This is a genomic window from Methylocapsa palsarum (assembly GCF_900114285.1).
Taxonomy (GTDB): domain Bacteria; phylum Pseudomonadota; class Alphaproteobacteria; order Rhizobiales; family Beijerinckiaceae; genus Methylocapsa; species Methylocapsa palsarum.
In genome coordinates this window covers 114,132-170,751 of record NZ_FOSN01000008.1, presented here as the reverse complement: position 1 = coordinate 170,751, position 56,620 = coordinate 114,132, and the positions used below count along the sequence as shown (strand labels likewise).

Below are 56,620 nucleotides of genomic sequence, written 5' to 3'. Positions count from 1 at the left end.
GCGGACGGTTTTCGATCGAAGCGATTCCATTTTTGCTGGCCGCGAGATGAGGAAAGTTGTCGTCCGCGTCGAGATCTTTTTTCGCTTTGACGATGGTCGAGCGCAACTTGCCGCGAAGCTTGTCATCGCCGACAAGCTCAAGTTCGCGGTCGATCTCCATCCGCGTGTGCCAGATTTGAAGCGGTGATTTGGCGGCGAGTTCGAGAATGAATTCCCGGTAGGACTCCACCGCCGCCCGGGCGAGGCTTTTCGCCTTTCGGTCAGACCCTCCCGCGTCGCGCGCGGCGACGGCGACGCTTGCGGCGAGCCGCTTCACATCGACGGCGAAGTCGACGCCAGGGAGCGTTTCGTCGAAGTCGTTGATGTCGAAAAGAATTTGCGATTCGGGCGTGTTGAACACGCCAAAATTCAGAAGATGGCAATCGCCGCAGGCCTGAACATGGGCGCCTATCGAAGCCTGGCCCGAAAGGTCATGCGCCATCACCGCCGCCGCACCCCGCAGGAAAGTGAACGGGGATTTGGCCATGCGCTGGTAGCGGATCGGCAACAGTTCGGAGAGGCGCGCGCCGTCTGTTTCGGTCAAGATCGCGATCGGGTCGCGCGACTCGGCGGGCGGACATTGCGCATGAGACTCTCGGGCGACCCGCTGACGCAGTTTCCGGCCGAGGACGTAGCGCTCCTGGCGCGTCGCACGGGCTCCGGCGGCAGTGTTTGGCGGTTCGGTCATGGTCGCGCTCCCGATTGTCGCGAAAGTCTGATTCAGGCCGCCCTGCCCTCGAAGCTCGCGCCCACGGTTCGTCTGATCATCGGCCGGGGCGGAGACTAAGTGACTATACCGCTGACCGCTTCTTACGAATCTGTCATTCACGGAATTCGGTCATTCAATTGTCATGCGAGAGGCCTATCGGCCCAGTTCCTTCGATTTTGTAACCGAACCGGCCTCCCATGGCTTCATTCATCGACCCGTCCCTCGAGCGGGACGCTTTTAATCTTTTTGCGGCTGTCGTTCTTGGATCGGCCATTGGTTTTGAGCGCCAGTGGCGCCAGCGCCTCGCAGGATTGAGGACCAATACGCTGGTTTCGCTTGGCGCAGCGATCTATGTCGTTTTCGCCGGTCAGTTCACGGATGCGGCGCCGACCCGCGTCGCCGCTCAGGTGGTCTCCGGAATAGGTTTTCTGGGCGCCGGGGTTATTTTCAAGGAGGGCCTCAACGTTCGCGGATTGAACACGGCCGCGACCTTGTGGTGTTCGGGCGCCGTGGGGCTTTTGGCCGGCGCGGGACAGTGGGACCGCGGCGCGGTCGCCGTCGCGCTGGTGATTCTCGTGAACCTCGTTCTGAGGCCGATCGTCGGATTGATCAATCGTCAGCCGCTCGAAAGCGCGGAGGTTGAAAGTTTCTACGCCGTCACTGTCGTGTGCAAGGGCGTCTCGGAGGCCGATATCCGCGCGATGCTGGTCGACGGGTTCTGCGCCGGCTCGCTGCATCTTCGCGGCCTCGAGAGCGCCGACATCGAAGGCACCGATCGGGTCGAGGTGAGCGCGTCGCTCACAGCTGAACGACCACGCGAAATCGCGCTCGAAACCATCGTCGGCCAGATCAGTCTCGATAAAAACGTGACCGCCGCCCGATGGCGGGCGGTGAACAGCCTTGGATAGGTCAAGAGGCGCGCCGCCGATTTGACGGGGCAATTTTCCCCTCGCAAGGCGAGGCGGGCCGGGCGAGGGGCGCTTTATTGCGCCCCGGCTGGAGCGCCAGCGGATGAGCCGGCTGTTTTGGCGCCTTGTCCGGAAGGCGTGCCGAAAAAGCGGAAGAAATCCGATTTCGGACTGAGAACCATGCGGGTGTCGTTGCCCTTGAGGCCGGTCTCGTAGGCTTGCATGGAACGGTAGAAGGCGAAGAAATCAGGGTCTTTTCCATAGGCCTCGGCGAAGATCCGGTTCCGCTCCGCGTCGCCTTCGCCCCTCGTCTGATCCGCCTTGCGCTGCGCGTCGCCGCGCAACACGACCACGTCGCGGTCGGCCTTGGCGGTGATCGTCTGCGCCTGCTCCGAGCCCTGAGCGCGGAATTCCGCCGCCTCGCGGGCGCGCTCGGTCTGCATCCGGCTGAAAACCTTCTCCGAAATCTGCTTCGGCAGGTCGGCCCGGCGAATTCTCACGTCGGTCGCGACAATGCCGAGGCGAGAGCCCTCCTGATTGACCTGAGCGCGGATCTTGAGCATGAGCGCGGCGCGGTCGTCGCGCACGATTTGCGTGAGATTGGCCTCGCCGAGAACGCGCCGCACGGCCGAATTCAAAATGAAACCGAGCTGACTGTTCGCGCGCTGGATCGAGCCGACCGTCTGATAGAATTTCAGCGGATCGACGATCCGGTAGCGCAGAAATGAATCGACCTCGATCCGGGTGTTGTCGGAGGCCAGAACTTCCTGCTTGGGCGCTTCAAGATCAAGGATCCGATTGTCGAGGTAGACAACATTTTCGATGAAGGGGATCTTCATGTGTAGCCCCGGATCGGTGATCAGGCCGCGCCCGGACACCGGTTCGCCGAAGCGGAGCACGAGCGCCTGTTCGGTTTGCTGCACCGTGAACAAGGACAAGGAGGCGATGATCAACACAGCGATCAGGGCGGCGACGCCCGCCAGAATGGCTACGTTCTTCATTTGCGCGCTCCTTCCGGCTGCAAGGCGCCGAGGGGCAAATAAGGAACGACGCCCAGTCCTCCCGCGCCGCTTTGGTCGATGATGACCTTGTCCATGCCGCCCAATACGCGCTCCATGGTTTCGAGATAGATCCGCTGCCGCGTGACGTCGGGCGCCTTCTTGTACTGTTCGTAGATCTGGTTGAAGCGCGACGCCTGACCGGTAGCCTCGGCGACGGTCTGCAACCGGTAGCCCTCGGCTTCCTGAACCGTCGCGGCGGCCTTGCCGCGCGCCTCGGGAACGACCCGGTTGGCGTAGGCCTCGGCCTCGTTGCGCAGGCGGTTCTGGTCCTGCTGGGCCGCCGTCACGTCGCGGAAAGCCGCGATGACCTGCTCGGGTGGATCGACCGATTGCAATTGAACCTGAAGGACCAGAATTCCCGCTTTGTATTCGGTGAGAATTTTCTGCATCAGCTCCTGCACCGCGGGTTCTATGACCTTGCGCTCGGCGGTCAGGATCTTCTGGATCTGGCTGCGGCCGATCACCTCGCGCATGGCGCTTTCAGCCACGGCCTTCACCGTTTCGCGTTGGTTGGCGATGTTGAAGGCGTAATCTTCGGGATGCACAGGATCGATCTGCCAGATCACGACGAATTTGACGTCGGCGATGTTTTCATCGCCGGTCAGCATCAGGCTTTCTTCCGGCAGATCGGTCTGCAATTGCGCATTGGGCGTACGGGAATCCTGCCGCAACGCGAAGCCGATGTTGATCGCGTTGCGGTCGGTGACCTGAAGCTTTTGCACATCTCCGATCGGGAACGGCAGATTATAGTTCAGCCCGGGACCGGTCTTGCCGGTGTAGCGGCCGAATATCTTGTTCAAACCGACTTCGTTCGGCCCCACCGTGTAGAACCCGGAGACGAGCCAGAGGATGACGCCGACGAGGACCAGGGCGAGAAGACCCCGTCCGCCGAGCGAGGCTCCGCCACCGCCCGGCATCCACTGCTTGACCTTGTCCTGGCCGCGGCGGAGAAAATCCTCGAAATCCGGCGGCGGACCGCCGCTTGGCTTTTGGCCCCACGGGCCGCTTGGGCCGGGTTTCCATGAGCCGCCATTTCCGCCGTCATTAATCCAGGGCATGAATCTCTCTTCGCGATATGACTGAAGCGCGCCGGGCCAAGTGCAAGCGGCGCTCTGACGGCCCGCCTCCTTATATGGGAGCTATTTCTGCACGACAATGATCGCGGCTTCCGATCGCTTGCGGACGGGTTTCGATTCAGCGCCGGAGAAACTCGGCGAAGGTGAAGCTCGTTTCGTCCTTCGGGCCCTGCGCCGGCCGTATCCGGCTTTCCTCTATCCATTGCGACCAATCGATGATGGGAAACCGAACTCCGCCTTCGGGGGCAGCGTCGACAAAGGTCAGATACATGCGTTGAACGCGATCCATCAGCGCCTCGTAAAGAACGCCGCCGCCGGCGAGGATCATTTCGTCTGCGCCCATCGCCGCCGCCCGCGCCGCCGCCACGGAGAGAGCGGCGTCGAGATCGTGGACGACATGAACCGCCGAGGGAGCGTCGGCTTGCGGCGCTGAAAAAGCCGCGTCGCGGGTGACGATGATGGTTTCCCGACCGGGAAGGACCTGCCCGATCGACTGGAATGTCTTGCGTCCCATGATGAGAGGCTTGCCCATCGTAAGGGCGCGGAAGCGCTTGAGATCGCTCGACAAACGCCAGGGCATGGTATCGCCGTCGCCGATGACCCGGTTGCTGGCGACAGCGGCGACGAGAGCGAGCGGCGGACTCATGGCCGGACGGGACCGGCGACCGCATGGAGCGCCTCGCCCTCCATGCGGCATATCGTCCACTCGCTCATCAGCCGCGCGCCAAGCTTCCTGTAGAAGCCGATAGAGGGCTCATTCCAGTCGAGGACCGACCATTCGAGCCGCCCGAGATTTTCTTCGGCGCAGCGGCGCGCGGCGCGCGCGATGAGCGCGCGGCCGAGGCCCTGGCCGCGGAAATCGGGGCGCACGTAAAGATCCTCGATCCAGATCCCGCAGCGTCCGCGAAAGGTCGAGAAGGTGTAAAACCAGATCGCCATCCCGGCGGCCGTCCCCTGTTCCTCGGCGATGTCGCAGAAGACTTTTGGGCCCGGGCCAAACAGCGCGGCCTCGATCGCCTCCTGCGTCGCCTCGACGTCCTGCGACAGATGTTCGTATTCGGCGAGTTCGCGGATGAGGCCGAGGATCTGCGCGGTGTCGGCGCTGGCGGCTTCGCGAATGCGAGCGGGGGTTTTCACTTTCTGCGCTCGCGCCAGAAAATAAACAGGCCTGCGCCGACGATCATCGCTTCTCCGGTCCATGTGCGCGTTGAGGGAATAGCGGAAAAAATAATGACGCTGAACAGGCTCGCCCAGAGCAGCGCCGTATACCCGAAGGGCGCGACGACATTGGCGGGCGCAGCGTTGAACGCGCGGATCATGCAGAAATGGCTGACGACCCCGAGACTGCCGAGAAACAGCATCAAAGCGGCGTCCCTGGCGTTGGGGATGACGGCCGTGAACGGGAGCGACGTGCTGCAGACGGCGACGCCGACGATCGCCGTGTAGAACAGGGTCGTCAAGGGCGGGTCGCTCAGCCGCAGCATCCGCGTCGCGATCTGATAGGTTGCGCCCGACCAGGCTGACAGAAACGGGAACAGCATCGCGGGAGAAAATTCGATCCCTGTCGGATTGATGATCACCCAGACGCCTGTCAGTCCGGCGAGGACGCTCAGCCAGCCGCCAAGGCTGACTTTTTCGCCGAGCAGGAACACCGAAAGCGCGGTCACGAGCACAGGGGTGACCCAGACGACGGCGGAGACGTCGACCAGGGGCATGACTTGCAGGCCGAGCATGCCGAACAGGGTGGACCCCAGCGCGAGGCTCGATCGGAAAATCTGCAAGGCGGGGCGGCGCGTGCGCAGGAGATCCGGGTTACGCCAGGAGATCAGGGCGGTCATGACGACGAGATGCACGAAATACCGGGCCCAGGTGACCTCCATGGCGGGGTAGGTCGCGAGCAGGATGGCGGAGGTCGAATCCTGACAGGCGAACAAAAACGTGGTGACCAGCATCCAGTGGATCCCGGCGCGCGGCGAGGAGACTTCGTGCAGAGCGGCGGTCACAACGCCTCGATCTTTCAAAGGGGAAGCGCGGTGTGCGGAACGGGACGCGTTTTGCGCCGGACGGGTCATGAGCGGGCGTTCAAACGGCGATCGGCGCGCTGATGGAGGGATGCGGATCGTATCCTTCGAGGACGATATCCTCAAAGGTGAAATCGAAAATGGATTTGACCGCCGGATTGAGCGTGACCCGGGGAAGGGCGCGCGGCGCGCGGCTGAGCTGGAGCCGGGCCTGCTCGAAATGGTTCAGGTAAAGATGGGCGTCGCCGAAAGTATGCACGAAATCACCCGGCGTCAGCCCCGTGACCTGAGCGACCATCCGGGTCAATAGCGCGTAGCTTGCGATGTTGAACGGCGCGCCAAGAAACGCGTCGGCGGATCTTTGATAGAGCTGACAGGAGAGCCTCCTCACCCCGTCGGCTCCCTCCGCGACATGAAACTGAAACAGGCAATGGCAGGGGGCGAGGGCCATCTTTGGAATGTCCGCCGGGTTCCAGGCCGAGACGATCAGACGGCGCGAGAATGGATTGTGTATTATTTCATTGATCACGTCTGAAATCTGGTCGATGGCGCGTCCGTCCGGGGTCTGCCAGGAGCGCCATTGCTTGCCGTAAACGGGCCCAAGCTCGCCCTGCTCGTTGGCCCATTCGTCCCAGATCGTCACGCCATGCGATTTCAAATAGGCGATATTGGCGTCGCCGCGCAAAAACCAGAGAAGCTCGTGCACGATGGATTTCCAATGCAGCTTCTTGGTGGTGACGAGCGGGAAGCCTTCGGCAAGATCGAAACGCATCTGATAGCCGAAAATCGAGCGCGTGCCGGTTCCGGTCCGGTCGGGCTTGGCGTCGCCGCCGCCGATGATGTTCGCGATAAGATCGAGATAGGGGCGCATGGGGCCTTTGGGATTTGCGGCGGCGTTGCTGACGGAGCTTCGGGATCAGCCTGTATCCAAGATCAGCCTGTATCAAGGAAACCCAGGACGCACGCGACCAAATTATTGAAGGCGTGAAATGCGATTGTGGACTTGATGGTCCCGGTGACTTCGCGGATCGCGCCGAGGGCGAGGCCGATGGGGAACACCGCGAGGGCGTAGAGATGCGTCGCCTCGTAATGCATCCCGGCGAAAACGGCCGAGCTGACGAGGAGCGCGCTGACGAAGCCGAAATCCTGTCGCAGCCGCGTGAAGATCCAGCCGCGAAACACAAGTTCCTCGACGACCGGCGCGAATATCACCGCGAGAATGGCGATCGCCGCCGCCTGAGCCGGATCGTCTGGCATTTTCAGCCAGGCGCCCGCTCTGGGATCAATATAATTGAACGCGACATCGGCGGCGAAACTATAGAGAAGGGCGCAGGCGCAAATGATCCAAAAGGCGCGCCGGCGTTCGAGGAATCGCCAGGGACGCCAGGCGATGGGTCGCCGCCATTCGGATCCGGCGCGCAAGCGGGCGAGGATCAGCACCGCGGCGCCGACGGCCGAATAGATCAGGAAGGACGAGACGAGGCCCGCAGCCGCCAGGGCTCCAGGGGGCGATCCCGTTCGCACGGCGTGGACCATCGCGGACAGGGCGGCGCCCAGCGCGTTTCTGGGGAGGAAAAATGCGAGGGCGAACACAAAGGCCGCGGCGATCGTGCAGACCAGCGTCGCCAGAACCGCAATCGAGGCGAGGCTGAGAACGAGTCCGAACAGGCTGTAAAGCTTTGTAATCAGGCGTTGTTTTGTCGTCGTGTCCAAACTGGGCTCCGGCTTCGGGGGGGCGCGCGGCTTTCGCCTTTGTAAAGTTGTCCGCAATGCTTATATTGATTTTGCCGCCTCGGCGGCTACGGCGATAAACGGCTTCGAAATAAGCTCTTCGGACCCGGGGGCGGTACCCGGCGCCTCCACCAAAGCCCGCTTAGCGGCGAAGCGGGTTTCGGCGGGGGCGAAATAGGTTCGACGGGGAGTGTAAAGGATGTCCTTTCGCTCGGCATGGTTCCGCCGTCATCGGGCCGATCTTATAGTTGCCAATGACAACTATGCTCCGGTGGCCGTTGCCGCGTAATGCGGTAATAGTACCGAAATTGAAGCCCTTGGGGGTTGCACTCTAAGGCGGGGTTCGGAGGCACCTGGCAACAGAAGCCTCCACTTTCGCTAGAGCCGGATAAATTTTACGCGTCGGGCGATCCCGTAGGTGTGAATCGTCTTATGGCGTCATGCTCTAAGTCGTGATCATGCTCTAGAGTCGTGGTAAAGCCTGCGATACGATAGAATGTTGGAACTCACTTGGGCGGGCTGTATGGCGACGGATTTGATTCGCTACGATGTTCTGGTTCAGGAAGCCTTGCGCGGAGTGGTGCGCAAGGCGCTCGGCGACGCAGCGCGCGACGGCCTTCCCGGCGAACATCATTTTTACATTACGTTCCGGACGCATGCGCGCGGCGTGCGGCTCTCGGCGCGCATGCGCGAGCGCTATCCGGACGAAATGACGATCATCCTCCAGCATCAGTTCTGGGGTTTGAGCGTGACGGAACACGCCTTCGAGGTAGGCCTGTCGTTTCAGAACACGCCCGAAATGCTGCTCATACCCTTTGACGCGGTGACCCGTTTTTCTGACCCGGCCGTCGAGTTCGACCTGAAGTTCGAGCTTGAGGACGAAGCCGCCGAAACCGGCGCGAATGACGCCGGATCGCCGCGCGGCGGGAAGGCGGGCGGCCCGGAACTGGCGCCGGTCCTGACCGCGGTCAGGACGCTGGCGTCGGCCGATGCTCAAACGTCGAAGCCGGCGGGCGCCGGCGGCGGCGATCGAAGCCAGGAGTTTGGACCAGAGCTTCCCGAAGGCGAAGGCGCGCCTGAGCCGGGCGAGGCGAAGGTCGTCTCCATCGACGCGTTCCGGAAAAAGCCCTGATGGGCGAGATCGTCAACCTCCGCCGGGCCCGCAAGGGCAAGGCGCGCGAGGAAGCCGCCAGCCTCGCCGCCGCCAACAGAAGGAAATTTGGCGCGACCCTGGCCGAGCGGGACGGGACGCGCGCGGGACTGGAATTGGCGGCCCGCCGGCTTGACGCTCATCGACGCGAGGCGGGGGCGGACTCGGTGGATGCTGAAATCGGCGCCGGGCCGCCAGGTCATCGTGGCGACGGAGAGTGACGTCAGCGGGCGAAAATCGTCCGCGAACGTCAAGCATTCGCTCAGCGTTGCCGGACACCGGACCAGCATCACTCTGGAACAGGCGTTCTGGGACGGTCTTCGCGCTATCGCGAGGCGCCGGGGCGAGCCGGTCGCGAGCCTCGTCGCCCGGATTGACGCCGATCGCGGCGGGGCGAACCTTTCGTCGGCGATACGGGTTTTTGTCCTGAACGCGACGGCGGCTGCGTCCCGCGACGGGGCCGCGAATGAGCCAGGGTCTGGCGTCAGCGAAGCTTCGTTCGAGGGCCTATAGCCGAGTCTGACGCATTAGGCGCATAATGCAACCCGATTCGCCGCCGCGCCGCAGGAGCCGGGCAGTTTGACCGATCCCTTTTTCATTGACGATCTCGATGCGGACCAAGGCGCGCATTCCCCCCGTCCGGGCGGAATCGCCGCCCGCGCCCGGGCCGCCGCTGGCGGTCCGCGCTACCTCGACGGCCTGAACCCGGAACAGCGCGAGGCGATCGAGGCGATGGACGGGCCGGTGCTGGTGCTCGCCGGCGCCGGGACGGGCAAGACCCGCGTCCTCACCACCAAGATCGCGCATCTGATCGCGCAGGGACGCGCCCGGGCGCATGAAATTCTCGCCGTGACCTTCACCAATAAGGCCGCGCGCGAAATGAAGGAGCGGGTGGCGCTGCTTGCCGGTCCCGTCGCCGAAGGCATGCCCTGGCTCGGCACCTTTCACGCGATCTCGACCAAGATCCTGCGCCGTCACGCCGAACTCGTCGGCCTGAAGTCGAGCTTCACCATTCTCGATACCGACGACCAGATCCGCCTGATGAAACAGGTCCTGCAAGCCGAGAACATCGACGACAAGCGCTGGCCCGCCCGCGCGCTCGCGTTTCAGATCGACGCCTGGAAAAACCGCGGGCTCGACCCGGCTCATGTTCCGGCGGGCGAGGCGGGCGCCTTCGCCAACGGCAAGGGCGGCCAGCTCTATGCGCTGTACCAGGAGCGGCTCAAAATTCTGAACGCCGCCGATTTCGGCGATCTTCTGCTCGAATGTCTGCGGCTCTTCAAGGAAAACCCGGACGTTCTCGCCCAATATCAGAGCCGTTTCCGCTATATGCTCGTCGACGAATACCAGGACACCAATATCGTCCAGTATCTGTGGCTGCGGCTGTTGGCCCAGGGCCGGCACAACGTCTGCTGCGTCGGCGATGACGATCAATCGATCTATGGCTGGCGCGGCGCCGAGGTCGACAACATTTTGCGCTTCGAGGCCGATTTTCCCGGCGCGAAAGTCATCCGGCTCGAACGTAATTACCGCTCGACCGGCCATATCCTCGCGGTCGCCGCCTCGCTCATCGCGCATAACGAGGGCCGGCTCGGCAAGACCCTCTTCACCGACGGCGAACTCGGCGCGAAGCCGACTGTCGCCGGCGTCTGGGACAGTGAGGAGGAGGCCCGTTCCGTCGGCGAGGAGATCGAACAATTGCAGCGCAAGGGCCATGCGCTGGACGAGGTTGCGATTCTCGTGCGGGCGTCCTTCCAGATGCGCGAGTTCGAGGAGCGGTTCATTACGCTCGGCCTGCCGTACCGGGTCATCGGCGGCCCGCGCTTCTACGAGCGCGCCGAAATCCGCGACGCGCTCGCCTATCTGCGCTGCGCCGCGCAGCCCGCCGACGATCTCGCCTTCGAGCGCATCTTCAACCTGCCGAAGCGCGGCCTTGGGGACGCCACCCTGCAATTGCTGCACGACTGCGCGCGCCGCCAGCGCATCCCCCTGATGCAGGCCGCCGCCGCCATGGTCGAGACCGAGGAGCTGAAGCCCAAACAGCGCCAGACCCTGCGCGGCCTCCTCAGTGATTTCTCGCGCTGGTCGTCCCTGATCGACTCGAAGCCGCAAGGCGAGCTCGCCGAGATGATTCTGGAGGAATCCGGCTATACCGACCTCTGGCGCAAGGACCGCACCGCCGAGGCGGCGGGACGGCTTGAAAACCTGAAAGAGCTGGTCCGCTCGATGGAGGAGTTTCCCGACCTCGGCGCGTTTCTGGAACATATTTCGCTGGTGATGGAGGCGGCCGGCGTAGATGGCGGCCCGCGCGTCTCGATCATGACCCTCCACGCCGCCAAGGGTCTCGAATTCGAGACCGTTTTTCTGCCCGGCTGGGAGGAGGGGCTGTTTCCGCATCAGCGCTCGCTCGACGAGTCGGGCAGGGCAGGGCTGGAGGAAGAGCGTCGCCTCGCCTATGTCGGCGTCACCCGCGCGAAGCGCCGCGCCAAAATCTATTTCGCCACCAACAGGCGGATCCACGGCCTGTGGCAGACGACGATCCCCTCGCGCTTCCTCGACGAGCTTCCCGCCGATCATGTGGAGGTCGTCGAGGCGGCCTCGGGCGCGGCCTATGGCGGCTATGCGCAATCGCGATTCGCCAATATGGACACTTATGGTTCGTCCTACGCGACGCCCGGCTGGCAGCGCGCGAGGCGGCGCGCGGAGGAATCGAAGCACGAGGCGCAAGGGCGGGGGCAGCAGGGAAAAACCTACCAGCAGAACCGTCGCGGGCCGTTGCAGATCGAGGGCGAACTCATCGCCAAATCCAGCACGGCGTCGGGGTTTGTGAAGGGCGCGCGGGTGTTCCACCAGAAGTTCGGCAACGGCACGGTCGCAGGCGTCGACGGCAACAAGCTGACGGTGGATTTCGACAAGGCGGGACGCAAGCTGGTGCTGGAGAGTTTTGTGCAGGCGGGGTAGGGCCTTTAGAGCATATTCCAATCGGATTAAATCAATCCCATCGACAAGAATATGCTCAAGCTTGTGACTCTGGAGCGATTTCTGATCGATCGCATGACTTCATGCGATCGGAAAGCGCTCTAGATCTTACCTTGATGCGGCGACCGCCAGCGCGATGTTATGAGGTCTGTCCAAACTTTGGGCGCTCGGAGATTTCCGATGAAACTCAAAGGGTGCTGCCGGGCTGTAAACTGGTCCAAAGATTGACCCTTATGGCCTACTACATCGCTATCGTCGAAGAGGAAGAGGACAAGGCCGTGGGCGTTTGGTTTCCGGATTTGCCCGGCTGTCTTTCCGCAGGAGATACGCTGGACGAGGCAATGCTCAACGCCGCTGAAGCCCTCGAACTACTGACGCGATGATTGAGGCCGGCGAAATTATCCCATCGCCTCGAAGTTTGATCGAACTAAAATCCGATGCCGAAGTGGCGGCGGAATTGTCACGTCATATCATCGCGCTCATCCCGCTTCCCGTTGGTCTACGGCAGGATGCCGCCCAATAATTCACCCATATTGCGCGATCCCGTTCCCGAACGACCAGTTCTCCTTCTGCACCTCGACCAGATTGATGAAGATGTTTTCCGGCTTGATCCCCGGATCCTCTCCAAGCAATTCCACGATCTTCGCGTAGAGCGCTTTTTTCTTTTCCGTGGTGCGCGTGTTGTTGGCGGTGATCTGGATGATCACCAGATCGTCGTCGCGCTCGATTCCGAGATAGGTCTCGCCGTAGAGAAAATTGCTCGGCTTGTATTCGTCGATTAGCATGAAGAGATCGCCCTCCGGCACGTCGAAGGCCTCGCGCATGGCCTTGTAGACACCATCCAGAATGGCTTTGCGATAGGCGCGGGATTTGCCTTTCAGGAGCGCGACGCGGGTCAGCGGCATAGTATGAGCCTTTCAATGGAGGTGCGGGTCTAGAGAACCTTGCCGGGGTTGAGGATATTGTTCGGATCGAGCGTCGCTTTCAAGGCGCGCATGACCTCCATCGCGACCTTGTCCTTCACCTGCGGCAGCAGATCGCGCTTCAATTGCCCGATCCCGTGCTCGGCCGAAATCGAGCCGTGATGCTGCGCGACAATGCCGTGCACGATGGAATTGATCTCGTCCCAGCGCGAGAGGAACACGGCCTTGTCCGCGCCGATGGGCTGGGACACGTTGCAATGGATATTGCCGTCGCCGAGATGACCGAAGGGGACCATGCGCGCGCCGGGCATGGCTGCGCTGACGGCGCGCTCCACCTCGTTTAGAAAAACAGGAACGTCCGCGATGGCGACGCTGACGTCGTGCTTGATCGAGCCGCCCTCATGTTTCTGCACCTCGGGCAAAAGTTCGCGCAGGCGCCAGAACGCCGCCCGTTGATTCTCCGAGGCGGCAATGGCGGCGTCCTCAACAAGCCCCTGATCGGCGGCGGCGCTCAGGAGATCGAGCAGCCGCTCGCCAAGCCCTTGCCGGCTTTGCGAGGAGAGTTCGAGCAGAACGTACCAGGCGTGCGCTCGCGCCAGCGGGTCGCGCGCGCCCGGCGCATGGGCGAAGACGAAATCAAGGCCGATTCGCGGGATCAGTTCGAATGTGGTCACCTCGCCGCCGGCATGATCCAGCGCAAGGTTGAGCAGGGCCACGGCCTTGGCGGGAGAAGCGAGCCCGATCAGCGCCGTCTCGACCGCGCGCGGCTTTGGATAGAGCTTCAGGACGGCGGCGGTGATGATGCCGAGCGTTCCTTCCGAGCCGATGAAAAGATCGTTGAGGTCGTAGCCGGTGTTGTCCTTCGCGAGCTTGCTGAGGTTCGACAGGATTCGCCCGTCGGCGAGCACGACTTCGAGCCCGTTCGCCAGCCGCCGCGCGCCGCCATAGGCGATGACGGCGGTCCCGCCGGCGTTGGTCGCGAGATTGCCGCCGATGGTGCAGGACCCTTCCGAGGCGAGGGAGAGCGGAAACAGCCGCCCCACGCGGCTGGCCTCGTCCTGCGCGCGCGAAAGGGTCACCCCGGCTTCGACAATCATCGTGTTGGACGAGACGTCGATCTCGCGCACCGCCTGCAAGCGGCCGAGCCAGAGCACGATCGAGTCCGGCGTTCTGGAGGTTTGTCCGCCGACAAGTCCGGTGTTGCCGCCTTGCGGCACGAGGGGAGTGGAGGTCTCGTGGCAGAGCCGCGCGATGGCCGCGACTTCGGCGGTGGAGCCCGGCTTGACGACGCAGGCCGCCTCGCCAACGAACAATTCGCGCGGCTCGCGCAGGAAGCCCGCCATATCCGCCGCGCCGGTCAGAACATGGCGTTCTCCGACGATCGCCGCCAGACGGGCGATGGTTTCGGCGGTCGAAGCCTGTTTGAGGATTTTAACGGTCATGGGTCGCGGGCGAATCTGATTTTCAGAGGAATTGACCTGCTAGAGCATATTCCGATTGGATTGGACCAATCGACAAGAATATGCTCAAGCTTTTGAATCTGGAGCGATTTCTGATCAACCGATGGATCGCATACAGCCGGAAAGCGCTCACGGCGCTCTTTGAGCGCGCGGCGCGGCGGCAAGATTGAAACAGCCAGTTGCCATGGCGCGTGAGTTCAAGCTAAAAGCAGTCGCGCCTAGGAGTGTAGCTCAATGGTAGAGCACCGGTCTCCAAAACCGGGGGTTGGGGGTTCGAGTCCCTCCTCTCCTGCCATTAATATCAAACAGCCGCACATTTAATTTCTTCCCTGCGCGTCATTTCTTCCCTGCGCACGAGACCTTCCGGGCTCTGCTCCGGGATCCGAAAGCGATCTGATCCAATCCAGCTTTTATCGCCCATTTTGGGAGCGCCGCTCGGCTGGCCGTCGCGCGCCGCGTTGTTGCCGGCGAATGTCTTGTCTGCTGTTGTCCCGGTCATATGGCCGCCTTGGTCGCCGGCATGGCTTGACCCTCGCCCAGAAGATGCGCCGTCGAACGCCACGTGTGATGCGCGATACGCTCGAGGCGTCGGGCCGCGTCGATCCTCGTCAAAGCCTCGGCGGCGGTCACTTGCCCCGGCGCCACGGATATAAGGATCGCGGCGCGATGGCCGGGCAGCATGGTGGCGAGCGCCTTTGTGGCTTTTTCGACCTCGGCGACCGCGGTGGTCGCCTCAGGCGACGCGCGCCATCCGACTGGCCGGGCGCGCTCGCTGAGCGCGGATTCCGTGATGATCGATTCAACTGCCGCCTGCGCCCAGAGGACGCTCTCTTTGCAGAGTTCGGCCGCGCGAAGATCCTCGGAATCGCCAGTCTCCGTCCCCGGACGTTCGCCAGTTCCCAGGATCTCCACGAGGCGGGAGGCGTGGTCGAGGGCGAGAAGCGTGCTCGTCATTCGGCACCGTTCCGCCTCGGTTTCGGGCGGCTCCTTTAATTCGGAGAGAAAGTTTCGTACTTGCCTGAGCGCCGCGGCGGAGGGCGCCGGGTCCAATTTCGTCCGCCCGTCCCCCCCGGACAGGGAGGCGGCGACGGAGACCGCGATCGTTGCGAGCGTCTCCGCCACGATGCGGCGGGCGGCCTCGACGGCGACAACCGGGTTTTCGAGCGCGGCGGGGTCGAGCGCGCGTTCGAGCGGCGATTCCTTTGAGGGCAGGAGACGCTCCACGAAGCGGCCGAACCATTGCGTCGCCGGAAGAAGGACCGCGACGCCGACGACGTTGTAGGCCGTGTGATAGGCCGCAAGCAGCGTCGTCCCGTCGATTTTCGGCGAAAGGCGCCCCATCAGCGCGGCGGTGAAAGGAAAGGCGGCGAGCGCGATGAGCGCCGCTATGACCTTGAACAGCACATAGGCGAGCGCGAGGCGCTTCGCCGTTACGCTCGCGCCGATCGCGGCGAGCGCCGAACTTGTCGCCGTCCCGATGTTCTGTCCCACGATCAGCGCCGCGCCCTGTTCGAGTCCGACGGCTCCCGCGTAGAAAGCGGAGATGGTGACCGCGATCGCCGCGGTCGAGGATTGCATGACCGCCGTCATCGCAATTCCGACGGCGATCAGCGTGAAGAGACCGATCCACCCTTCGAGCCACCCGACGCCCGGCGAACCGATGACGGCGGGAAGATCCGAGGGATTGAGGCTCGCCGCAAGTCCGCCCATGCCCTGCTGGAGCGTCGTCAGCCCGTAGAGGACAAGAGCGAAGCCCGCGACCGCGGCACCCCCCGCGGCGATGCGTCCGCTCGCCAGCACCTTCGTCAACGCGCCGGCGAAGATCAGTGGAAGCGCGTAGGTCGACAGCGAGACGCGCACGCCAACCAGCGCGATGAGCCAGCCGGTCCCCGTGGTGCCGATATTGGCGCCGAACACGAGACCCAGCCCTTGCGGGAAGGTGAGAAGACCGGCGCTCACGAGGCCGATCGTCGTCATCGTCACCGCGCTCGACGATTGCACGAGGAGCGTCACGATCGCGCCCCAGAAGGTCCCGGATAACGGCGTCGCCGCGGCCTTGCCCAGCACCGTGCGAAGCGCGGAGCCCGCGAGCGCCTTCAGACCGTCGGTCATGACCGACATGCCGAGCAGGAACAGTCCGACCCCGCCGAGAATCACGATTGCGGTCGCCATGTTCACGATGTCCGGCTCAAAGGTCGCAAAGCCGCCTTCTCAGCAGATCGCCTTGCCGCATTTCCTGACATTGACGACCTTGGGCTGCAGATCCTTGTAGCCGACCGCGCCGACGACGACCTCGTCGCCGATGACATAGCTCGGGGTTCCGGTCATCCCGAGCGACTTCGCGAGCTGGGTCGATTGCTCGATATTGGCGGCGACCGAGGGCTGCTCGGCGTCTTTTGCAAGTTTGTCCATGTCGGCGCCAAGGTCCTTGGCGGCGGCGAGCGCTTCTGCCTTGCCGACCTGGCCACGAGATCCCAGCAGCCGCTGGTGGAACTCCCAGAATTTTTCACCCTTGAACTGAACCGCGGCCGCATTGGCGATATGGGCCGCCTCGAGAGACCCTTGCGAAAGAATCGGCAGATCGCGCAAGATCACGCGCAGGTCGGGATTGTCCTTCATGAGTCGCGCCATATCGCCCAGGGCGCGTTTGCAATAGCCGCAATTATAATCGAAGAACTCGATCAGGGTGACCTTACCGTTGGGATTGCCGATCACGGCCTGATTTTCGACGCGGTAGAGCGGGCTGGACATGTCGCTGACGACAGCGTCGCGGGCCTTGGCTTCCGCAAGCTTCTCGCGGGCGTCGAGTTCGGCGATGGCGTCGCGCAGCACCTCCGGCTTCTGCAAAAGGTAATTCTTGATGATGGTTTCGATTTCGGCTTTCTGGCTGACCGAAAATTCCTCCGAACGCGCTGGAGCGCCGGCCAGCCCGAGACCGGCGAACGCGAGCATGGCGATGCCGAGGCCGCGAGACGTGATTTGCGAAAAGCTGCGAGGGAACATGGAGTTTCTCCGTTGAGTGAGGCGCAACATAGGGCGCCGGAGGCCGAATGGAAACGCGGCGGGCCAAACTCCATCCGTTCCGGTCTTCACCTTCAAGGAGCAGCGATCAAGGAGCAGCGATGCGAAATCCCGGGCTGACGGCCGCGTTCGTCCTTCTTTTGCCGACCAGCGTTTTGGCGAACCAGGTGCTGGAGAAGGTCGAGGTCAGGACAACGCCTGACAAGGCCTGGGCGGCGATCGGGGATTTCTGCGGCATCAAGGAGTGGCACCCGGCGGTCGCCTCCTGCGAACTGAAGCAGGATGGCAAGGCGAGGGAGAGGATCCTGACCGGCGTTGACGGAGGGATGACGGTCGAGAGGGAAATGACCCGGAGCGATGCGGCTCACGCCTATTCCTACCGGGGCCTGGAAAGCCTTTTTCCCGTCGAACATTACGTCTCGACGATCAGGGTCCTGCCAATGGATCACGGCCGGGTCAACATTTTGTGGGTCGGGGCTTTCAAACCCGTAGGCCCGGCTTCGGACGCCGAGAAAGCGATCTCCGCCAATTACCTGGCGGGGCTGCAGGAACTCAAGTCGAAGCTTGAGGCCAAACAGGACTGACCGAGGCGTCCCAGACCGAGGCGTCCCAGTGAGGGCGCGGCCGGCGGGGACAAACCCGGCCGGCCGCAATATTCTACCCCTTGAGGCTTGCTTTCGCCCGCTGCCACCAGCCGGAGCGCTTGGGGCGGGTCGATTCCTCGGCGACGGGCGGAGCCTTGGCTGCTTCGGTCGTGGGAGCCGGCTGGGAAAGCGCCTCAACATCGAAAGATGCGATTCGCGGCGCTGGAGCCTCCGGCTCAGCGGGAGCGGCGGCGGACGCGTCTTGTGCTCCGATTTCTGGCACCTGCGGATCCGCTTTCGCAACGGCCTCCGCCGCCGACGGGGAGGAGGTTTCATCCGCGGGTTCGAGCGCTATGGCGCGGCGGGGCGTTCGCGCCTTTGTCGTGCGGCGCGCGCGGGGGGCGGGCGCCGCCGGGTCCTGACCGCCCTCTGCAGAGACCTCCGCCGCAGAGATTTCGGCTGCAGAGATTTCGGCGGTAGCGTCGAGCGCGAGGTTGAGTTCCGGCCTCTCGGCGCCGGGCTCCGCCGTTTCCTTTGCGGCGCGTGTTCCCCGGCGGGGCTTGCGGCGCGGAGCGGCGTCTTGTGCTTCAGCTTCAGGCGATTCGGCGCCGTCAGCGGATTTCGCGCCAGCCTGGCCGTCTGCGCTGTCGAGCGAGAGTTGCGTTTCAGAGCTGGACGGGGCGGCGGGCAGATCCTCTGCTTCAACGGACGCTTCGATCGCGGTCTCGGTCTGAGGCGACGCCTCGGATTCGTGTCCATGGGCCGCCTCCGCATGGAAGGGCGTCTGCAGACCTCCAAGCTTCGCGATCGCGTCGAGAGCATCGTCGGGCGGCTGCGGCGCGTTCGCCGCGATCCCGGAACCTTCGCGATCGCCGCCGCGGCCGCGTCTGCGCCTGCGTCTGCGTTTGCGCCGTCCGTCCGCATCCGTTTCACCCTGAAACTCGGATCCCGACGCGGAGACGGCGCCTTCGGCCGACTCGCCGTCTGCCTGATCCGCGTCGTCGGGAAATCCGGCTTCGATGTCGTCCTCGGCGTCCTCGTAGACCGTTTCGGGCTGCGGTTCCGTGAACGAGGCGGGCTCGAAGACGGGCGCAGGCGCGGCGACGCCCGACGCTGGCTCTCCACGCTCCAGCGCGTAATAGACGGCCCCGGTCAGGCTGTCGTCGACGGCGACGGTCGCAAAGACGCCGAAGCGGGCCTCGAGATCGCTCAAATGGGCGCGTTTCTGGTTCAGGATATAGAGCGCGACGGGGCTCGTCGTCTTGACCAAGATGTCATGGCTCGCGCTCTTGATCAGGGCGTCTTCCAGCACCCGGAGGACGTGCAGCGCGATCGACGACGTCGAGCGCAGCGTTCCGGCTCCGGCGCAATGCGGACAGGTGACCGTTGACCCTTCCAGCACTCCCGTACGGATGCGCTGGCGCGACATTTCCAGAAGGCCGAAATGAGAGATTCGGCCGACCTGAATGCGCGCGCGGTCGTTTCGAAGGGCCTCCTTCAGCCGGCGCTCGACGGCGCGGTTGTTGCGGCCTTCCTCCATGTCGATAAAATCGATGACGATCAGGCCCGCGAGGTCGCGCAGGCGCAATTGTCGGGTCACTTCGTCGGCGGCCTCGAGATTGGTGCGGACCGCGGTGTCCTCGATATTGTGTTCGCGGGTCGAGCGGCCGGAATTGACGTCGATCGCGACAAGCGCCTCGGTCTGGTTGATGACGATGTAGCCGCCGGATTTCAGCGTCACCTGATTGGAGAACATCGCGTCAAGCTGGGATTCCGCGCCATATTTCGCGAACATCGGCTGCGGATCACGGTAGGGGCGGACGTTCCGGACATGGCTTGGCATGAGCAAGCCCATGAAATCCTTGGCCTCGCGGTAGCCGGTATCGCCGGAGACGATGATTTCGTCGATATCCTTGTTGAACAGGTCGCGGATCGAACGCTTGATCAACGATCCTTCCTCGTAGACGAGGGTGGGCGCGGTCGATTTCAAGGTCGTTTCGCGGACGATCTCCCACATCCGCATCAGATATTCGAAATCGCGCTTGACCTCGGCCTTTGTCCGCGACGCTCCGGCGGTTCGCAGGATGACGCCCATGCCTTCAGGAACTTCGAGCTCCTGCGCGATCGATTTCAGCCGCTGCCGGTCTTCCGAATCGGTGATCTTGCGCGAAATCCCGCCGCCGCGCGCGGTGTTCGGCATGAGAACCGAATATCTTCCCGCGAGCGAGAGATAGGTCGTGAGCGCCGCGCCCTTGTTGCCGCGCTCTTCCTTGACGACCTGAACAAGAAGCACCTGGCGGCGCTTGATGACTTCCTGGATTTTATACTGCTTGCGGTAGCGCTGCGGACGTGAGGGCAACTCCTCCATGGCGTCGCCGCCGAGCTGTTCAATGTGTTCATCTTCGTCTTCGCCGTCTTCTTCGGCGTCGGATGGGCGGCGATCGGAGGGGCGGTGATCTGAGTCGCGGCTGCCCGCGTCGGCCCCGCGGTCGCCCTGAAGCTCCGCTCCCGCGTTCGTCGGGGTTCCGGAGGATGTTTCGTCCGGCTGGAAATCGGCGTTCCAGACGTCAAGGTTTTCCGGCGCGAACGGACGATTCTCGTTCGAATCCGCAGATCCATGCGCGGCGCTCTCTTCGCGGGAAAGGCTTGGATCAGCCGAACCAGATTCGGAAAGGGCGCTGTCGTCTTCCGCCCGGTTTTCAGGGACCGCCGCGGGGGCTCTGCCGAAGTCTTCTTCGGGAGGAAAGAATTCCGCCGGAATTTGGTTCGAGGCTTGCGCCGCAATCTCTCCCTCATCGGCCTGGCCGAATTCAGGTTGCGTCACCGAGGCGGCGGCGTCTTCGAACTGCGAGCCCGCCTCCGCTGGCGGGTTTCCGTCGGGCGCGCCGGAGATCGTTTCGTCATCGCGCCGCTTTTCGGCGCGCCTGCCGTTCCGGTCGCGGTCCCCGCGCCGGAAACGCCGGCTGCGGCGCGGCGACCGCGAGTCTTCGTCCTCGTCTTCGCTTTGGGTTTTGGCGTCTTCCTCGATCAGCGCTTGTCTGTCGCTGACCGGAATCTGGTAATAATCCGGGTGAATTTCCGAAAAAGCGAGAAACCCGTGCCGGTTGCCGCCGTAATCGACGAAAGCGGCTTGCAAGGACGGTTCGACCCGGGTGACTTTGGCGAGATAAATATTCCCGCGGAGCTGTTTTTTACTTGCAGATTCGAAATCGAATTCTTCGACCCGGTTACCACGTAGAACAACCACCCGGGTCTCTTCCGGGTGGGACGTGTCGATAAGCATTTTGTTGGCCATTTGAATCTCTTTGAGGCCCAGCGCGCTCGGGACCGGCTCCGCAAGCGAAATCCCGTAAACGGGCTTTCGGAACGGAGCGAGGCCGACACGGAGGCGCGTCAGGCGTTTGATGGAAGGAAGGGGGAAAAACAGGAACAGAAAGGCGGATATCTTTCGCGGAGCAAGAGCCGCGAAGTTCTACGCCAGGTAAAAAAATTGAACCGAACCGGCGCAGACGCGCCCGGCCGATTTTCGATGTTTCGGGGCGGAAGGCGACGAAACGTTCTCGCGGGACGGCGCGGAGCGTGTCTCTCAGCATGACGGTCGCCGAATAACTCGACACTAGGTTAGACCATGTCCTTGTTGACCAGACGCCATGTTCTTTTCGGAAGGCGCCGTACTCTTTATCGGCAAGACGCCATGTTGTTTTTGACAAAACGTCCTTTTTGAAAAGACGCCTGCCTTTTTTGACAAGCCGAAGAACTCAAAAACCAGATTTCACTATATTCAATTCCGGCGCGAGGACCGCGCCTGGTTTCCAGCGCCAGCTTCACCTTCGCCAGCTTCACCTTCGCCAGGAATTTTCTGGGAACACGAAACAGACGACGCCGACCGATCAGCCGCGCTCGAAAGCGAGATTCGAAGTGGGCCCGGAGAGCCATACTCGCTGCGGGATCGAACAACAAGAATCGAACCCCGAGAACGGGATAAAGCTTTCATATCGGGTTTCCGAACTCTTTGGCAAGTGTTTTACTCGACCGCAAGCGCGGCGCCAGAGCGTTTTTCGGACGGATGTGATCATTCGGTAGATCAGAAATCGCTCCGGATTCAGAAACTTGAGCATATTCTTGATGATTGGATGAGTTCAATCCAATCGGACTATGCCCAGGGCATGGGAGATGGTTATCACGGCGTTAACCAGCTGCGTCTTATGAATTTCGTGTAAACTCAGGCACCTTATAGAATGAGATACGATAAAATGAGACACGCCAGATAATGTCTGGATGGGCGCCAAGGGAGGAAGGATGCTGAAGGGCGCGAATTTTCAGAAGTCCGCGCCGCCCGGCTTGGCGTCAGCGGCGCTGGCGGTTCTGACGATCTCCTCGGTTATCTTTTCTGGAGCGCTCCGGGCCGATGAATCGGTTAACGCCCGGGCGGAAGCCGGCGAGCGGCAGATTGCAAGGCCCCTCGCTCGCGAGGCTCTCCTCGAGCAGAACGACGATAAAGCAAAGCTTGTGTTTGTTCTCTCTGCGCCGGTTGACGCCGCGAGTTTTGTCCTGTCAGGGCCCGACCGCGTCATCGTGGATCTTCCCCAGATCGATTTCGCGATTGACCCCGAGGCCGGAAAATTATCGAAGCGGCGTTTGCGCCGGTCTGATCCCCAGCAATGGTCGAGTTTGATCGACTCGTTCCGTTTCGGCCAATTGGGCCAGGGCAAATCCCGCATCATCCTTGAGCTTAACTCGCCGGCGCGAATCGTTCGCGCCATCTGCGATTCGAGCGGCGAGGGGACAGGCCCGCGCCTGGTCATAGAACTCGCCCGAACCGATCGCGCGAGCTTCCGGGCCGCCGTCGAATCCGCGCGCTCGGCGAGGGCGGATCAGGCGAAAGCGGCAAAGGCTGAGCCTTTCGAAGCCGCGGCCGCGACGACGTCGAAACCGGTCGTCATGATTGATCCGGGACACGGCGGGATCGACAGCGGAGCCATGGTCAACGGCCTGGTCGAAAAGGACCTCGTGTTCGATTTCGCCAGAATGCTCGCCGACAAACTTCGCGCCGACCCGCGTTTCACGACGGTTCTGACGCGGACCGACGACAGTTTCATCCCGCTCTCCGACCGGGTCAAGATGGCGCGCGGCGCCAATGCGGCGCTGTTCGTCTCAATCCATGCGGACATTCTCTCCGAGGCCGCCGACGTCGCCGGAGCGACCGTCTACACGGTTTCCGACCGCGCCTCCGACGCCGAGGCGGCGCGCGTCGCCGAGAAGGAAAACCAGTCGGATGCGCAGGCGGGGATCGAGGGCGCGGAGGAGGCGAGCGGCGTTTCCGATATTCTTTTCGACCTGACCCGGCGCGAAACCCGCGCTTATAGCCATGTCTTCGCGCGAACTCTCACGAATTATTGGAAAGTTGCTGGACGACTTAACAAAAACCCCCAGCGCTCCGCGGGCTTCCGAGTCCTGAAGGCGCCCGATGTGCCGTCGGTCCTTCTGGAGCTTGGCTATCTGTCCAACCGGAAGGATGACGCGTCGTTGAGTTCGGCTGAATGGCGCGATAAGGCCGCGGGACGCGTCGCCGAAGCGATCGCTGCATTTTTTGATTCAAAGGAAAGTCCGACGGCTTCGATCCCGGCGGAAAAGGACTGGACTCCCGTCGGCAAGGTCGACAAGGACGTATCGAACTCAGATGGGCAGGCTCCGCCTGGCGCAGTCACGGGCGCCACTGTTGGAGGGGGACGTCGGGACGTTCAAGCGGGCGCTTCGCATTGAACTGAAGCCTTTAGTTGAACGCAGGCCCTTGAAAGCAGACCGGCCTGTCGCATCGTCAGCATCATACAAACGATAGATCGATAGAGCTTAACTATTGAATTTACGGGATTTATGATCGATCGAACAAATTTCTTCATGTGCCGGGTGCCGGCCGCGCCGGTCAATTCGTCGGCCGGGAAATTGAAGTCCGTCGCCGCTGGCCGACAAATTATCAACACAAATACGCCGCAGGGATGATCTACCGTTCATCATTGGCAGTGCTTAAGTTTCAGGGGATTTGGTCAGGGTCCGTCGTTAGTTTTGTCTCGGCAATGCTTCGTGACGCCCTCAAACTGAATTGGCCGGCCCGGATGGGTCGGCGTGTAGCGACTTTCCAGTTTCTGTCCGGGAAATCGACGCCCCTCATTTATTTTCGCCGGACGGCGCGGATGATTTTTTAAGAGGCCTTTCTGCATGCGGCTCATCGCCCGTTTTTTCGGATTTGTCTTTGCGACCGGCGCGGTCATTTTCGTCGTTGGCGCCTGCGCGGCCGGTCTGGTGATCTGGACGTTCGAACGGGATCTTCCGGACTATACGCAGCTCAAGAACTATGAGCCGCCGGTCATGACGCGCGTCCACGCAAGCGACGGTTCGCTTGTCGCGGAATATGCGCGCGAGCGCCGACTCTATCTGCCGAGCGACGCCATTCCGGCGCGCGTGAAAGAGGCGTTCCTTTCGGCCGAGGACAAGAATTTCTATTCTCACGCCGGCGTCGATCCCGAAGGCATCGTGCGCAATCTGATCGTGCTGGTCCAGGGCGGCAAGCGGGTGCAGGGCGCCTCGACCATCACGCAGCAGGTCGCCAAGAATTTCCTTTTGACCAACGAACGCTCGATCGAACGCAAGATCCGCGAGGCGCTTCTCTCGTTCCGGATCGAGGGCGCATATTCGAAAGACAAGATTCTCGAGCTTTATCTCAATCAGATCTATCTCGGCCTTGGCAATTACGGCGTCGCCGCCGCCGCGCTCAATTATTACGGCAAGTCGGTCCATGAGCTCACGGTCGCGCAAGTCGCCTATCTCGCCGCATTGCCGAAAGCGCCGAACAATTATCATCCGTTCCAGAAGCGCGAACGGGCGATCGAGCGCCGCAACTGGGTGATCGACCGGATGGTCGAAAACGGCTACGTGTCCCGCGAGGAAGGCGAAAAATCGAAGGCCGAGCCGCTCGGCGTCAATCCGCGGGTCTTGTCGCCGAACGCCTTCGCCGCCGGATTCTTCGCCGAGGAGGTCCGCCGCGAACTGGGTGAGAAATACGGCGAGAAGAAACTTTACGAAGGCGGCCTCTCCGTCCGCACCACGCTCGATCCGAAGATGCAGCTAATGGCCCGCCGCGCCCTGGTCGACGGTCTCGTGCGCTACGACGAGGCCCACGGCTTCCGCGGGCCAATGCGCCACATCGACATCAGCCAGGACTGGGGCGTTCCGCTCGCCGAGGTTCCGAACCTTGGCGATGTGGCGCCCTGGCGCCTCGCCGTCGTCATCGACGCCACGGAATCGGGGGCGCGCATCGGCCTCCAGCCCCGCCGCGAGAAATCGGGCGAGATCGAGCGCGAGCGTGAATCGGGCCAGCTGATCAACGCCGGAATGCGCTGGACCCGCGGCTCCGGTTCCCGGGCCTCGCTCGGGCCGGGCGACGTGATCTACGTCGAGCCCGTCGACGGCAAGCCCGGCCAGTTCCGGCTCCGCCAGATTCCGGAAGTCAGCGGCGGGATCATCGCCATGGACCCCTACACCGGCCGCGTCTTCGCGATGGTCGGCGGGTTCTCGTTCGACCAGTCCGAGTTCAACCGCGCCACCCAGGCGTTGCGCCAGCCGGGCTCGTCGTTCAAGCCCATCGTTTACGCGACGGCGCTCGACAACGGCTACACGCCGTCCTCGATCATTCTCGACGCGCCGATCGAAATCGATCAGGGGCCGGGGCTTGGCGTCTGGCGTCCGGAAAATTTCGAGGGCAAGTCGGGCGGCCCGCACACGTTGCGCTACGGCGTCGAACATTCGATCAACCAGATGACGGTCCGGCTCGCCCGCGACGTCGGCATGCCGCTCATCGCCGAATACGCCAAGCGCTTCGGCATCTACGACGATCTGCCGCCCTTCCTCGCCATGTCGCTTGGATCGGGCGAGACGACCCTGATGCGCATGACCACCGCCTATTCCATGCTCGCCAATGGGGGGCGACGGATCAAGGCGTCCCTCATCGACCGTATCCAGGACCGCTGGGGCAAGACGATCTACCGCCACGACGAGCGCGTCTGCGACGGCTGCGACGCCGCCAAATGGGAGAACCAGCCCGAGCCGAAGCTGATCGACAAGCGCGAGCAGGTGCTGGATCCCCTGACCGCCTACCAGATCACCTCGATCATGGAAGGCGTCATCCAGCGCGGCACCGGCCAGTCGATCAAGGAGGTCGGCAAGCATCTCGCCGGCAAGACCGGAACGACCAACGAGGCCAAGGATCTCTGGTTCGTTGGCTTCTCGCCCGATCTCGCCGTCGGGGTCTTCATGGGCTATGACCAGCCGCGCTCGCTCGGCGATTCGGCGCAGGCGGCGCAATACACGGCGCCGATTTTCCGCGACTTCATGAAAATGGCGCTGAAAGACAAGCCCGACGTGCCGTTCCGCGTGCCGCCGGGGATCAAGCTGATTTCCGTCGATCCCAAGTCGGGGATGCGCTCCAACGGCGCGGGCGCAATCCTCGAGGCGTTCAAGCCCGGCACCGCGCCGCCCGATTCCTACGCGGCGAGCGATTCAAGCCCGCGCGTGCAGACGGTCAATCCGGATGCGGACAAACTGGTGGGGACAGGAACGGGCGGGCTGTATTAACCGCCAAACAAGGCGACGGCGCGCGCAAGCGCTGCTTTCGGCTCAGCACATCTGGTCACATTACGCCGATGGGGAGACTGGCGCCGCGATCTCGACGTCGGCGCCGCCCGCCTTGAACGAGGCTCCCGCGCCGCGGGCTTCTTCGAGCCTGTCGATCCGCAGCATCGCCAGACCTTCGGATCCGGCGATGGAGCTGACTTCTCCGATGGCCGTCTCCCCCGCCATGACAGCCGCGCCCACTTCCGGGGCGGGGCCGGTGAAATGAAGTTTCACAATGCGTTTGCGGGCGGATTTACGATGATGAACCCGGGAGGCGACCTCCTGGCCGACGAAACAGCCCTTCTTGAAGTCGACGCCGTTCAGCCAGTCGAGATTGATGTCCTGAACGATGGGCTCGCCGTAGGCGAAATCGACGCCGCCCTTGGGCGCCCCCTCGGCGATGCGATGCGACTCATAAGCGGCCTCGTTTCCGGCGCCAAAGAGGGACGACGATTCGCGAGGAACGATGACCCGCAGCCCCATGCCGGGCGAGCGCATGTCGCGATAGATCGTCAGGCCGTCGCCCGCGGGAGGTGTCCCGCCCCAGACCGCGGCCACGGCATATGCGTCCGACCGGTTCTCGATTTTGATTTTCGCCCGCAGCTTGTGAAAATTGAGGCGCTCCACGAGATTTTGCGCCAGCGCGGCGGGGCATTCCAGATAATAACCGGCCTCGGTCCCGTCCGGCGTCGGAATGATGAAAAAATCGAACATCAGTTTGCCCTGAGGCGAAAGAAGCCCGGCGAAGCGGCTCTCCCCGGCGGGAATGTCGAGCACGCTGTTGGTCACCAATCGCTGCAGAAGCGTCGCCGCGTCCGCTCCGATGATTGTGACGAGTCCACGGTCGCTAAGGAGGCATGCCTTTTCCATCACAAGCTTCTCGACTTTCATTCTGACCGGCTTGTATGAAACCCCCTATCGCGGCGCGCAAGGCGCTTTTCCAGGCAAAGGATCGCCGATGAGGCAAACATACGATCTCATCCTGAAGGGGGGCGCCGTCGTCGATCACAATGGCGTGGGCGCGCGCGACATCGGCATCCGGGACGGAAAGACCGCCTTCATCGGCGATCTCCGGCAAGCGAGCGCGGGCGAGACGATCGACCTCGCGGGCCTGACTGTTCTTCCGGGCGTCATCGACACGCAGGTCCATTTCCGCGAGCCCGGCCTCACCCACAAGGAAGATCTTGAGACGGGGTCGCGGGCGGCGGTCCTTGGCGGGGTCACCGCGGTCTTCGAAATGCCCAACACCAGCCCGCTGACGACCAGCGCCGAAGCCTTGGCCCATAAAATGACTCTGGCGACAGGCCGGATGCATTGCGATTTCGCTTTCTGGGTCGGCGGCGCGAATGAAAATCCGTGCGACATCCCCGAACTGGAGCGGCTGCCGGGCGCGGCCGGGATCAAGGTCTTCATGGGCTCGTCCACGGGCTCGCTTCTGGTCAAGGACGACGCCGGCGTCGCCGCGATCCTCAGCCGGACCCGCCGCCGTGCGGCGTTTCATTGCGAGGACGAATACCGGCTGGAGGAGCGCAAGCCTCTCCGCCTCGCCGGCGACCCCGCCTCGCACCCGGTCTGGCGCGACGAAGTGTCCGCCCTGCGCTCGACGCAGCGTCTGATCCGGATCGCGCGGGAGCAGCGCGCGCTTGTTCACGTGCTGCACGTCTCGACGGCGGAGGAGATCGATTTTCTCGAACAGCACAAGGACATCGCCAGCGTCGAGGCGACGGGGCATCATCTGACGCTGAGCGCTGAGGATTACGCGCGGCTCGGAACGAAATTGCAGATGAACCCGCCGGTGCGCGAGGCCCGCCATCGCGACCATCTCTGGTACGGGGTGGAGCAGGGGATCGTGGACATTCTGGGGTCGGACCATGCGCCGCATACGCTGGAGGAGAAGGCGAGGCCCTATCCGCAAAGTCCGTCCGGGATGACCGGCGTACAGACCCTCGTTCCGGTCATGCTGGACCATGTGAACCGGGGACGGCTCAGCCTGTCGCGGTTCGCGGACCTCACCAGCGCGGGCCCCGCGCGGTTGTTCGGCATCGCCGGGAAGGGCAGGATCGCGGCGGGCTACGACGCCGATTTCACGATCGTCGACCTGAAGCGCCGCATGAGGATCGAGGACCGCTGGATCGCGTCGCGCTGCGGCTGGACGCCCTATGACGGCGTTGAAGTGACAGGCTGGCCGGTCGGAACCATCGTGCGCGGCGCGCGGGTGATGTGGGAGGGCGAGGTGAAGTCGCCCGGGCGAGGAGCGGCGGTGCGCTTCGGGCAGGCTTTGTGATCGCGGAGCCGTTAGAGCATATTCTTGTCGATTGGATTGATTCAATCCGATCGGAAAGCGCTCTATAGCGTCTTCAAAAATCCCGCGAAGCGCATCAGTCCCTCGGGCCAGGGGCCGTGGCCGCTTTCGTCGGTGATGTGGCCCGAGGCTCCCGCGTCGACGAGGGTCGCGCCGATGGCTTCGCTGAGCCGCTGGCTTTCCTCGAAAGGCGCATAGGGATCGTCCCGGCTTGCGATCAGCAGCGCCGGGAACGCCAGCGGTCTTTCGGGCAAGACGGCGAAGGCCGGATCGACATCCGCGAGCCCCGCGATGGCCGAAGCGGCGGCGGGCGCGACCAGAAACGCGCCCTTGACCTTGCCCGGAGCCCGATCCTCGATCAGCGCGCCGGCGTGGGCCGTCGCGACCGCCCCAAGGCTATGCGCTACGAGCACGACCGGCCGCTCGGCGCGCGCGACCTCGTCGGCGATCCGGCTGATCCAGGCGTTGAATTCAGGTTTTTCCCAATCGTCCTGAACGATTCGGCGCGCGGTCGGCAGTTTGGCTTCCCAGCGGGTCTGCCAATGATCCGGGCCCGAATTCAGCCAGCCCGGCACGATGAGAATATCAGCCTCGGAACTTCGCATCGGCGCGATTCTGGCGAGACGTTCAGCCGCCGGCCGGCGCGAGAGCCGGCTCCGCCGCGAACGCGAGTTCCTGGGTCAGGGCGTCGATAAAGCGGACATAGAGGTTCTCCTCGATCGTCTCGAAGGCTTTCGAGCGTTCGGCGAAGTGCGGGTCGCTCGCCCGCAGCCAGCCTTCGACGTCGGCGAGGTGTTTCTCCTCCTCGGCGAGCAGTCCATGCAGCTTGCGCGCGATCTCGGATTCGCCGAGCGCCGCTTTATAAACGCTATAGACATCGAGCGCCCGGCGCTCGATGAGCCAGGTCACATAACAATAGACGAGCTTCGCGCGTTCGGCCTCGGGCAAAGCCAGCAATGCGTCTTCGCAGGCCCCGTCGAGGTTCTGGAAGTAGGTCTCGGCCTCCTCGCCGCAAAGAAGCGATTCGTGCGTATAGGAGTCGAAGCCGGCGCCCCCGAGTTTCGTCGCAAGTTTCTTGAGGCCGAGAGCATGGCGGCCTTCCTCGAGAGCATGAGTCAGGATCGCGGCCGACATCATGTCCGCCCGCTGGCTTTTCACGATCTTGCGGAACCCGACATATTCGAGAAAGGAGAACGTATTGAGCCATCTCGCGTGAAGGGTTTCATCCGCGACGATCCGGGCGATCAGGCCGTCAAGACGATTTTCGCTTCTCATCTAAACTCCGTTGTCTGTGGCGGGCGCGCCGCCGTAGCCGCCTTTCCTACACGAAAGGCCCGGGCGTTCAACCGGCTCAGTCCTGCGTCTCGCGTGGGGTGGCGCCCGGCGAAGTCGAAAAGGCGAAGCATTGGCGCCCCCGCTGATGCTTCCAGCCGGAGGCTTCGGGCGGAGACGAACTGACGGCGCGGTCGGAAACCGTCGTGAAAACAGCGCAAAGCTGAAATCGTTTGGAATCGTTCAGGATGTATTCGTATTCGGCGCCTGTCGCCGCATCGGCGAGGCGCAGCGACGCAGCCTCCGGCAGAGTGCGAAGCGAGGCCGGCCATTTTCCGCTGGCGCGCTGAGAGGCGAGAACGGCTTGCGCAAGGGCGGTGAGGTCGGAAATTTCCTGTCGGTCGAGATCGATCGCGCGCTGCCTCGAAGGCGAGGGCGTGATCCAAAGTCCGGCGGCGATCACGCCGGCGACGAGAATGGAGCTTGCCGTCAGAAAGATCAGCGGAGCGCGGCTTGCGCCGCTCATTGCTGTTCGTCCTGGCGCACGTCATGGAGGAAAAAGGCGAACAGGCCGCCGGCGACGATCGCGATGGTGAGGCTTTTGAAGAAAAACCGCGACGTCAGTGCGCCGCCGAGGACAGACTGGACGAGCGCCACGAGATCGCCGGCGAAAATGATCGCCGCGACGAAGAGCGTGAGGAAAATGATCCATCGGCGCACTTTGGAATCGCGGCGGGCGGGGTCCGCCCGGTTCCGCTCGGCATAGCGGAACATCAAAACGAACAAGGGAAAGAAAACGATCAGGGTCGAAATCTCGTTGCGGATCGTCTCGGCGAAGCCTTCTCCGGCGTGAAGCGGATCCGGGAGCGAGCGGTCGATGAAGCTGAAAATGATCGAGACAATCGCCCAGAGGCAGGTGTAGAGCGAGACAAAAAGGACGAGATGAATGAATGTCTCGCGCGCTGAGAGATGCGGTTTCGGCTTTGGGACGGGAAACGGAAAATCGACCTCCGCGAACGCGCCGAGGGCCGCGGCGATCTCATCCTCGGGCCATCCCGCCGAGCGCAGCGCTCGCGAAATCTCGTCGCGCTCGATGCCGTTTGAAAGAGCCCGTCCGGTGAAGTCGACAAGGCTGGGGTTCAAGCGGCGATCCTTTCCGGGCAGGGGAGGGCGTCAAGCTTCTCCGAAGACGCGATCGAAGATAATGTCGATATTTTTCAGATGATAGCCGAGATCGAACAGGTCTTCGAGTTCCGCGGCGCTCAGCGCCTTGGCGACGTCGCCGTCGCTTTTCAGGAGGGTGAGGAAATCCCCCTCGCCGCGCCAGACCGGCATGGCGTTGCGCTGCACCAAGGAATAGGCGTCCTCCCGGCTGACGCCTTTTTGGGTCAGGGCGAGCAGCACGCGCTGCGAATGAATGAGACCGCCGAGCCGGTCGAGGTTTTTCTTCATATTGGCAGGATAGACGAGAAGCTTGTCGATGACGCCGGTCAGCCGGTTCAGCGCGAAATCCAGCGTGACCGTGGCATCGGGCGCGATCATCCGCTCGACCGAGGAATGCGAGATGTCGCGCTCGTGCCAGAGCGCCACGTTCTCCATCGCCGGCAGCGCCATGCCGCGCACGAGGCGGGCGAGGCCGGTGACATTTTCGGTCAGCACCGGATTGCGCTTGTGAGGCATCGCGGAGGAGCCTTTCTGGCCTTCCGAGAAGAATTCCTCGACCTCAAGAACTTCGGTGCGCTGCAAGTGCCGGATTTCGGTCGCGAGCCGCTCCATAGATGAGGCGATGACGCCGAGCGTCGCAAAGAACATCGCATGGCGGTCGCGCGGGATGATCTGGGTCGAGGCCGGCTCGACCGTGAGCCCGAGCTTTGCGGCGACATGCGCCTCGACGCGCGAATCGATATTGGCGAAGGTGCCGACCGCGCCCGAAATCGCGCAGGTGGCGATTTCCTTGCGGGCGTTGACGAGACGTTCGCGCGCGCGGGCGAATTCGGCGTGGGCCTGCGCCAGCTTCAACCCGAAGGTCACCGGCTCTGCGTGGATGCCATGCGAGCGGCCGATCGTCGGGGTCAATTTATGCTCGAACGCCCGCCGCTTCAGCGCCGCGAGCAGGGCGTCGATGTCGGCGAGGAGAAGGTCGGAGGCGCGGGCGAGCTGCACGGCGAGGCAGGTGTCGAGCACGTCGGACGAGGTCATGCCCTGATGCACGAAGCGCGAATCCTCGCCGATGAACTCGGCGAGATGGGTCAGGAACGCGATGACGTCGTGCTTGGTGACCTTCTCGATCTCGTCGACGCGGGCGACGTCGAAGGCCACATGGCCCGCCTTGTCCCAGATCGCCTTGGCGGAGGCTTTGGGGATGACGCCGATCTCCGCCAGAGCGTCGCAGGCGTGCGCCTCGATCTCGAACCAGATGCGGAACCTTGTCTGCGCGTCCCAGACGGCGACCATTTCGGGGCGGGAGTAACGGGGGATCATTTTGGCGGTTCCAGTGAGGCGAGCGCTCGGGAGGCGTCAGCCGGTACCATGGGAGGCGGCGGGAAGTCTAATGAGGGGCGTGAAATCGTTTATGAATTCAAGTTTTCGAGCGTGGGTTGGAGTGCGATTTGCGCCTCATTCCTGTGCGGGTCTCTGCGCAAGTCCCGATTAATGCGCCGAAGAGCGAAATTAGGTTGACTAGGAAACTTTATCTGATTAGTTTCCTAGTCAACCTATTTGAAGGCGCAATGACCGATAACATTCCCGAACTGACCGCACACCTCGGCTACCAGCTGCGCCAGGTCTCGAACCACGTGTCCCACGCCTTTGCTCGCAAAGTGGCGACAAAAGACGTGACTGTCGCAGAATGGGCGATGATGCGCGTGCTTCACAGCAAACAGCCCATAGCGCCAAGTCAGCTCGCCGATGAGATGGGCATGACGCGCGGCGCAATTTCAAAGCTGGCGGATCGTCTCATCTCGAAGTCGCTGGTTGCACGGAAAGCCAGCTCTACTGACGGGCGCGCGCAAACTCTGCGGCTAACAGCACAAGGGGCGCAAATGGCGCCCGAACTCGCCGCGCTGGCTGAACAGAACGAAGCCGAATGCTTCGGGCATTTCAGCAGCGAAGATCGCGCCACGCTGAGGCGGATATTGAAGGAGGCCGTCGTGCATTTGGGCATTACCGCCATACCCATCGAGTGATTACGGAAAGACAGAAAATGGAAGATCGCCTCATACAAATTGCCGAGACATGCCTGCAAGGCGCGGAACGTCACACGATGACGTTCCCGCAAATCGTGGGCGCGCTGATGCAGGAAGGCTTTGAAAGCTATTCCATAGACTTCCGACGCGCCAAAGCCGTCTATTACCGCCCAGATGGCGAAAGCGTCGAGCTGGGGACGCTCCGGCCAAATGCGCCTGTCGCGGAATTCTTTGACGCGGCCTCCATCCAAGCCGCGATCCGCGAAGCGCAACAGCTCGCGCCGGGTTACACCTATGAGGGCTTTTGCCGAAAGGTCATGGAGGCGGGGTGCGCGGGCTACATCGTCTCTTTTAGCGGGCGTCGCGCCGTCTATTTCGGCCGCACAGCCGAGACGCACGTCGAGCATTTTCCGCAATAGAGCGCTTTCCGATCGCATGAAGTCATGCGATCGATCAGAAATCGCTCAAGAGTCAAAAGCTTGAGCATAGTCTTGTCGATTGGATTGATTCAATCCGATCGGAATAGGCGCTAGCCAGCTCTCGGCGCCCTCGAAATCTGCATCAGCCGCCGGCGCGGGTTTCTTGATTATCTCAGGTCTTGATTATCGCAGGTCGGCAGCGGACGCCTCGACCAAAGCGCATGCGACAGCTCGCGCGGACTAGCCGCGAGCATAGCGATTTTGGACCGGCGGGCGCGCCGTCACCATTCTTTTAGCGCGATTTCCCGGGCTACTTCTTCCCCTCGCCCTTCAACCGAGCAATTTCGGCCCTGATCGGCCCGAACGGCCCGTATTTGTGCTGCGATTCAGGAAAATCATCGGCGTAGGGGCCATAGGGCGCATCGACCGGCTTATCCAGCAAATGGCCGGAAAAATCCTCGGCGAGGCCGGGTTTTTGCGGCCTTTGCTGCGATTCGACATAAGCCGCGACGTCCCAGGAGTCCTCGTCGCTCAGCAGCGGGTTTAAATAATCCGCGCCGTGCGGCATGTTGGAATGGACGAAATTGGCGAGATCGCCGATCCGCGCCATGCCCGCGCCTTCGTTGAAACTGTCCTTGCCCCACAGCGGCGGCACGGCATAGCCCAATTGCAACGCTTTCGGGTCGCGCGCGACGCCGGAGCCGTCTGTGTTGTGGCAGTCGAGGCAGGCGCGCTGATAGACCTTTTCGCCGCGCGCGGGGTCCGCCGCGCGGTCGAGGTCCGCCATCTTGCCCGCGCCATGTCCCGGCAATTGCTCGCCCGGCGCAAGGCCCGAGGACAGAAACTTCACATACGAGACCAGCGCCTTCATCTGCGGGCCCGTCACGGGGAGGGGCCGCCCGTTCATGCTGCGCGTCATGCAGGAATTGATGCGGTCCTCGATGGAGATCTCGGCGCCGGTCCTTGCGCTGTATTTCGGGAAGTCGCTAGAGAGCCCGTAGAGGGGCAGGCCGAATTTCTTTGCGCCAGCGTCGAGATGGCAATTGCCGCAGGAAAGATTGTTGCCGGCGAAACGTTTGGCGGAATTGGCGACGTCCGGGCCGATATGGGCGTAGGTCGCGGTGATCAGATCACGCCCGCGCCGCACCAGCAGTCCATGGGAATCATAGGGCAGGGCGCCGGCGTCCGGCGCGCGCCAGGTTTTTTCGTCCGGTCTGGCGAGATCGCCGGCGGACGCCGAAGGGGCTCCCAGACCGGCCAGCGCCATCAAGGTTGCGATCGTCGCTCCGGCTAATCCTTGCGCAAGGATCCTTCGCATTGTCCTGCCGCTCCCGCCCTTGTCCTGCCTGCCCTTGTCTCTGCCTGCCCTTGGTCCCTGCGGGACAAAAGTCGCGGCCGTTGTTCGTATGTCGCCCGGCTTGCGGGAGCCAGCCTTACCCTGTCCCGAATTTTCCGCGCCAGCTCGGCAAGGCGCCCGCGAAGGGGAGCGCCGACGCTTCGAAAACGGCTCGGGCGATCGCCCGTGCGAGGCAGTCCGCGGCGAGCATGCCGATCTCGGTCCGGTCGCGGATCGTTGGCGTTCTCCGCGAAGCTCCGGTCGCGGCGGCGAAGACCGTGTCGCCGTCGATCGCCGCATGCGCGGGGCGGATCGCGTGCGCCATGCCGTCATGCGCCATGATGGCAAGGCGCTTGGCCTCGGCTTTTGTCATGTCCGCGTCCGTTGCGACGATGGCGATGGTGGTGTTTTCGAGATCGTCCCCCTTGACCTTGCAGTCGAGCGCGCCGGCGGGCCAGGAAGTGGGCGAAGCGGAGGGCAAGCCAAGACCGCCGAATTCGCCGCTTTTTTCATAGGGGGCGGCCCAAAAATGCGGTCCGTCGCCGATGGTCGCCCGGCCGAGGGAATTGACCGCGACGAGCGCGCCGATGCGAAAGCCGTTCGACGACGTATCGCTCGCCGAACCGAGGCCGCCTTTCAGGTTGAACGTCGTTGCGCCGGAACCTGCGCCTTCGCTTCCAAGCCTGAAATCCTTCGCCGCCGCGCGCGCCGCCTCGTAGCCGAGGCGCCAGTAGACCGGCTCGCGGCCGAACGCTTTGTCGCCGCCGAAGTCTTTATCGCCACCATTGAGCAAGTCGAACAGGACCGCCCCGGGAACGATCGGGACACGGATGTCGCCAACCGCAAAGCCCCGGCCAGCCTCGCGCAGGAAAGCGACGATTCCGCCCATGGAATCGAGGCCGTAGACGGAGCCGCCTGACAGCGCCAAAGCGTCAATCCGCTCGACCGTCATCTCCGGCTCGAGCAAGGCCGTGTCCCGCAGGCCCGGCGCCCCGCCATGGACCGCGATCGAGGCGACCGCCGGCGTCTCGAAGATCAGCGCGGTGACGCCGGAACCGATCCTGTCGTCCCGCGCGTGGCCGACCAGTACGCCGCCGACGTCGGTGATGAGGTTCCTCGTCACGAAGCGCCGTAGCGGCTGACGAGGTCATGCACGATGTTCGCGCCCTCGAGCAGGAACCGCGTCATCGCGGCTTGCGCGTTCGGAGTGCAGATCTGATAGGATCGCTCGTACCCTCTGAAACTGCGATTGAACAGCCCCGCGAGACGCTCTTTTTGTTGCGCCGTATTGCCGTCCGTCTCCAGGACCGTCTGCATTCTTGCGCGCCAATCGGGCGCCCCGGCGTCGCCGCAAAGATCGCCGAGATAGGACAGTCCCCCCAATATTTCCGCAAGCCGCATCATTTTCGGCTCGTATTGAGGGGGGGCTTCCGCGGGTTCGGGCGCGGCCGGCTCCACCGCCTTGGCGGCGGCGTCCCTCGCTTTGGCGCCGGGGGCGTCTTTTTTATTTTTGTCGACGAGGGCTTTGGTTTTGGCCTGTGCTGTCTTGTCGTGCGCGGTTTTGGCCGCATGCGGAACTTTCGCCGCGGCGGGCGCAGGCGTGAGCGACCAGCACATCGCGGCCAGAGCCGTTCCCGCGACCAGGGAGCGGAACCCGGTGCGCAATCCGAGAAAAAAACGGTGGCGAAGCGCTCGATCGGTCACAACACCTGCCTTTGTCCCCGCAACAGAAGCTGCGCCGATCCGACGACGGCTTCGGTTTGCGGCGTGCAGTTCAAGAGGCCGAGCCGGGAGGGGTCGGCCCAGATGATTTCACTGGCTTCGGGGCCGGGAACGCCCTCTCCCGAAAGCCATTCGCCGACGAACGAGGCGATCACATAATGGCGCAGGACCTTGCCGGACGCATCCCATTCGATGGATTCGACATGGCGGTTGAACGAAGCGATCGCCGCCTTGACCCGCACCTCCTCGAACAATTCGCGCACTGCGGCGTCAGCGAGGGATTCGCCGGTCTCGACCAGCCCTCCGGGAAGGGAGAACAGGCCTTTGAACGGAGGGCGCGTCCGCGCCGCGAGCAGCACCCGGCCCTCGCGAAAGACGGCGATGCTGACCGCCAGAAACGGACGCGGCGGGTAGGTCCGCTCGGAACTCTCCCCCTCTGATCCCCGGCGCTCTGAATTCCAGGGAGCTTCCAGGTCCGGGGCCGCGGCTTCATTCACGGTCATGGAAACAGCCGCTCCTTGCTCCAGCCTTCCTCAAGGCTGCGCCTGCGGAACGCGATCCGGTCATGGAGCCGGAACGCCCCGTCGGACCAGAACTCGAGGTAGAGCGGCGCGATCCTGTAGCCGACCCAATAGGGCGGCCGGGGAATCGTGGCGAAGGCGAATTTGGCGGCGTATTTCGCGGCCGCCGTCTCGAGGGCGAACCGGCTCTCGAGCGGTCGGGACTGCTGGCTCGCCCAGGCGCCGATCCGGCTCTGGAGCGGCCGGCTGGCGAAATATTCATCCGCTTCGGCGCCGTCGACAAGGCTCACCGTCCCCCGCAGCCGCACTTGCCGCCGCAGCGATTTCCAGTGCAGGACGGCGGCGGCCTTCTGGTTGACGCGCAGTTCTTCGCCCTTGGCGCTTTCGGCGTTGCTGTAGAACACGAATCCGGCCGGATCGGCGGCCTTCAGCAGCACCATGCGAACGTTCGGCAAGCCGTCGGCGTCGACAGTCGCAAGCGCCATGGCGTTGGGATCGTTCGGCTCGGTCCGGCCGGCTTCGTCGAGCCAGGCGGCGAATAACTCGAAGGGTTCGGCCGCGCTGGCAAGGTCACCTGCCGTTAACTTGTTCAAAGCTACTCTCCAAAGAGAAAATTCTTGCGAGACAATTTTTGCGAGAAAATTCTTAATGCTGCGGTTCGTGACGGGGAAGAGCGTGCGCTGCGATTACAGGTATAAACCCAGCCGCTGTCCTAGACCAGAACCCGGGCCAGTCATAACCACGCGCGCTTCAGCCGTGTGCTGGCGCGCCGGCGCCGCCGCTTGCCTCGCCCTGACGCTCGCGGGATGCGCTGTTTCGATGCCGATCGCTTCGCTGTCGGCGTCAAGAGACGATGCGACAGGCGCCATTCCGGAGGCGGTTCTCGTCCGGCAGCTCGACGCGGAGGATTGGCGCCGGGCCAGGGCGGCGCTCTCGACCGCGCTTGACCTCCAGGGCAATGGCTTGCCGGTCGCCTGGGACAATCCGGCGTCGGGCGCCAAAGGCTCGTTCACGCCCTCGGGCAAGGCCTATTCCTCTGACGCGCGGGTCTGCCGCGCCTTCGCCGTCAAGCTCGATCGCAAGGGAGAGGAGCAATCGATGCGCGGCACCGCCTGTTCGGCCCAGGGCGCAGATTGGAGCATCACCGAACTCAAGCCCGCGCAAAAGACGCTGATGGCGGCGTCATAATTTTGACGCGTGCGCCGCGAAACCGCTAAACCTTGCGCTCGGCGCGGGGAAATCCCAAATCGCGCGTGAGACATTGGCGCTGGCGCCATGACGGGCGAGCGCGGGAGTGGGCTCAATAGATGCGTGATCCATATAGTGTTTTGGGCGTTGCGAAATCGGCCGACCTTGCCGAGATCAAGAAGGCCTTCCGCAAGCTTGCGAAAAAATATCATCCCGATCATAGCCAGGAATCGAAGGCGAAGGAAAAGTTCGCCGAGGTGAGCGCCGCCTACGAGATCATCGGAGACGAGAAAAAGCGGGCCGCGTTCGATCGGGGCGAAATCGACGCGGAAGGCAAGCCGCGTTATCAGGGGTTCGAGGGTTTCGGAGCCGGAGGTCCCGGCGGCGGCCGGCGCGCGGGCGCGACCGGGTTTGAAAATTTCGAATTCAATTTTGGCGGGGGCCGGGGGCGCGCGGGATTCGATCCCGCGGATATCTTTGGCGACATTTTCGGGGCCGGCGCGGGCGGGCGCAGGGGAGCTGGCCAGAGACAGCCGCCCGCGCGAGGAGAAGACGTCGCGGCGACCGTGACGATCGGCCTGCCGGAGGCCGTCAAGGGCACGACGGCGCGGGTGAGCCTGCCAACGGGCCGCACCCTTGAAGTATCGGTTCCTGCCGGGATCGAGGATGGCCGCCAGATCCGGCTCAAGCGGCAGGGTCAGCCTGGCGCCTCCAATGGCGAACCCGGCGACGCCATCGTGACCGTCCGGATCGGCAAACATCCGTTTTTCCGCGTCGAGGGGCGTGATTTGCGGCTCGACCTGCCGGTGACGCTTTACGAAGCCGTTCTGGGAGCGAAGGTGTCGGCTCCGACCCTCGATGGCGCTGTCGAGCTTGCGATTCCCGCCGGCTCCAACGGCGGCCGCACCTTGCGGCTGCGCGGCAAGGGATTGCCCGGATCTCCCGCTGGCGACCTGCTGATCACCTTGCGGATCGTCTTGCCCGACGAGCAGGACAGCGAACTTCTCGCGCTCATGCGCCGGTGGGAGGCGCAAAAACCCTACAATCCGCGCGGCGACATGGCCTGAACTGCGCGGGCGCGAGGCCCGTTCCCGTGTGAAGCCGCGCCGCGCCCATCAATGAGCGTCGAACGCCTCGATCTCATGGCGCGCCTGATTGGCGAGCGAATGAAGTTCGGCCTCCGACAGCGGCCCCGACAGAGCGTATTTCGCCCGGTTCTGCGTCCACCAGATGGTTCGATTTGGGGATTGTTCGGTTTCATGGAGCCCCGGCTTGTCGCCGTCGGCTTTCGCCTCGGCGCAGAGGGCGATCGCGCCGGCCGTTCCCCTGGCGTAAAAAAGACAGACCATCCGATCCTTTTCGCCAGGAACGACCCGAACCCCGGTGAGCCGCAGGCCGGTTCCCGAAAGGTTCGGCAAGATCAGCGCTTTGAGCGAAGCGCTCTGATGCGTCGGAGCCGACTCTCCGGACGGCGTGAAATCGAGCAGCGCAGCCTTCGTCCGATTGATGAAAGACGCGTCCCCTCCGACGCTGGCCGGGGCTTCGCCTGGCGAGCCTCCAACATGGGCGTAGCCGAATAGCGACATAAACCCCGCCGCGACGCCAAGCCCGCTCAGAAACGCCAGCGCGATCCCGGTAACCTTAAAGCTCCGCCAGAATTCGATATCCGGCCAGGACAGCTTGCTTGTCGAGGACGGGTCGCTTTTTGAGGACGGATCGCCCCTCGAGGATTGAAAGCTCCATGGAGTTTTCGCTGTTTCGTTCCGCCCCTGATTTGGCGCCGTCGCCGAGGCTTTTCCGGCGATGCCGGGGCGCGGGGCCGGGGCCAAGGTCGTCGACAGATCGAAAGGCTCAGATTCGATCCGCGCGAACCATGCGCGGATCGCCTCGTTCTGGCGCCGCCACGCGTCAACCTTCGCCGCCTCGGCGGGCGACCCGGACAAAAAGCTGAAGACCGCGTCGCGGCGGGCGGGATCTGTTTCCCCGTCGACAAGGGCGTGCAGATCCTCCTCTGTGACCGGAGGCGCGCGGCTCACTTTCGATCCTTCCTGTTTGGCGACGGCGGCAGCTATTTCACCACGCGAAGATGGCTTGGGCGCGGTCTGGAGGGGTGCAGGATTGTCGTTCCTCGCAGGTTTTCGCCCCACAGGTTTTCGCCCCGCAGATTTTCGCCAAGAGTCGCGCGCGCGCGCGACAGCCTGGAGATTAGAAGGGGACGGGAAATCTTGAGAATTCGGGCGGCCTGCGCATAGCTGAACCGCTCGATCACCACGAGCGCTAGCGCTTCCCTTTCTTCCGTGGTCAATTTGGCGAGCGCTCCGGGCAGGGAGTCGCGAGAAAAGGAAGAAGGAACCTCCGCCGCGCGGCCGCCGCCAGCCTGGCTCCCGAGGTTTTCCAGGGCCGAAGCCGCGCTCAAGTTTGAAATTTGAGCGGCCTCATGATGCAGGTCGATCAGCAGCCCGTAGAGATGGATATTAAGATCGCTCAGCCGCCGAGGCCCGCCGATCTCGAGAGTTTTCATCAGGGCCGCGCGAACGAGACTGTCCGCGCATTCGTTTTCGCCGGGACGCCCGGCGGCCAGAGCGCGCGCGAACCGGCGCAATCGCGGAGCGAATGTCTTGAGTTCGTCTCGCAAGCTCATCGCCGCGCTCCGTTTCGGCGCATTTTATTCAGCGCCCTTCAAACGACCGTTTCCCGCGGTCCGGACGAATTTTTTTATGATAATCCCCGCCGCGCCCCGCGCATACAACAAAACAAAGTGAAACGAACTTCAAAAAGAAATGTGAAACGAACGTCGAACTTCTGGGCGGTTCGAAATCCCGGCTCTTGTTCGCTCGCCGCCTTGCGTTCAAAGCCCTTAGCGCTTAAACGCGGCGGATACGGCGGTCGTTCCACATCGATTGCATTCCCTCACGCTCAGATCCGGAACCAGAATGACGCAACCGGAAACCCTGACTCCTGGCTTCACGACATCTGGAATCCTCGCCGGAAAACGCGGCTTGGTGATGGGGCTCGCGAACAATCGTTCGATCGCCTGGGGCATCGCCAAAGCGGCCCGCGACGCGGGCGCCGAGCTTGCGTTCACCTATCAGGGCGAATCGCTCGAAAAACGGGTCCGTCCGCTGGCGCTCGAGCTTGACGGCGCGGTGCTCGGTCATTGCGACGTCACCGATCCGGCCAGCCTCGACGCCACTTTCTCGGAAATCGAGCGCATCTGGGGGACGCTTGATTTCGTCGTGCATTGTGTCGCCTTTTCCGACAAGGACCAGCTGACCGGCCGGTATGTCGACACTTCGGCGGAAAACTTCAACAATACGCTGCTGGTGTCCTGTTATTCCTTCACCGCGGTGGCGCAGCGCGCAGAAAAGCTGATGCCAAACGGCGGGTCGATGCTCACCCTGACCTATTACGGGGCCGAGAAATGGATGCCGCATTATAACGTGATGGGCGTCGCGAAGGCCGCGCTCGAGGCGAGCGTGCGCTATCTCGCCGCCGACCTTGGCGGCAGCAATATCCGCATCAACGCCATTTCGGCCGGGCCGATCAAGACGCTCGCCGCCTCCGGCATTGGCGATTTTCGATATATTTTGAAGTGGAACGAATATAACGCGCCGCTGCGCCGCTCGGTGACGATCGAGGAAGTGGGCGAGAGCGCCGCTTTTTTGTTGTCGCCGATGTCTCGCGGGATAACGGGCGAAATCCTTCACGTGGACGCCGGCTATCACATTGTCGGAATGAAAAATCCGGCCGCTCCCGATATATCGGTCGTCGCCAAAGACTAGGTCTCGCCCTGCGAAATGGTTTGTCTTGATCTTGAACGCGCAATGGCGTTCATGACGCATTCAGGAAATTATCAGAAAGTCGCTGTCGCCGCCGGGATTCGCGCGTTAGCGCCAAAAGCGTCGGTGAAAGCGCTTCCTGGGGATGCAAGCTTTGGCGGCGCATTAGCCTGAATTGGAACTGACATGCCGCATCTGGCGAACGCAGACACCACTGCGCAAAATGATCGCTTCGCGCCGGAGCCTCTGAAAGACGCCATCCTCTACGGGGCGTCGCGCCCGGATCTGATCCGGGATGAATTGCTCTGCGAGATCTTCGCTGCGACGGTCGCCTCCCGCCCCGACGCGATCGCCATGGCGACGCTGGACGTCAAACTCACGTATTTCGAGGTTGACGCGAGGGCCGAAGCGCTCGCCCGCGGTCTCCTGCGGAACGGAATCCGTCCGGGGGACGTCGTCGGGCTCTGGATGCCGCGCGGCCACGAGCTGCTGATTTCCCAGATCGCGATCGCAAAGACCGGCGCCGCCTGGCTGCCGTTCGACGCGGACGCGCCGGTGGAGCGCATCGCCGTTTGCCTGACCGACGCTGAGACGAAAGGGATTTTGACGTCGGCCGCTTTTGAACCGAAGCTCGCCGGACAGGTCGCCTGCCCCGTCTGGATCTTTCACGACGTGGCCGAACCGGAGTTCGGACATCAGGACTTCGGGGGCGGGGATGCGGCCAAGGCCTTCGGCGAACAGAACTGGGGCGATCCCTATGCGGCGGGGAGAGTTGACGCCAGGGCTCTTGGAGCCACGCCCGACGATCCCGCCTATCTGATCTATACCTCGGGCTCGACGGGAACGCCCAAAGGCATCGTGATTTCAAACCGCAATATTTGCCATTATCTGCGCTCGGCCAACGAAGTCTACGGCCTGCGCGCGAGCGACGTCGTTTTTCAAGGCGCCTCGACCGCCTTCGACCTGTCCATGGAGGAAATCTGGCTTCCGTACATGGTCGGCGCGAGCCTCCTTGTCGCGAACCAGGAAACTTTGGGCGAGGCGGAAAAGCTGCCCGACATCATGGAAGCCAACGGCGTCACGGTGCTCGACACAGTGCCGACGCTTCTCGCCCTCATGCCGCGCGACGTCGCCACATTGCGCGTCATCATCCTTGGCGGCGAGGCGTGTCCGCCGGCGATCGCCAGCCGCTGGTGCAAACCGGGGCGCACGATCTTCAATTCCTACGGACCCACGGAGGCGACCGTCGTCGCGACCGTCGCCGAAGTGGCGATCGGCGAACCTGTCACCATCGGGCGGCCGATCCCGAATTACAGCTGCTATGTCGCGGACGAGCGTCTCGCTCTTGTCGGACCAAATGTCGAAGGCGAACTTCTCATCGGCGGCCCGGGGGTCGCGAAAGGCTATCTGCGCCGGCCCGAGCTCACCGCCGAAAAATTCATCGCCAATCCTTTCTCGGGCGCCTCGCCCTTCGTTTCCGGGATCGAGGATCCGATCCTGTATCGCTCCGGCGACGCCGTCGAGATCAGCGTCAATGGAGATATCCTGTTCCGCGGCAGGATCGACGATCAGGTGAAGGTCCGCGGCTTTCGCGTGGAGCTTGGCGAAATCGAAGCCAAGCTGTCGGATATCCCCGGCGTCGCGCATGCGGCGGTGGTGCTTCGCACCGACGACGGAATGGAGCAGCTTGTCGCTTTCGTCGTTCCGTCCTTTGGCGCCGAGATCGAAACGCGAGTCGTGCGCGCGGAACTGAAGGCCAGTCTCCCAGCCTATATGGTTCCCTCGCGGTATGAATTCGTCGAGAGCCTGCCGAAGCTGTCGTCCGGGAAGGTCGACCGCAAGAGCCTGAAAATCGCGGAACTCACCGCCACGGATCCGGGCGATGCGCAGGAAGAGCCGCGTAACGACACGGAAGCAAAACTTCTCGAGGCGGCGAAACGCGTTTTTCCGCCTCAACCCATACCTTTTGACGCGGATTTCTTCACCGACCTCGGCGGCCATTCCCTGCTCGCCGCGCGATTCGTCTCGTTTGTGCGCGAGACTCACGCGCTGGCGCGAATCACCTTGCAGGACGTCTACACCGCCCGCACGCTGCGCGGCCTTGCTGAACATTTCGACTCGAAATGGATGAACGCGGCAGCGCCGGAGGATCTTTCGTTCGAGCCGCCTCCTTTGCTGCGGCGTTTCCTGTGCGGTCTCGCCCAGGCGGCTGCGCTTCCGGTCATTCTCGGGCTCGTGACCGTGCAATGGCTCGGCGTGTTCGTGAGCTACATGCTGCTGACCGGCGCCGACGCGAGCTTCCTTGAGGAGGTCGTCTCGCTCATCGCCGTTTACATGTGCATCAATGTCGTGACGGTCTTTCTCGTGATCGCGATGAAATGGCTGTTGATCGGACGAACGAGACCAGGGCGCTATCCGCTCTGGGGCGTCTATTATTTCCGGTGGTGGCTGGTGAGACGGTTCCTTGGTCTCGTCCACATCAAATGGTTTCAGGGCTCGCCCCTTATCCGGATCTATCTGCGCGCGCTCGGCGCCAGAATCGGAGACGACGCGATCATCGGCGAAATCGACGCGGGAGCGATCGACCTCGTGTCGATCGGCGCCGGCGCCAGCATCGGGTCGATCGCCAACGTGGCCAATGCGCGAATCGAGGGCGCGGAACTCGTCATTGGTCCGGTCGACATCGGCGCGCAGGCCTATATCGGCTCGTCCTGCGTGATTGAAAACGACGTCGTCATCGGCGAGGGCGCGGAGCTGCAGGACCTGACCTCGATCGGCGCCGGCGGCCGCGTCGGCGCCTGGGAAAGCTGGGATGGTTCTCCGGGCCGCAAGATCGGCATGGTTGATCGCGACGAGCTCGACGCGCCCTCGAAGGCGCCGCTGGCTCAGCGGCGGTTCATGACGCTGCTCTACCTCGTGCTGATCCTGGCGATTCCGCCTTTGGGATTGCTGCCGATTTTTCCGGCGTTCTGGGTTTTCGACAGGATCGACGATATGATCGGCACCGCCGACATCGACCGGACTGTCTATATGGCCTCCATTCCGGTCATGGCCTGGCCGACGGCCTTCGTGATGGTGCTGGTCACGGTCGGCTTCATCGCGGCGTGCCGATGGATCATTCTCCCCTCGGTCCGCGAAGGGACTTACTCGGTCCATTCCTCGTTCTATTTCCGCAAATGGGCCGTCGCGCTCGCCACCGAGATCACACTCGAAACCCTGTCATCGCTCTATGCGACGATGTACATGCGCACCTGGTACCGCTTGATGGGCGCCAAGATCGGCAAGGATGCGGAAATCTCGACCAATCTCGCGGGACGTTACGATCTCGTCGAAATCGGCGAGAAATGCTTCATCGCCGACGAAGTCGTCCTGGGCGACGAGGAAATCCGCAACGGCTGGATGTACCTGAAAAAAGTAAGGACCGGCCCCCGGGTTTTCGTCGGCAACAACGCGGTGGTGCCGACCGGCTCGGACATTCCCGCCAACGCCCTGATCGGCATCAAGTCGAAGCCTCCGGCGAACAACATGATGCGCGAAGGCGACACCTGGTTCGGATCGCCGCCCATCAAGCTTCCCGTCCGGCAGAAATTCGACGGCGGCGGCGCGAGCTGGACCTACGAGGCTCCGGGCTGGAAAAAGTTCGCGCGCGCCTCTTTCGAGGCCATGACGATTTCGATGCCGACGATGCTGTTCATCACGTTCGGCACCTGGGCGGTCGAATGGTTCAGCAAGAGCGCGCTCGAGGGCAAGTATCTCGAGGTGCTGGGCCTGTTCGTCGTCGCCTCCATCGCCATTTGCCTCGCCCTGACCCTCGTCGTCATCGTCCTGAAGTGGATCACGATGGGCCGCTATGAGCCGATGATCAAACCCATGTGGTCCTGGTGGGCGATGCGGACGGAAGCCGTCGCCGTGATCTATTGGGGCATGGCGGGCAAGGTTCTGCTCGATCATCTGCGTGGAACGCCGTTTCTGCCGTGGCTGCTGCGGCTCTTTGGCTCGAAGTTCGGGCGCGGCGTCTATATGGACACAACCGATCTCACGGAATTCGATTGCGTCACCGTCGGCGATTTTGTCTCGCTGAACAATCTGTGCGCCTTGCAGACGCATCTTTACGAGGATCGCGTGATGAAGGTCGGCAAGGTCCATATCGGCAAAGGCGTCTGCGTCGGGGCGGGCTCGACGGTCCTCTACGACACTCTGGTCGCGGATTATGCGCGGCTCGGGCCGCTCACCCTCGTCATGAAGGGCGAACAGATTCCGGGCAATTCGGAATGGGTCGGCGCGCCGGCGGAGCCGAAGGCGGTCGCGGAACAAATCAAGGCCCGATCCGGCGAACTCGCTGACGCCTGAGTTGCGTCAGGAGCAGGATCTTCGGCGCTTCACCCGGCCTGCGCGGACTCGGATTCGCCGGAAAGCTCAAGCCATTCTTCCTCGGCCAGCATGAGGGCTTTCTCAAGTTCGCCCCGTTGCGCCGAGAGTTGCGCCGACTTCGCCGGGTCTTTGGAGAACGCCGCCGGATTGGCCAGAGCCTTGTCGATGCGCGCGATGAGATCCTGGAATTTGCGCATCTTTTCCTCGATCGCCCAAATCCGCTTTTTTGCGGGGGCGGTATCCTTGCGCGGCGAAGGCTCGCGCCGGCCGGACTGGCGTTCGGCTTCGGCGCGCCCTTTCCTCGCCGGCTTGCCGCCGTTCGCGCGTTCGAGGACGTATTTTTTGTAATCGTCCATGTCGCCGTCGAAGCTCGCGACGGTGCCGTCCTCGACAAGCCAGAGACGGTCCGCGCAGGCGTCCAGAAGATGCCGGTCATGCGAGACAAGGATGATCGCGCCCTGATAATCGTTGATCGCCTCGATCAGGGCGGCGCGGCTGTCGATGTCGAGATGGTTGGTCGGCTCGTCGAGGATCAGGAGGTGAGGGCCGTTGAAGCAGGCGAGCCCCATCAGGAGCCGCGCCTTTTCGCCGCCCGACAATTGCGCGACCCTTGTGTCGGCCTTGACGTTCGGAAAGCCGAACTGAGCGCATTTGCCGCGAATTTTCGCCTCGGTCGACTCGCGCATCAGCTCCGCGACGCACTGATAAGGAGTCGAGGTTTCGTCGAGGTCATCGACCTGATGCTGAGCGAAGAAGCCGACGTCGAGTTTTGACGAACGCCGGACCATTCCGTCCAGCGCGGCGAGGCGTCCGGAGACGAGCTTGGCGAAAGTCGATTTGCCGTTGCCGTTCGAACCCAGAAGGCCGATCCGGTCGTCATCGGAAATATTCAGCGAAAGCCGCTTCAGGATCGGTTCGCCGCCATAGCCGACGCTAGCGTTCTCCATCGCGACGATCGGCGGACTGAGCGGCTTGGCCGGAGAGGGGAGGTGAAACGGCAGGACATGGCCGTCGACGATCGCTGCGATCGGCTCCATTTTGGCGAGCATCTTCAGTCGGGATTGCGCCTGCGCCGCTTTGGTCGCCTTGGCGCGGAACCGGTCGACGAAGGATTGCAGGTGCTTGCGCTGGTCGTCCTGTTTTTTCTTGTGTTTGAGCAAGATCGCCTGCTGCTCGCGGCGCTGCTGTTCGAAGCTCGAATAATTGCCGCGCCAAAGCGTCAGCTTGGCCTGGTCGAGATGCAGGATATGATCGGACACGGCGTCGAGCAGGTCGCGATCATGGCTGATGACGAGGATCGTCGCCGGATAGCGCTGAAGGTAGTCGATCAGCCAGAGCGTGCCTTCGAGATCGAGGTAATTGGTCGGCTCGTCGAGCAAAAGCAGATCCGGGCCGGAAAAAAGCACCGCGGCGAGCGCGACTCGCATGCGCCAGCCGCCGGAAAATTCCGACAGCGAGCGGTTCTGCGCGGCCTCGTCGAAGCCGAGCCCGGCGAGAATGGCCGCCGCCCGGGACGGCGCCGCATGGGCGCCGATGTCGACGAGGCGCAGGTGGATGTCCGAGATCCGGGCCGGATCGCTCGCCGTTTCGGCTTCTTCCATGAGCCGCGCGCGTTCGAGGTCGGCGGCGAGGACGAAGTCGATGAGGCTTCCAGGACCGCCCGGCGCCTCCTGCTCGACGCGGCCGAGGCGCATCTGTTTCGGATAGGAAATCGTTCCCGATTCGGGGCCAAGCTCGCCCGAAATCATCTTGAACAGCGTCGTCTTGCCGGCGCCGTTGCGGCCAACAAAACCGACGCGCGCATGATCGGGCAGGGCGGCGGTCGCCTTGTCGAACAATATTCGAGGCCCGAGCCTCAGCGTGACGTCGTTGATATGGAGCATGCGCGCTTTTCGCCCGGCTCGCGCTGCATTGCAAGAAAAACGATTGCGCCTGATCGTCGGGGCGAGCCGCCGGTCGGGCGTTATTTTTATCGGTCGAATCCGCTGTTTCTGGTTGTTTTTCGTCAGCTTCAATGCGTCTTGATGACGCCTGCGGAAAAGCTTTGGTCTCTCTTGCACTGCGCTTTCGCAGCAGTTAGAACAATTCTAAGCGATGGCGCGGGTATGATCTGCGCCCTGGCTTAGGCAGAATTCCAATTGAAGTTTTTCAAGCAAGGAGCACGCTCATGGCGCTGGCTGGCAGCAAGACCGAAACCAACCTGAAGGACGCCTTCGCGGGCGAATCTCAGGCGAACCGCCGCTATCTTTATTTCGCGCAAAAGGCCGACATCGAAGGCTACAACGACGTCGCGGCTGTGTTCCGCTCGACCGCCGAAGGCGAGACCGGCCATGCTCACGGCCATCTCGAATTCCTCGAGGCCGTCGGCGATCCTGCGACGGGCCTGCCCATCGGCGAAACGCATCTGAACCTTGGCGCCGCCGTCGCCGGCGAGACGCACGAATACACCGACATGTATCCCGGCATGGCGCGCACCGCCCGCGAGGAAGGCTTCGGCGAGATCGCCGACTGGTTCGAGACGCTCGCCAAGGCCGAGCGTTCGCACGCCGGCCGCTTCCAGAAGGCTCTCGACGAACTGCCGAAATAATTCGTCCGAAATTCGTAAGATCGAGGCCCAGCTTTAGCCAGCTGGGCCTCATCCTTATTTTTTCTCCGGAGATGATGGCGACATGAGCGAAGGCGGCCTCGCAGCTCCCTCACGGCATCCGTTGGATTGGCGGAGCCCTGATTTTTACGATGAAGCAAAGCTCGACGCTGAGGCGCGGCGAATCTTCGACATCTGCCATGGCTGTCGGCGCTGCTTCAACCTGTGCGATTCTTTTCCGCGCCTTTTCGATCTCGTCGACGCGTGCGCCAACGGCGAGCTGGACACGGTCGAGAGCAAGGATTTCAAGCCCATCGTCGACGCCTGCACGCTCTGCGACATGTGCTACATGACCAAATGCCCCTACGTGCCGCCGCACGAATTCAATCTCGATTTCCCTCACCTGATGCTGCGCTATCGGGCGGTCGAGGCGAAAAAGGGCGAGGAGGGGCTCGCCGATCGCGAACTGGCGAAAACCGACCGCAACGGCAAACTCGCCGCATATTTCGCTCCGCTCGCCAATTGGACGACGAGGCTTGGCCATAAGACCGCGCGCATCGTGGTTGAGAAGGCGGCCGGGCTCGACCGGCGCGCATGGCTGCCCTCGTTCGTCTCTAAAAGCCTGGTTGATCGCGCCGCGGACTCTCAAGGCGACGCGGACTCGCAAGGCGCCGTGAACCGGGACGCGCCGGCGCATGGCCGCAAGGCGGTGATCTACGCAACCTGCTACGCCAATTATAACGATCCCGACATTGGCCTCGCCGCCCGCGCGGTGCTTGCGAAAAACGGCGTCGAGACGGAAGTCGTCCATCCGCGATGCTGCGGAATGCCGTTGCTGGAGCAAGGCGAAATCGGCGAGGTCGCCAAGGCGGCCAAAGAGGTCGCCTCGGCGATGCGGCCATGGATCGAAAAAGGTTATGACGTCGTCGCTCTTGTGCCATCCTGCGCGCTGATGCTGAAGTCGGAATGGCCGCTGATCCTGCCGGAGGACGAGGACGTCAAACTGCTGTCGAAGGCGGCCTACGACCTCAGCGAATATGTCGTCGGCATCGCCAGGAAAGAGGGAATCGCGCCCGGAATGCAGCCGGTCGCGGCCGGCGGCGTGGCGCTTCATATTTCGTGTCATTCCCGGGCCCAGAACATCGGCCAGAAAGCTCGCGACCTCCTGCGTCTCATTCCCGAGGCGAAGCTCCAGGTCATCGAGCGCTGCTCGGGTCACGGCGGCGCGTGGGGCTGCAAGACCGGCAATTTCGAAACGGCGTTGAAGGTGGGCGCGCCGGTCGCCAGACAGGTGGCCGAAGGCGGCAAGGCGATCGTGACTTCGGAATGTCCGCTCGCCGGACGCCATATCGCGCAGGGCGTCGAGAACCTCGGCGGCGCCGACAAGCCGGAGCTCTACGCCCATCCGATCCAGCTGATCGCAAAAGCCTATGGTCTCGAAAACAGCAAAAACTGACCGAACGCGACACGCGTGCTGAACGCGAGACCGCGTTTTGTTGAGTCCGGAGCAAGACATGACCCAGAAACACGCTCTCACGGCGGATGATATTCTGCCGATGGCGGATTACGCCAAAATCCGCGCCGAAAGCCGCCGCAAGATCTCCGAACGCAAGCAGAGCCGCCGCGTCGAGGTTGGCCCGTATGTCACCTTTTACTTCGAGAACCACGACACGATGTGGATGCAGGTTCACGAAATGCTGTTCATCGAAAAAGGCGGCGCCGCTCAGATCCCGGATGAGCTTTCCGCCTACAATCCACTGATTCCACAGGGACGTGAACTTGTCGCGACTTTCATGATCGAGATCGACGATCCGGAACGGCGCAAGCGGATTCTCGGCGGCCTCGGCGGAATCGAGGACACCGCATTCATCGAGATCGGCGGCGAACGCATCGTGGGGCGGCCCGAGGCGGATCAGGACCGCACCCGCTCGGACGGCAAGGCGTCGTCGGTGCAATTCGTCCATTTCGACTTCGCGCCGGCCCAGATTGAAGCGTTCCGCGCTCCCGGCGCCAGGGCGGCGCTCGGCTTCTCGCACCAGAATTACGGCCATTCGGCCGTGTTGCCGGAGGCGGTGCGGGCAGAACTCGGCAATGACTTCGACTGAAGCTTTGCAAAGCCGAGTCAGCGCCACTATAAGCGGCGTAAATTTTGACCCATCCGAAGGAACACCATGGCCATCGAACGCACCTTCTCCATCCTGAAGCCCGACGCGACCCGGCGCAATCTGACGGGGGCCATCAACGCCCTGATCGAGAAGGCGGGCTTGCGGATCGTGGCGCAGAAGCGCGTGCAGATGACCCGCGCGCAGGCCGAGACCTTCTACGCGGTGCACAAGGAGCGGCCCTTTTTCGGCGAACTCGTCGGGACGATGATTGCCGGCCCCGTGGTCGTTCAGGTTCTCGAAGGCGAAGACGCGATCAAGACCTATCGCGGCGTGCTTGGCGCGACCGATCCCGCCAAGGCCGATCCCGGAACGATCCGCAAGGAGCACGCGCTGTCGGTCGGGGAAAACTCGGCGCATGGGTCGGATGCGCTCGACACCGCCGCGATCGAGATCGCTCAATGGTTTTCCGGCAACGAGATCGTCGGATAATCAATTGGAGCAACGGCCTTTGAAAAGGCAAAACTAACAAATCCTTGGCTTGTGTTATTAAACTAAAACATGAGCCATGGACGCGCGTGCGGGGTAGGCTGAAAACAACCCTGCGGCGAAAATGCCTTTAAAGACAATCGAACGCTGAAATGCCCGCTCTCAATCCCGATGACGCCAAACGTCTCGCCGCCGCGACGGCGCTCGATCTTGTGTCGTCCGGGATGCGGCTTGGCCTTGGCACCGGATCGACGGCGGCGCATTTCGTCAGTCTGCTGGGCGAACGCGTCGCGGCCGGCCTCGACGTGCTTTGCGTCCCGACATCGGAGCGCACGCGGATCCAGGCGGAGGAATTGTCGATTCCGCTTTCGACGCTCGACGAAACGCCAGAACTCGATCTGACGGTCGACGGGGCCGACGAGTTCGACGCGAATTTGCGTCTGATCAAGGGCGGCGGCGGCGCGCTGCTGCGCGAAAAGATCGTCGCGACGGCGTCCCGGCGCATGGTCGTCATCACCGATTCCTCGAAGTTCGTCGAAACGCTCGGAAAATTTCCGCTGCCGGTGGAAGTCAATCTGTTCGGGATCGAGGCGACGCGCCGCATGATTGCGAGGGCCGCCGCCGGCTGCGGCTGCTCGGGCGAAATCAGATTGCGCCAGGGCGCTGACGCTGAGCCCTATCTGACGGACAACGGCCATTATCTTTTCGATTGCCGGTTCGGCTCCATTATCGATCCGAATGGCCTGGCGCTCGCCCTCCGCGCTGTGCCGGGGGTCGTCGAACACGGGCTTTTCATCGGGATCGCCGCGGCGGTGATCAGCGCGGGGCCCTCGGGGGTCGATGTTTTCGGCCGGCTCGATTGAGGCGCGCGCCGGTTGCGCGCGGGGCGGCCGCGCCCTAAACGAAACCGCAGGCATCGCCGCAATCGGAGGTTCACGTGCGCATCAGTCTCAAACAACGCGGCGGAATGTTGGCGCTTGGCGCCGCGCTGGCGGCCGCCTGTCTCGCGGCGGCTCCCGCCCGCGCGCAGCAACCGGCGCCCGCAGCCGCTCCCTCTGCCCCGGCAAGCGCGGCGGCGCTGTCGGCCGCCCGCGGGCTTGTCGTCGCCTCGGGCATGGCCCGCTCGTTCAGCGTCATCATACCGCAATATATGGATCAGATCGGAACCTCGCTGACCCAGACCCGGCCCGAACTGATTCGCGACCTCAATGAAGTCCTGACCCGGCTTCAGCCGGAATTCGACAAACAGGCCGACGAGATGATCGGACTTGCGGCGCAGATTTACGTGAAGCAGATGAGCGAAGCGGATCTGACGGCGGCGCTGGCGTTTTTCCAGAGTCCCGCCGGAAAGCAATATGTGGCGACGCAGCCGGCTTTTCTGACGGAAGTCGTCACTGCGATGCAGGGATGGCAGAGCCGGATCTCGACCGACATGATGACCCGGGTGCGCGCCGAAATGAAGAAGAAGGGTCACGAACTCTAGAGCGCTTTCCGATCGCATGAAGTCATGCGATCGATCAGAAATCGCTCCAGAGTCAAAGGCTTGAGCATAGTCTTGTCGATTGGATTGGTTCAATCCGATCAGAATATGCTCCAGGATAAAATCATTTTATATCAATAAATTAATATATATATTTCATGTTTTGATCAAGCTTGCCTTTTCGGGCAGAGGCGTTGGCATGGCCGATTTTGATTTTGACCTCTTTGTCATCGGCGCCGGATCCGGCGGCGTGCGCGCCGCCCGCGTCGCGGCGGGTTATGGCGCGAGGACGGCCGTCGCGGAAGAATTTCGCATCGGCGGAACCTGCGTCGTACGCGGCTGCGTGCCGAAAAAGCTGATGGTCTACGCCAGCCGGTTCAAGGACGATTTCGCGGATGCGGCGGGTTTCGGCTGGAGCGTTCCCGACGCCAGCTTCGACTGGCCAAGACTCGTCGCCGCGAAGGAGAAGGAGATTTCCCGTCTTTCCGCAATCTATCGCCGCAATCTCGATTCCGCGGGCGTTCAGATGTTTGAAAGCCGGGCCGAACTGGAGGATCCCCACACGATCCGGCTCGCGGCCGACGGCCGCAGGGTCACGGCGAAAATCATTCTCGTCGCCGTCGGCGGCGCGCCGATGCTTGAGCCCGAGGTTCAGGGCCGCGAGCTTGCGATCACCTCCAACGAAATTTTCGATCTTCCGCACTTCCCCAGCGCCCTGCTGATCGTCGGGGGCGGCTACATCGCCGTGGAATTCGCCTCGATCTTTGCGCGCCTCGGCTCGAAGGTGACTCTCGCGACCCGCGGCGAAAATGTGCTGCGCGGGTTCGATGAGGATATGCGCTGCGGCGTCCGCGACGCCCTCGCCCATGCGGGGGTCAAGCTCGAATTCAACATCATGCTGAAATCCATCCGGCAAAATCCGGCGGGCGGGCTTTGCGTCAGTCTGACGCAGGGCGAGGAAATGCAGGCCGATCAGGTCCTGGTCGCAACAGGACGGCGGCCGGCGACAGGGGGGCTTGGCCTCGACAAGGCCGGGGTGGAGCTCGACCGTCTCGGCGCGATCAAGGTGGACGCCTTCTCGAAAAGCAGCGCCGACTCCGTCTACGCGGTCGGCGACGTCACCAACCGGCTCGCCCTGACGCCCGTCGCGATCCGCGAAGGTCACGCCTTCGCGGACACGGTCTTCGGCGCCAGGCCGACCGCGGTTTCGCATGTCAACGTCCCGACCAGCGTCTTCACGACGCCCGAAGTCGGGACCGTCGGCCTGACCGAGGCCGCGGCGCGCGCCGATTACGACATCGTGGACATTTATATGGCGAGCTTTCTGCCCTTGAAAGCGGCGCTCTCTGGGCGGACGGATAAAACCATTATGAAGATCGTCGTGGACGGCGCGAGCGACCGCGTTCTTGGCGTCCATATCCTTGGCGAAAGCGCGGGCGAAATGGCTCAGCTTCTGGGGATAGCGGTCAGGCTCGGCGCCAAGAAGGCCGATTTCGACGAGACGGTGGCGGTCCACCCGACCTCGGCCGAGGAACTTGTCACCATGCGCACCCGCACCGCGCGTCACCAGCGCAAGGCGATCGGGCCGGAGGGGCCGGGCGCGGCGGTGATGGCGGGGTGATCCGCGAATCAACGCGGCAATGGCCATTTACGAAAACCTCTGTATAAACGACTTTTCCGAAAGATCCTGTTGCAAGGGCGCAGCCCTGGAGTTTCAATCCGATGCCTGTTGACTGCTGGTCTCCTGCGAGTTGGAGAGCCAAACCGATCGAGCAAGCCCCGCAATATGCCGACGCCGCGGCTCTGGCCGAGGTCGAGCGCCAGCTCGCGGGGTTTCCGCCGCTCGTCTTCGCTGGCGAGGCGCGCAAGCTGAAACGCGCGCTGGCGAAAGTCGCCAATGGCGAGGCGTTTCTGCTGCAGGGAGGCGATTGCGCCGAAGCCTTCGCTGAACATTCGGCCGACAATATCCGCGATTTCTTCCGCGTGTTCCTGCAGATGTCCGTGGTCGCGACCTTCGCCGCCGCCCTGCCGGTTGTGAAGGTCGGCCGTATCGCCGGCCAGTTCGCCAAGCCGCGCTCGGCGCCGAACGAAAAAATCGGCGACCGCGAGCTGCCGAGCTATCGCGGCGACATTGTCAACGACATCGCCTTCGAACCGGAGAGCCGCGTTCCCGATCCGGCGCGCCAGCTGATGGCGTATCGTCAGTCGGCCGCGACATTGAACCTTCTGCGCGCTTTTGCGACCGGCGGCTACGCCAATCTCGAAAACGCGCATCGGTGGATGCTCGGCTTCATCAAGGACAGCCCGCAATCGGCGCGCTACCAGGAACTCGCCGACCGGATCACCGAGACGCTCGGCTTCATGCGGGCGATCGGCCTCGACCCCGAATCCCATCAGGAATTGCGCCAGACCGAGTTCTACACCTCACATGAGGCGCTTCTGCTCGGCTTCGAGGAGGCGCTGACCCGCGTTGATTCGACCACGGGCGATCATTACGCGACCTCCGGACATATGATCTGGATCGGCGACCGGACCCGTCAGCCCGGCCACGCCCACATTGAATACGCGCGCGGCGTCAAGAATCCGATCGGCCTCAAATGCGGTCCGAGCCTCAGCGGCGACGACCTGCTGCAGCTGATCGATGTGCTGAACCCCGCCAACGAGCCGGGACGTCTGACCCTGATCTGTCGCTTCGGCGCCGACAAGGCGGCGGACAAGCTCCCGGGCCTCATCCGCGCGGTGAAGAAGGAGGGCCGCAGCGTCGTCTGGTCATGCGATCCCATGCACGGCAACACGATCAAGGCGGTCAACGGCTTCAAGACCCGGCCCTTCGACAAGATCATGAGCGAGCTCCGCACCTTCTTCGCCGTGCACCAGGCCGAGGGAACCTACGCCGGCGGCGTCCACCTCGAAATGACCGGCAAGAACGTCACCGAATGCACCGGCGGCGCGCGCGCCATCACCGAGGCCGACCTGCACGATCGCTACCACACATATTGCGATCCAAGGCTCAACGCCGAACAGGCGATCGAAGTCGCGTTTCTGGTGGCCGAGCTTTTGAAAACGGAACGGATCGGCCGCGGCCGTGCGGAATTCGACGCCGCCGAATAACGGCGCAGGACTGGGCGCGACATGACTGCTTTTCCGACGCTCTTCGTCTCGCACGGGGCGCCCAATCTGATCCTGCACGATAATCCTGCGCGCGATTGTCTGGCGCGTCTCGGGGACGAGCTTGGACGCCCGCAGGCGATCCTCATCGCCTCGGCGCATTTCGAGGCGGCGACGCCCTCATTCTGCATCGATAAAAACCCAGGGATGATCTATGATTTCCAGGGGTTCGAGGATGAACTTTATAAAATAGTTTATCCAGCGCCCGGACTGCCCCAGCTCGCCGAGCTGGCGGCGTATCTGGTGGAGCAGGCCGGCATTCCATCGACGGAAATCTCCGGCCGGGGCTTTGATCACGGCGTCTGGGTTCCGCTCGCCCTGATGTATCCGGGCGCGGAGATTCCGGTCGTGCAAATGTCGGTTCAGCCCGCGC

53 protein-coding genes, 1 tRNA gene and 1 other RNA gene (2 of these 55 only partly in view) are annotated in these 56,620 nt (G+C 63.0%); 27 read left to right on the top strand and 28 right to left on the bottom strand.

The window, feature by feature from the left end; all coding sequences use genetic code 11:
• On the bottom strand, positions 1-727 hold the 5' portion of the coding sequence (locus BM177_RS10975; protein WP_091682157.1) for a DUF2252 domain-containing protein. Its footprint begins 686 nt before the window's first position; the window shows 727 of its 1,413 coding nt (coding positions 1-727); its start codon is at positions 725-727; its stop codon lies beyond the left edge, outside the window.
• A gap of 218 nt (positions 728-945) precedes the next feature.
• Here BM177_RS10975 and BM177_RS10970 point away from each other — a divergent pair, with 218 nt between their 5' ends.
• Entirely contained in the window at positions 946-1,656 is a 711-nt protein-coding gene (locus BM177_RS10970; protein WP_091682154.1) for an MgtC/SapB family protein, read from the top strand.
• Between the two features lie 74 nt (positions 1,657-1,730).
• Here BM177_RS10970 and hflC read toward each other — a convergent pair whose 3' ends face one another.
• The 7 genes from hflC to BM177_RS10935 form a co-directional block, all read right to left on the bottom strand.
• A complete protein-coding gene (gene hflC, locus BM177_RS10965; protein ID WP_091682152.1) occupies positions 1,731-2,657 on the bottom strand; it encodes a protease modulator HflC in 927 nt (308 codons plus the stop codon).
• Positions 2,654-3,775 carry an FtsH protease activity modulator HflK gene (gene hflK, locus BM177_RS10960; protein WP_091682150.1) on the bottom strand — a complete coding sequence of 374 codons (1,122 nt, stop codon included), beginning with the start codon at positions 3,773-3,775 and terminating at the stop codon, positions 2,654-2,656. The genes hflC and hflK overlap by 4 nt, the downstream gene beginning before the upstream one ends.
• A 136-nt stretch (positions 3,776-3,911) precedes the next feature.
• Positions 3,912-4,439 (bottom strand): dihydrofolate reductase, encoded by a 528-nt coding sequence (locus BM177_RS10955; RefSeq protein ID WP_091682147.1) that lies wholly within the window; start codon positions 4,437-4,439, stop codon positions 3,912-3,914.
• A complete protein-coding gene (locus tag BM177_RS10950) occupies positions 4,436-4,930 on the bottom strand; it encodes a GNAT family N-acetyltransferase (protein WP_244532261.1) in 495 nt (164 codons plus the stop codon). Before BM177_RS10950 ends, BM177_RS10955 begins: the two co-directional genes overlap by 4 nt.
• Entirely contained in the window at positions 4,927-5,796 is an 870-nt protein-coding gene (locus BM177_RS10945; RefSeq protein ID WP_244532260.1) for a DMT family transporter, read from the bottom strand. The genes BM177_RS10950 and BM177_RS10945 overlap by 4 nt, the downstream gene beginning before the upstream one ends.
• Positions 5,797-5,875: 79 nt before the next feature.
• Entirely contained in the window at positions 5,876-6,685 is an 810-nt protein-coding gene (locus BM177_RS10940; protein WP_091682142.1) for a thymidylate synthase, read from the bottom strand.
• A 62-nt stretch (positions 6,686-6,747) separates the two neighbouring features.
• Positions 6,748-7,527, bottom strand: coding sequence for a CPBP family intramembrane glutamic endopeptidase (locus BM177_RS10935; RefSeq protein ID WP_091682141.1), 780 nt, complete (start codon positions 7,525-7,527; stop codon positions 6,748-6,750).
• A gap of 34 nt (positions 7,528-7,561) precedes the next feature.
• Between BM177_RS10935 and ssrA the strand changes: the two genes are divergently transcribed.
• From ssrA to BM177_RS21015, 6 genes are all read left to right on the top strand, one after another.
• Positions 7,562-7,919: a transfer-messenger RNA gene (gene ssrA, locus BM177_RS10930) on the top strand.
• Positions 7,920-8,068: 149 nt separating this feature from the next.
• Entirely contained in the window at positions 8,069-8,677 is a 609-nt protein-coding gene (locus BM177_RS10925; protein WP_091682140.1) for an SspB family protein, read from the top strand.
• Positions 8,677-8,916, top strand: a complete 240-nt coding sequence (locus BM177_RS10920; protein ID WP_091682139.1) for a DUF4169 family protein — start codon at positions 8,677-8,679, stop codon at positions 8,914-8,916. The genes BM177_RS10925 and BM177_RS10920 overlap by 1 nt, the downstream gene beginning before the upstream one ends.
• Entirely contained in the window at positions 8,867-9,208 is a 342-nt protein-coding gene (locus BM177_RS10915) for a ribbon-helix-helix domain-containing protein (RefSeq protein WP_091682137.1), read from the top strand. The genes BM177_RS10920 and BM177_RS10915 overlap by 50 nt, the downstream gene beginning before the upstream one ends.
• Before the next feature lie 66 nt (positions 9,209-9,274).
• Positions 9,275-11,656, top strand: coding sequence for an ATP-dependent helicase (locus BM177_RS10910; protein WP_091682134.1), 2,382 nt, complete (start codon positions 9,275-9,277; stop codon positions 11,654-11,656).
• 251 nt (positions 11,657-11,907) lie between these two features.
• On the top strand, positions 11,908-12,057 hold the full coding sequence (locus tag BM177_RS21015; protein ID WP_342028902.1) for a type II toxin-antitoxin system HicB family antitoxin: 150 nt from the start codon (positions 11,908-11,910) through the stop codon (positions 12,055-12,057).
• Between the two features lie 141 nt (positions 12,058-12,198).
• On the opposite strand, the gene BM177_RS10900 is transcribed toward BM177_RS21015, so the two are convergent.
• Positions 12,199-12,579, bottom strand: a complete 381-nt coding sequence (locus tag BM177_RS10900) for a tautomerase family protein (RefSeq protein ID WP_091682131.1) — start codon at positions 12,577-12,579, stop codon at positions 12,199-12,201.
• A 29-nt stretch (positions 12,580-12,608) separates the two neighbouring features.
• On the bottom strand, positions 12,609-14,039 hold the full coding sequence (locus BM177_RS10895; protein WP_091682128.1) for an FAD-binding oxidoreductase: 1,431 nt from the start codon (positions 14,037-14,039) through the stop codon (positions 12,609-12,611).
• Positions 14,040-14,277: 238 nt separating this feature from the next.
• Here BM177_RS10895 and BM177_RS10890 point away from each other — a divergent pair.
• A tRNA-Trp gene (locus BM177_RS10890) sits at positions 14,278-14,352 on the top strand.
• 6 nt (positions 14,353-14,358) lie between these two features.
• On the opposite strand, the gene BM177_RS10885 is transcribed toward BM177_RS10890, so the two are convergent.
• The 3 genes from BM177_RS10885 to BM177_RS10875 are packed head-to-tail and all read right to left on the bottom strand — an operon-like array spanning position 14,359 to position 17,060.
• Positions 14,359-14,556 carry a hypothetical protein gene (locus tag BM177_RS10885; RefSeq protein ID WP_091682126.1) on the bottom strand — a complete coding sequence of 66 codons (198 nt, stop codon included), beginning with the start codon at positions 14,554-14,556 and terminating at the stop codon, positions 14,359-14,361.
• Positions 14,553-16,229, bottom strand: a complete 1,677-nt coding sequence (locus BM177_RS10880; protein ID WP_091682125.1) for a Na/Pi cotransporter family protein — start codon at positions 16,227-16,229, stop codon at positions 14,553-14,555. Before BM177_RS10880 ends, BM177_RS10885 begins: the two co-directional genes overlap by 4 nt.
• A 39-nt stretch (positions 16,230-16,268) precedes the next feature.
• Positions 16,269-17,060, bottom strand: coding sequence for a DsbA family protein (locus BM177_RS10875; protein ID WP_175492572.1), 792 nt, complete (start codon positions 17,058-17,060; stop codon positions 16,269-16,271).
• A 119-nt stretch (positions 17,061-17,179) separates the two neighbouring features.
• On the opposite strand from BM177_RS10875, the gene BM177_RS10870 reads away from it, so the two are divergent.
• Positions 17,180-17,662, top strand: coding sequence for an SRPBCC family protein (locus BM177_RS10870; protein ID WP_175492571.1), 483 nt, complete (start codon positions 17,180-17,182; stop codon positions 17,660-17,662).
• Positions 17,663-17,735: 73 nt separating this feature from the next.
• On the opposite strand, the gene BM177_RS10865 is transcribed toward BM177_RS10870, so the two are convergent.
• Positions 17,736-20,957: a ribonuclease E/G gene (locus BM177_RS10865; RefSeq protein ID WP_091682119.1), complete on the bottom strand. Its 3,222-nt coding sequence runs from the start codon at positions 20,955-20,957 to the stop codon at positions 17,736-17,738.
• A gap of 1,004 nt (positions 20,958-21,961) precedes the next feature.
• On the opposite strand from BM177_RS10865, the gene BM177_RS10845 reads away from it, so the two are divergent.
• A complete protein-coding gene (locus BM177_RS10845) occupies positions 21,962-23,425 on the top strand; it encodes an N-acetylmuramoyl-L-alanine amidase (protein WP_091682249.1) in 1,464 nt (487 codons plus the stop codon).
• Positions 23,426-23,878: 453 nt separating this feature from the next.
• Positions 23,879-26,290 carry a penicillin-binding protein 1A gene (locus BM177_RS10840; RefSeq protein WP_091682100.1) on the top strand — a complete coding sequence of 804 codons (2,412 nt, stop codon included), beginning with the start codon at positions 23,879-23,881 and terminating at the stop codon, positions 26,288-26,290.
• 60 nt (positions 26,291-26,350) lie between these two features.
• Here BM177_RS10840 and ygfZ read toward each other — a convergent pair whose 3' ends face one another.
• Positions 26,351-27,199 (bottom strand): CAF17-like 4Fe-4S cluster assembly/insertion protein YgfZ, encoded by an 849-nt coding sequence (gene ygfZ, locus BM177_RS10835; protein ID WP_244532259.1) that lies wholly within the window; start codon positions 27,197-27,199, stop codon positions 26,351-26,353.
• An 88-nt stretch (positions 27,200-27,287) separates the two neighbouring features.
• Between ygfZ and BM177_RS10830 the strand changes: the two genes are divergently transcribed.
• Positions 27,288-28,613: a dihydroorotase gene (locus tag BM177_RS10830; protein ID WP_091682247.1), complete on the top strand. Its 1,326-nt coding sequence runs from the start codon at positions 27,288-27,290 to the stop codon at positions 28,611-28,613.
• A gap of 62 nt (positions 28,614-28,675) precedes the next feature.
• On the opposite strand, the gene BM177_RS10825 is transcribed toward BM177_RS10830, so the two are convergent.
• The 5 genes from BM177_RS10825 to purB form a co-directional block, all read right to left on the bottom strand.
• Positions 28,676-29,236: an RBBP9/YdeN family alpha/beta hydrolase gene (locus BM177_RS10825; protein ID WP_091682094.1), complete on the bottom strand. Its 561-nt coding sequence runs from the start codon at positions 29,234-29,236 to the stop codon at positions 28,676-28,678.
• Positions 29,237-29,258: 22 nt separating this feature from the next.
• Positions 29,259-29,906 (bottom strand): ferritin-like domain-containing protein, encoded by a 648-nt coding sequence (locus tag BM177_RS10820; RefSeq protein ID WP_091682091.1) that lies wholly within the window; start codon positions 29,904-29,906, stop codon positions 29,259-29,261.
• A 76-nt stretch (positions 29,907-29,982) separates the two neighbouring features.
• Positions 29,983-30,429 (bottom strand): hypothetical protein, encoded by a 447-nt coding sequence (locus BM177_RS10815; RefSeq protein WP_091682088.1) that lies wholly within the window; start codon positions 30,427-30,429, stop codon positions 29,983-29,985.
• Positions 30,426-31,046 (bottom strand): DUF5671 domain-containing protein, encoded by a 621-nt coding sequence (locus tag BM177_RS10810; protein WP_091682086.1) that lies wholly within the window; start codon positions 31,044-31,046, stop codon positions 30,426-30,428. Before BM177_RS10810 ends, BM177_RS10815 begins: the two co-directional genes overlap by 4 nt.
• A gap of 30 nt (positions 31,047-31,076) precedes the next feature.
• Positions 31,077-32,384 (bottom strand): adenylosuccinate lyase, encoded by a 1,308-nt coding sequence (gene purB, locus BM177_RS10805; RefSeq protein ID WP_091682083.1) that lies wholly within the window; start codon positions 32,382-32,384, stop codon positions 31,077-31,079.
• A 248-nt stretch (positions 32,385-32,632) separates the two neighbouring features.
• Here purB and BM177_RS10800 point away from each other — a divergent pair, with 248 nt between their 5' ends.
• Both BM177_RS10800 and BM177_RS10795 read left to right on the top strand, forming a co-directional pair.
• On the top strand, positions 32,633-33,088 hold the full coding sequence (locus BM177_RS10800; protein WP_091682245.1) for a MarR family winged helix-turn-helix transcriptional regulator: 456 nt from the start codon (positions 32,633-32,635) through the stop codon (positions 33,086-33,088).
• Positions 33,089-33,105: 17 nt separating this feature from the next.
• Complete coding sequence (locus BM177_RS10795; RefSeq protein WP_091682244.1) at positions 33,106-33,507, top strand: DUF1398 domain-containing protein; 402 nt, start codon at positions 33,106-33,108, stop codon at positions 33,505-33,507.
• 310 nt (positions 33,508-33,817) lie between these two features.
• On the opposite strand, the gene BM177_RS10790 is transcribed toward BM177_RS10795, so the two are convergent.
• From BM177_RS10790 to pdxH, 5 genes are all read right to left on the bottom strand, one after another.
• A complete protein-coding gene (locus BM177_RS10790; protein WP_244532258.1) occupies positions 33,818-34,825 on the bottom strand; it encodes a c-type cytochrome in 1,008 nt (335 codons plus the stop codon).
• Between the two features lie 115 nt (positions 34,826-34,940).
• Positions 34,941-35,966 carry a P1 family peptidase gene (locus tag BM177_RS10785; protein WP_091682079.1) on the bottom strand — a complete coding sequence of 342 codons (1,026 nt, stop codon included), beginning with the start codon at positions 35,964-35,966 and terminating at the stop codon, positions 34,941-34,943.
• Positions 35,963-36,547 carry a TIGR02301 family protein gene (locus BM177_RS10780; RefSeq protein ID WP_091682076.1) on the bottom strand — a complete coding sequence of 195 codons (585 nt, stop codon included), beginning with the start codon at positions 36,545-36,547 and terminating at the stop codon, positions 35,963-35,965. Before BM177_RS10780 ends, BM177_RS10785 begins: the two co-directional genes overlap by 4 nt.
• Positions 36,544-37,068, bottom strand: a complete 525-nt coding sequence (locus BM177_RS10775; protein ID WP_091682074.1) for an NUDIX hydrolase — start codon at positions 37,066-37,068, stop codon at positions 36,544-36,546. The genes BM177_RS10780 and BM177_RS10775 overlap by 4 nt, the downstream gene beginning before the upstream one ends.
• Positions 37,065-37,679, bottom strand: a complete 615-nt coding sequence (pdxH, locus tag BM177_RS10770) for a pyridoxamine 5'-phosphate oxidase (protein ID WP_091682072.1) — start codon at positions 37,677-37,679, stop codon at positions 37,065-37,067. The genes BM177_RS10775 and pdxH overlap by 4 nt, the downstream gene beginning before the upstream one ends.
• A gap of 163 nt (positions 37,680-37,842) precedes the next feature.
• Here pdxH and BM177_RS10765 point away from each other — a divergent pair, with 163 nt between their 5' ends.
• Complete coding sequence (locus BM177_RS10765) at positions 37,843-38,274, top strand: RT0821/Lpp0805 family surface protein (protein ID WP_244532257.1); 432 nt, start codon at positions 37,843-37,845, stop codon at positions 38,272-38,274.
• Between the two features lie 119 nt (positions 38,275-38,393).
• A complete protein-coding gene (locus BM177_RS10760; protein ID WP_091682067.1) occupies positions 38,394-39,341 on the top strand; it encodes a DnaJ C-terminal domain-containing protein in 948 nt (315 codons plus the stop codon).
• A 48-nt stretch (positions 39,342-39,389) separates the two neighbouring features.
• Here BM177_RS10760 and BM177_RS10755 read toward each other — a convergent pair whose 3' ends face one another.
• Both BM177_RS10755 and BM177_RS10750 read right to left on the bottom strand, forming a co-directional pair.
• Positions 39,390-40,310: an anti-sigma factor family protein gene (locus BM177_RS10755; protein ID WP_091682065.1), complete on the bottom strand. Its 921-nt coding sequence runs from the start codon at positions 40,308-40,310 to the stop codon at positions 39,390-39,392.
• Between the two features lie 32 nt (positions 40,311-40,342).
• A complete protein-coding gene (locus BM177_RS10750; protein WP_091682062.1) occupies positions 40,343-40,915 on the bottom strand; it encodes a sigma factor-like helix-turn-helix DNA-binding protein in 573 nt (190 codons plus the stop codon).
• Between the two features lie 292 nt (positions 40,916-41,207).
• Between BM177_RS10750 and fabI the strand changes: the two genes are divergently transcribed.
• Both fabI and BM177_RS10740 read left to right on the top strand, forming a co-directional pair.
• Complete coding sequence (fabI, locus tag BM177_RS10745) at positions 41,208-42,056, top strand: enoyl-ACP reductase FabI (protein ID WP_091682060.1); 849 nt, start codon at positions 41,208-41,210, stop codon at positions 42,054-42,056.
• A gap of 183 nt (positions 42,057-42,239) precedes the next feature.
• Positions 42,240-46,403: a Pls/PosA family non-ribosomal peptide synthetase gene (locus BM177_RS10740; RefSeq protein WP_091682058.1), complete on the top strand. Its 4,164-nt coding sequence runs from the start codon at positions 42,240-42,242 to the stop codon at positions 46,401-46,403.
• 29 nt (positions 46,404-46,432) lie between these two features.
• Here the strand turns inward: BM177_RS10740 and BM177_RS10735 are convergent, their stop codons facing one another.
• Complete coding sequence (locus BM177_RS10735) at positions 46,433-48,307, bottom strand: ABC-F family ATP-binding cassette domain-containing protein (RefSeq protein ID WP_091682243.1); 1,875 nt, start codon at positions 48,305-48,307, stop codon at positions 46,433-46,435.
• Positions 48,308-48,591: 284 nt separating this feature from the next.
• Here BM177_RS10735 and BM177_RS10730 point away from each other — a divergent pair, with 284 nt between their 5' ends.
• The 9 genes from BM177_RS10730 to BM177_RS10690 form a co-directional block, all read left to right on the top strand.
• The gene (locus tag BM177_RS10730; RefSeq protein ID WP_091682056.1) at positions 48,592-49,011 is read left to right on the top strand and encodes a rubrerythrin family protein; all 420 of its coding nucleotides are present in this window, start codon (positions 48,592-48,594) and stop codon (positions 49,009-49,011) included.
• A gap of 82 nt (positions 49,012-49,093) precedes the next feature.
• Positions 49,094-50,464 carry a heterodisulfide reductase-related iron-sulfur binding cluster gene (locus tag BM177_RS10725; protein WP_091682053.1) on the top strand — a complete coding sequence of 457 codons (1,371 nt, stop codon included), beginning with the start codon at positions 49,094-49,096 and terminating at the stop codon, positions 50,462-50,464.
• Positions 50,465-50,522: 58 nt separating this feature from the next.
• Complete coding sequence (locus BM177_RS10720; protein ID WP_091682050.1) at positions 50,523-51,113, top strand: DUF3501 family protein; 591 nt, start codon at positions 50,523-50,525, stop codon at positions 51,111-51,113.
• A 66-nt stretch (positions 51,114-51,179) separates the two neighbouring features.
• Entirely contained in the window at positions 51,180-51,602 is a 423-nt protein-coding gene (gene ndk / locus BM177_RS10715; RefSeq protein ID WP_091682048.1) for a nucleoside-diphosphate kinase, read from the top strand.
• A 149-nt stretch (positions 51,603-51,751) separates the two neighbouring features.
• Positions 51,752-52,462, top strand: a complete 711-nt coding sequence (rpiA, locus tag BM177_RS10710; RefSeq protein WP_091682045.1) for a ribose-5-phosphate isomerase RpiA — start codon at positions 51,752-51,754, stop codon at positions 52,460-52,462.
• A 74-nt stretch (positions 52,463-52,536) separates the two neighbouring features.
• Positions 52,537-53,082, top strand: a complete 546-nt coding sequence (locus tag BM177_RS10705; RefSeq protein ID WP_244532256.1) for a DUF2059 domain-containing protein — start codon at positions 52,537-52,539, stop codon at positions 53,080-53,082.
• 196 nt (positions 53,083-53,278) lie between these two features.
• Entirely contained in the window at positions 53,279-54,700 is a 1,422-nt protein-coding gene (gene gor, locus BM177_RS10700) for a glutathione-disulfide reductase (RefSeq protein WP_091682241.1), read from the top strand.
• Between the two features lie 101 nt (positions 54,701-54,801).
• Positions 54,802-56,190, top strand: a complete 1,389-nt coding sequence (locus BM177_RS10695) for a class II 3-deoxy-7-phosphoheptulonate synthase (protein WP_091682042.1) — start codon at positions 54,802-54,804, stop codon at positions 56,188-56,190.
• Positions 56,191-56,211: 21 nt separating this feature from the next.
• Positions 56,212-56,620: the 5' portion of a DODA-type extradiol aromatic ring-opening family dioxygenase gene (locus BM177_RS10690; RefSeq protein WP_091682040.1), read on the top strand. It continues 380 nt past the right edge of the window; only the first 409 of its 789 coding nucleotides appear in the window; it begins with the start codon at positions 56,212-56,214; the stop codon falls past the right edge of the window.

What these genes read in the sequence shown, in the direction of transcription:
- BM177_RS10970 (WP_091682154.1), top strand. Translation starts at nt 946, where the DNA reads ATGGCTTCATTCATCGACCCGTCCCTCGAGCGGGACGCTTTTAATCTT.
- hflC (WP_091682152.1), bottom strand. Translation starts at nt 2,657, where the DNA reads ATGAAGAACGTAGCCATTCTGGCGGGCGTCGCCGCCCTGATCGCTGTG.
- hflK (WP_091682150.1), bottom strand. Translation starts at nt 3,775, where the DNA reads ATGCCCTGGATTAATGACGGCGGAAATGGCGGCTCATGGAAACCCGGC.
- BM177_RS10955 (WP_091682147.1), bottom strand. Translation starts at nt 4,439, where the DNA reads ATGAGTCCGCCGCTCGCTCTCGTCGCCGCTGTCGCCAGCAACCGGGTC.
- BM177_RS10940 (WP_091682142.1), bottom strand. Translation starts at nt 6,685, where the DNA reads ATGCGCCCCTATCTCGATCTTATCGCGAACATCATCGGCGGCGGCGAC.
- BM177_RS10925 (WP_091682140.1), top strand. Translation starts at nt 8,069, where the DNA reads ATGGCGACGGATTTGATTCGCTACGATGTTCTGGTTCAGGAAGCCTTG.
- BM177_RS10920 (WP_091682139.1), top strand. Translation starts at nt 8,677, where the DNA reads ATGGGCGAGATCGTCAACCTCCGCCGGGCCCGCAAGGGCAAGGCGCGC.
- BM177_RS10915 (WP_091682137.1), top strand. Translation starts at nt 8,867, where the DNA reads ATGCTGAAATCGGCGCCGGGCCGCCAGGTCATCGTGGCGACGGAGAGT.
- BM177_RS21015 (WP_342028902.1), top strand. Translation starts at nt 11,908, where the DNA reads ATGGCCTACTACATCGCTATCGTCGAAGAGGAAGAGGACAAGGCCGTG.
- BM177_RS10900 (WP_091682131.1), bottom strand. Translation starts at nt 12,579, where the DNA reads ATGCCGCTGACCCGCGTCGCGCTCCTGAAAGGCAAATCCCGCGCCTAT.
- BM177_RS10895 (WP_091682128.1), bottom strand. Translation starts at nt 14,039, where the DNA reads ATGACCGTTAAAATCCTCAAACAGGCTTCGACCGCCGAAACCATCGCC.
- BM177_RS10885 (WP_091682126.1), bottom strand. Translation starts at nt 14,556, where the DNA reads ATGACCGGGACAACAGCAGACAAGACATTCGCCGGCAACAACGCGGCG.
- BM177_RS10880 (WP_091682125.1), bottom strand. Translation starts at nt 16,229, where the DNA reads ATGGCGACCGCAATCGTGATTCTCGGCGGGGTCGGACTGTTCCTGCTC.
- BM177_RS10875 (WP_175492572.1), bottom strand. Translation starts at nt 17,060, where the DNA reads ATGTTCCCTCGCAGCTTTTCGCAAATCACGTCTCGCGGCCTCGGCATC.
- BM177_RS10870 (WP_175492571.1), top strand. Translation starts at nt 17,180, where the DNA reads ATGCGAAATCCCGGGCTGACGGCCGCGTTCGTCCTTCTTTTGCCGACC.
- BM177_RS10865 (WP_091682119.1), bottom strand. Translation starts at nt 20,957, where the DNA reads ATGGCCAACAAAATGCTTATCGACACGTCCCACCCGGAAGAGACCCGG.
- BM177_RS10845 (WP_091682249.1), top strand. Translation starts at nt 21,962, where the DNA reads ATGCTGAAGGGCGCGAATTTTCAGAAGTCCGCGCCGCCCGGCTTGGCG.
- BM177_RS10840 (WP_091682100.1), top strand. Translation starts at nt 23,879, where the DNA reads ATGCGGCTCATCGCCCGTTTTTTCGGATTTGTCTTTGCGACCGGCGCG.
- ygfZ (WP_244532259.1), bottom strand. Translation starts at nt 27,199, where the DNA reads ATGGAAAAGGCATGCCTCCTTAGCGACCGTGGACTCGTCACAATCATC.
- BM177_RS10830 (WP_091682247.1), top strand. Translation starts at nt 27,288, where the DNA reads ATGAGGCAAACATACGATCTCATCCTGAAGGGGGGCGCCGTCGTCGAT.
- BM177_RS10825 (WP_091682094.1), bottom strand. Translation starts at nt 29,236, where the DNA reads ATGCGAAGTTCCGAGGCTGATATTCTCATCGTGCCGGGCTGGCTGAAT.
- BM177_RS10820 (WP_091682091.1), bottom strand. Translation starts at nt 29,906, where the DNA reads ATGAGAAGCGAAAATCGTCTTGACGGCCTGATCGCCCGGATCGTCGCG.
- BM177_RS10815 (WP_091682088.1), bottom strand. Translation starts at nt 30,429, where the DNA reads ATGAGCGGCGCAAGCCGCGCTCCGCTGATCTTTCTGACGGCAAGCTCC.
- purB (WP_091682083.1), bottom strand. Translation starts at nt 32,384, where the DNA reads ATGATCCCCCGTTACTCCCGCCCCGAAATGGTCGCCGTCTGGGACGCG.
- BM177_RS10800 (WP_091682245.1), top strand. Translation starts at nt 32,633, where the DNA reads ATGACCGATAACATTCCCGAACTGACCGCACACCTCGGCTACCAGCTG.
- BM177_RS10795 (WP_091682244.1), top strand. Translation starts at nt 33,106, where the DNA reads ATGGAAGATCGCCTCATACAAATTGCCGAGACATGCCTGCAAGGCGCG.
- BM177_RS10790 (WP_244532258.1), bottom strand. Translation starts at nt 34,825, where the DNA reads ATGCGAAGGATCCTTGCGCAAGGATTAGCCGGAGCGACGATCGCAACC.
- BM177_RS10775 (WP_091682074.1), bottom strand. Translation starts at nt 37,068, where the DNA reads ATGACCGTGAATGAAGCCGCGGCCCCGGACCTGGAAGCTCCCTGGAAT.
- BM177_RS10760 (WP_091682067.1), top strand. Translation starts at nt 38,394, where the DNA reads ATGCGTGATCCATATAGTGTTTTGGGCGTTGCGAAATCGGCCGACCTT.
- BM177_RS10750 (WP_091682062.1), bottom strand. Translation starts at nt 40,915, where the DNA reads ATGAGCTTGCGAGACGAACTCAAGACATTCGCTCCGCGATTGCGCCGG.
- fabI (WP_091682060.1), top strand. Translation starts at nt 41,208, where the DNA reads ATGACGCAACCGGAAACCCTGACTCCTGGCTTCACGACATCTGGAATC.
- BM177_RS10740 (WP_091682058.1), top strand. Translation starts at nt 42,240, where the DNA reads ATGCCGCATCTGGCGAACGCAGACACCACTGCGCAAAATGATCGCTTC.
- BM177_RS10735 (WP_091682243.1), bottom strand. Translation starts at nt 48,307, where the DNA reads ATGCTCCATATCAACGACGTCACGCTGAGGCTCGGGCCTCGAATATTG.
- BM177_RS10730 (WP_091682056.1), top strand. Translation starts at nt 48,592, where the DNA reads ATGGCGCTGGCTGGCAGCAAGACCGAAACCAACCTGAAGGACGCCTTC.
- BM177_RS10725 (WP_091682053.1), top strand. Translation starts at nt 49,094, where the DNA reads ATGAGCGAAGGCGGCCTCGCAGCTCCCTCACGGCATCCGTTGGATTGG.
- BM177_RS10720 (WP_091682050.1), top strand. Translation starts at nt 50,523, where the DNA reads ATGACCCAGAAACACGCTCTCACGGCGGATGATATTCTGCCGATGGCG.
- ndk (WP_091682048.1), top strand. Translation starts at nt 51,180, where the DNA reads ATGGCCATCGAACGCACCTTCTCCATCCTGAAGCCCGACGCGACCCGG.
- rpiA (WP_091682045.1), top strand. Translation starts at nt 51,752, where the DNA reads ATGCCCGCTCTCAATCCCGATGACGCCAAACGTCTCGCCGCCGCGACG.
- gor (WP_091682241.1), top strand. Translation starts at nt 53,279, where the DNA reads ATGGCCGATTTTGATTTTGACCTCTTTGTCATCGGCGCCGGATCCGGC.
- BM177_RS10695 (WP_091682042.1), top strand. Translation starts at nt 54,802, where the DNA reads ATGCCTGTTGACTGCTGGTCTCCTGCGAGTTGGAGAGCCAAACCGATC.